Below are 57,671 nucleotides of genomic sequence, written 5' to 3' on the forward strand. Positions count from 1 at the left end.
TGGAAATTATCCACATGAAATAAATACATTAAACAAAAAACTAAACTTAAACCTATTTGAAAAATATATTGTAGATAAAATAGACTACAAAAAAACAGATAAAGAATATATACTAGAGCTTATGTTCTTAAATCAGAACTTGAAAGAATTTGACAAAGAACACAAAGAATGGGATTAATTCTGCTAACAACACTTAACCTATCATTACACCTAAAAGCCAACCAATAAAAATAAACAACCATGTGTTAAACCAATTCCATTCACGCCCCTTATGGAGTTATCGAAAAGTTTTTGTTAGCATTTCAAGAGGATCTAGTGCCTCTTTTTTATGAAAATTTGTAAATAAATGCTATTTTATTTCAGTGTTTTTTATTATTTTTGAAAAATATTTAACGGCAGTTTTTTTATAGGCTTTCGTTGGCTGTAATTCCCCCTAGACTCACGTCCTGACCTCGTAATCTAACGGTACTAAAGAGTAAAATAAGAGGATTAAACAAGAAAAGTATATTTTTTAAATATCTGATTTACAAAATATTAATATAACATTAGTTAGAACTTTAAAGACCGACACAACAAAACAAAATCGACTGAAATAAAAAATAGACAATGCTAAAGATAAAAAACATAAAAATCACTGGAATAGGACCAATTAAAAATTTGGAACTAACTTTCGATAATCATTTCAACATTATTTGTGGACAAAATGGTATCGGAAAAACAACTATTTTAGACTGTTTAGCTCAATCATTTGGGTTAAATGATACTTCTGTTAAAAGGACAGCTGGATTAGAAAAAGGGAATTGGAATATTAATGTCTCAATTAACAATGTTAGTCAATCCAAATCTTTTGATATAGTTGCATTCCATCCACAGGAAAGGACTAATCAAACACAAGGTTTTTATCTAAACTCAAATGACATTATTGTTTTTAAAACCCACAGAGACATTCCCTATCAACATTTATCTTCGCTAAGTATTGACCCACAAAAAAATATTCATCAATTTGCAATTGAAACAATGCACGGTTCTTTACCTCACGATTTAAAGAATTGGTTTGTATTAGGCCATTTATGGTCAGCTCACGAAAATCATTTAGATGAACAACAAATCAAAAATATTACTCTTGCAAAAGAATGTTTTAATATTCTAAACTCTCAAATTTCGTTTAGCAAAGTTAATCCAAACTCTAATGACATTCTACTAAACACTCCAAATGGAGAAATTTATTTTGAGTACTTATCATCTGGTTATAAGTCTTGTATGGCTGTATTAATTGGTTTAATAAAAGAAATAGAGCTTAGATATAAAAATCCAAGTAAGTTTATTAAGGATTTTGATGGAATAGTATTTATAGATGAAATTGATTTGCATTTACACCCTGAGTGGCAGGCCAAAATATATGAAGCATTAAAAATAATTTTACCTAATGCTCAAGTCTTTACATCAACTCATAGCCCACATATTATACAAGTTGCAAAAGCGAAAGAAATTATTCCACTAACACTTGACGAAACAAATGAGGTTAAATTAAATCAAATCATAAATCAGGAATATGGTTTCCAAGGTTGGACAGTAGAGGAAATTTTATCCGATGTTATGGGAATGACTGAAACAAGAACTTCCACATATTTAGATGCAATTTCAAATTTCAATGTTGCTATTGACAGTGAAAATTTTGAAGCTGCAAATGCACAATTTATAATTCTTGATGCTATGTTACATCCAGAAAACTCATTAAAGAAAATATTAAAAATTCAATTAACTGGAATTTCAACAAATGATTAAGTTAGACAGAACCCCAAAACCTGTCGAGCTTACAGCAGAATTACAAGTTGCTTTGACAGATGAATTTAAATTAACAGGCAAATCAGTTTGGAACATTGATTTTATAAAAAAAGGATTATCAGGTTTTTCTAATGACAAATGTTGTTATTGTGAAGCAAACATAAATGAAGAAAGTAAATATTTGGAAGTTGAACATTTTCATCATAAAGACAAATATAAAGATGAAGTTTTAGAATGGGATAATTTACTGCCTTCGTGTAAAAAATGTAATGGCACAAAAAATAACCACGACACCAAATTAGAACCAATAATTGACCCAAGCCAAATTGACCCCAAAGTCCATCTAAAATATTGGCGTTATAGAATAAAAGGCTCTGACGACTTTGGTAAATTAACAGTTTCAGTTCTCAACTTAAATGACCAAGACAGGCTGGTTAAAAAGAGATTTGAAATCGGTAATGCTATCCAAGTTAAATTGGAACAATTAAACGAATTGACAGACGATTACATTAATGGCGTTCAGACAAGTACACTGAGAAAAAATAGAATTATAAATGGAATAAAAGACCTTATGAAAGAAGGGCTTCCAAATTCGATTTATTCGGCGACATCTGCAACAGTAATTTTAACAGACACTGAATATGATGCTTTAAAGATTAAATTGACTTCGTTGAGTTTTTGGGACGCTGAATTATCGCAACTTGAAATTGACTTAACTAAAACAGCATTAAAACTTGAAAAGTAGAATAGCTACAACTAACAGCTAGAGTTTCGTTGCGGCTGTATGCCGAGCAATGAAACTCGTGTTGAACGGAACCGATTACATTCACGCCCCTTATGGAGTTATCGAAAAGTTTTTGTTAGCATTTCAAGAGGATTTAGTGCCTCTTTTTTATGAAAATTTGTAAATAAATGCTATTTTATTTCAGTGTTTTTTATTATTTTTGGAAAATATTTAACGGCAGTTTTTTTATAGGCTGACTTTAGTGGCATTGCAAAAACAGACAACATCTACATCATAATGGCAACCTATCATATTTTAAACGGGGATTGCTTGGCTGAACAATTAAGTCAAACAAGAATAAACCAAAACTTTATTGTTTTTAGAGAATGTTTAATTGACGGTACTGTATATGCCGACAATATGGCTGACTTTTGGAAGGTTCGAGCTGAATTTTTTGCTGATGTTTATAAAATTTCTACTGAAGAATATGAAATAAAAACTGTAAATGAATTTGAAAAAATAAAAAATATACCAGACAATTCAGAAGTTTGTCTTTGGTTCGAGAATGATTTGTTTTGTCAGACAAATATGTGGTTTCTAATTTCGATTCTTGCAACGAACGTAACTTTAAATATCTATCGCGTTTTTCCAATAATTGATCATAATTCAGATATTTGGAAAGGTTTTGGCATTTCCAACGCTCAAAAACTCAAACAGGCATTTGAATCAAAAATTCGGTTTACACCAATAGACATTGAATTAGGCAAAGATTTGTGGGCTTCATACCAGATTGCTGACATAACCAAGTTGAATGAGTTATCTAAAAAACAATCTAACTGTTTTGAATATTTAGAAGCGGTATGTCAAGCAGCGATTGATAGATTTCCTTTAAACAACACATTGAGCAGACCAGACCAAGTTGTAAAAGCAATAATTGACACGATTTCTACAGAATTTCAGGTTGTGTTTTCAGAGTTTTCAGAGAGAGAAGGAATTTATGGATTTGGCGATTTGCAACTAAAAACCATTTACGATAGACAGATGCACAACCAGTAGCCCCCAACCTTTCGTTGCGGCCGAAAGTAGATGAACTTCAATAAAAATAAGCACTTAGGGCAGTAAATGAAATTGAATTTTTACCTTTAAAAAAATGTAATTCAAAAAGGAAATGTTTTTATAGCAGTAATTTTGACTGATAAAAAATGGGATCTTACACCATTACAAAGTTATTTTTGCATTGTATAGCTATATATTGTATGAAACTATTTATTTTTTTATTTAATATAAATTAATTCAAAAAATAATTATATAAAATTTTTTTGAAATAAGTTAATTTTTTGTAGGATTTACGGAGTGTTTTGAAAGGGTAGTGTAGTTGTATAGCCCCGACAGTAGTGGCATCCTTTTTGTTTTTAAGCCCCTTTTTTTGGGGCTTAAAAATAAAAAGATATAGCGAATGGCGGGTTGGAGTGCTTTTTGAAAGGGGAGGGTTGTGCTACTTATAAAAATTGAGTATCCTTAAAAAAAGTGCCACCATTAAATAGTTTCGCTATGAATTTATTGTAATAATTTGATAATTTGCTCTGCTAATTCTGTTCCTATTCTGTCTTGAGCTTCGCCTGTAGCAGCACCAATGTGTGGAGTTAATGAAATTTTTGGGTGCATAAGAATTTTTACCTCTGGTGTTGGTTCATTTTCAAATACGTCTAAACCTGCAAAGGCTACTTTTCCGCTGTCCAATGCTTTGATTAAAGCTACTTCGTCAATAACGCCACCTCTGGCACAATTTACAATTCCAACGCCCGTTTTCATGCTATCAAATTGGGCATCGCTGATGACGTAACCATTTTGAGCAGGAACGTGTAGGGTGATAAAATCGGATTCGGCCAACAAGGATTCTAATGATTGAGACACAATTGTAGTGGTGATGCTTTGACCATCAAAAAAGGAAACTGTAACATCTACTTTGTCGATATAACTGTCGGCAGCAATTACTTTCATACCAAGTCCTAATGCCATTTTTGCAGTGGCTTGTCCGATACGTCCAATTCCTACAATTCCTAATGTTTTACCTCTTAATTCGACCCCGTTAGCATAGGCTTTTTTAAGGGCTTCAAATTTAGAATCGCCTTCTAATGGCATGTTTCGGTTTGAATCGTGCAAGAAACGAACCCCGTTGAATAAATGTCCGAAAACCAATTCGGCCACAGATTCTGAAGAGCTTGCGGGAGTATTGATAACGTGAATTCCTTTTGATTTGGCATATTCCACGTCTATATTATCCATTCCAACGCCACCACGACCAATAATTTTTATACCAGGACAAGCGTCGATGATGTCTTGTCTTACTTTTGTGGCACTTCTAACCAAAATGACACTTACGTTGTTTTCGTTTATATAATTGGCTACTTGTTCTTGTGCTACTTTTGTAGTGATTACCTCAAATCCGCCTTTTTCTAATGCAACAATACCGCTTTTTGAGATACCATCATTTGCTAATACTTTCATTTTTTATATGATTTTATTAAATATTTTAGGTTAAAATTAATCAAGATTGATACTATTTTCAAATATTATCCGACAGTTTTGATTATTAAAAATTAGATTCCGACATTTTTTGTTCAAAATCTTGCATAACATTTACTAATACTTGAACGCTTTCTAGTGGCAGTGCATTGTACATAGAAGCTCTGTATCCGCCAACAGAGCGGTGTCCTGGCAATCCAGATATGCCAGCGGCTTTCCATAAGGCATCAAAAATGGGTGCTTGTTCTTGGTTTTTGAGCAAGAAAGTGGCATTCATGTGGCTACGGTCTGCAACGTTTGCAGTGCCTTCAAAATAAGGGTTTCTGTCTATTTCTGCATACAAAAGCGCTGCTTTTTCATTATTGATTCTTTCGATGGCTTCTATCCCACCTAAATTTTTCAACCATTGAAGGGTTAATAACGAAGCATATACTGGAAAAACGGGTGGTGTGTTGTACATACTATCGGCCTTGATGTGTTTTTCGTAGTCGAGCATACTTGGAATATTTCGACCTGTTTTTGCCAAAATACTTTCTTTAACTACTACCAAAGTAGCTCCTGCGGGTCCCATATTTTTTTGAGCTCCTGCATATATCAAATCAAATTTGGTAAAATCTAACACTCTCGAAAAAATATCAGAACTCATGTCGCAAACAACAGGAATGTCTAATTCTGGAAATGTTTTCATTTGTGTACCAAAAATGGTATTGTTGCTTGTACAGTGAAAATAATCTGCATCTGCCGGAACAGTGTAATCCTTTGGAATATAGTTGAAATTAGACTCTTTTGATGAGGCTACCACTAGGGTTTCGCCAAAAGATTTAGCTTCTTTGATGGCATTGCTTGCCCAAGTTCCTGTTTCTAAATAAGCGGCTTTACCATTTTCTTTCATCAAATTGAAAGGTACCATCAAAAACTCTAAGCTAGCACCACCAGCTAAAAAAAGTGCTTGATACCCTTTGTTTGTAAGTCCTAGTAATTCTAGAGCTAGGGCTCTAGCTTCGTCCATTACGGCTACAAAATCTTTGCTTCTGTGTGAAATTTCCAATAGAGAAAGGCCAGATTGGTTAAAATCTAAAATAGCTTGAGCTGATTTTTCAAAAACCTCTTGTGGCAAGATACATGGTCCTGCACTATAATTATGTTTTTTCATGTTGTGTGTAGTAATTTTCCAAAATTTAAGTTGCAAATTTCGTAAATTCGTTTTAAAAATGGGTTAATTTTTTGCTAATAGTTTCATAATCTTATTAACAAAATCGTTTTAGCGTTGGGCTTATTAATGTGTTTTTTGGGGTGTATGGTATTAGTTTTGCAACATTATTTTTTATATTTCTAAAAAAAAAATATTTTTAAAAAAAGCAGCTGTTTTTTTGTGAAATTAATAATTTTTTGAATCAAAAAAATGGAGTTTAAAAATGGATTTTGCATTTAAAAATGCTTTGTTTTTCAATCAAATAGTCAATAAAAACGCCATTGTATCCCTATTATCGGCATAATCCCAAAGATTGGGGCATTGGGTTTGTCCAAAAGCCACACTATTTGGCACCAATTGATTGGATACTATGCACTGAATTTTATCTTTATCTTGTTCTAATTTTGATTGTAATGTGTCAAGATCGTCGTAATATTCATAAAAAATACTCGAAATAGGGGAGGAGTAGCTTTCGTCTTCTTTGATGGTTAAAAATTCGTTGTCTAAAAGTTTGAAATTACTCATCAAAAATACGGCTTTATTGTAATCATAATTGTTAGCATATTTTTCATATTTTATCACGTCTTGATAAGGAAACATGCCATTAAAAAACAAATCAAAATTGTAATTTCTGGGGATAAAAATTTTGGAAACATTCCTACAACCAAGACCAAAATATCTAAAAATGTCTTGACCTAAAGCTTGCATTTGTTCTTTGGTTTCTTGGCCGTTGAGAACAGCAACCGAGTTGCGAGATTGGCGAATTATGGCGGGTTTGTTTCTAAAATAGTATTCAAAATACCGGGCCGTGTTGTTGCTGCCTGTTGCAATTACGGCATCAAAATGTTCTAATTTACCATTGGTAAAAGTGATAAAATCTTGTAATTTTGGTTCTATTTTTTGAATATATTTGGCTAAAAATGGCAATATATGTTGGTCGTCAGAAGAGGTTTTGATGAGCACTCGGTGTCCTGATAGCAACACGGTGATAAAATCATGAAAACCAACTAAAGGGATATTTCCTGCCAAAATTAATCCTACCGTTTTTGGTGTAGTAGTTGAAATTTGATAGGGTTGAAGCCATTGATCTAAATTTTCTTTTGTTAATGCTTTGGCCCAAGCGTCCACGGCAAATATCACATTGTCTGTTGTAAACCAACCATTGTGAGACGAAGAAAGGGCAATTAGATTTTGAAAATCTTCAAAAAACAATTCATTTTCTAATACATCTAAATTTTTTTGGATTTCTTTTTGCGAAAATTGATTTAAAAAGCGACCTAATTCAATAAAAATATATTTTTTTTGTGCTAATGTCATATTGATTTGTTTATGAATGTAATTGATTGTAATTTTGCACAAAAATAAGTAAAAAAAATAACGCATATCAAGTGTTATGAGTTAAAGATTAGTTTTAATCATTTTTATAAAAAAATTAAAAAAAATGGCAATAATTATTACAGACGAATGTATCAATTGTGGTGCTTGTGAACCAGAATGTCCTAATACAGCTATATATGAAGGAGCTGATGACTGGCGGTATAAAGATGGAACAAAATTAAGTGGCAAAGTGGTTTTGCCAAATGGTGAAACGGTTGATGCAGATGCTGCTCAAACACCAATTTCTGACGATATTTATTATATAGTTCCTGGCAAATGTACAGAATGTAAGGGGTTTCATGATGAACCTCAATGTGCAGCTGTTTGCCCTGTAGATTGCTGTATTCCAGACGATCATCATGTGGAATCTGAAGAAACACTTTTGAACAGGCAAGCATTTTTACATAATGAATAAATGATGTTTTGTATTTCAATTTCAAATGCTTTGATGTATAAGTAAATTACTAAAATAGAACATTGCTAATTATAAAAGCAAATTTTCTATTTATTACAAATGAAAACAATAATCATAAAAAAACCATTAAGAATTTCTTAATGGTTTTTTTGTATAGTAGCAATTGGTATTAATGACCACCACCTGCGGTTACTTCGTGTGCAATACCTTGTTTTTTAAGTAATTCAAAAACATACCATCCATAAAATGCAATAAAAGCAAAACACAATACAGGAATAAAATAGGAATTGTGGATGCCAATTATGTCAGAAATTTTACCTTGTAATGGTGGTATAATACCTCCTCCAAGAATCATCATTACTAAAAAAGCAGAACCTTGAGACGTATATTTTCCTAAACCAGTAATAGCCAATGCAAAAATAGATGGCCACATGATACTTAAAAATAAACCACCACTCATAAAGGCAAATGTAGCTACGATACCAGTTGTAAATAACCCAATTAACATGCCAACCATTCCCATTAATCCAAAAATCATCAATGTTTTAGAAGGATGGTTTTTTCCTAAAAAGAAACCAGCAATTTGAAATAGGATTACAAAGGCATAAGCATATAAAGGTTTGATGTCTTGTCCTGATACCGCATTGGCAGTTAAAACCACTGCAAAAGCAATATAAGGTACGGCAATTAATAAAATTTTTCTTAAATTATCACTTGGATTAAAAACAGAAATAGCTCCAGCCCAACGACCTATCATCAAACTTCCCCAATACATAGACATATAAGGAGCTAAACCAGCACCTTCGATATTTCCAAAATCGGCGGTTTTTAGTAATTCTCCTAAATTGCTGCCAATGGTTACTTCTACACCAACATAAGTAAATAATGCCAACATCCCTAATACTAATTGTGGATATTTCATGGCACCCCATCCTTCTGGATTTTTTTGAGCTTTAACATTTGCAAATAATAAGCCAAATACTACAACCAAAAGGGTACAAACCGTTAATGTAAGTCCTAAATAATCTTTTTCTTTGTTTTTAATAAAATGTTCTATAAAATCTGCATTTTCATATCTCGAAAAAATGTAACCAAAAATAACAACCAAAACGGCTGTTATGGCTATCAAAGTTGTTTGGGCTTTTGAGGCCGATTCAAATGTAGCGTCCATTTTGCCAGCAGGCAATTTTTTGGAAAAAAAGAATAATGCTGCGGCCAACAAGAATAAACCACCCACAGCCATATAAAGCGTTATCATAGCGTCTAATGAATCTGCTTTTTGTGCAAACTCATCGATATTTACGCCAGAAACCACCCCAAAAAGGGCCAACGAAACAACAATTGGTCCAATAGTGGTGCCTAAAGAATTGATACCTCCGGCTAAATTCAAACGACTCGAAGCAGTTTGAGGCTCGCCCAACGAGGCTGCAAAAGGTTGAGCAGAAGTTTGTTGTAATGAAAATCCTAAAGCAACTACAAATAATGCTCCTAAAATTAATGCGTAATTACCTACTGTTACAGCATATATCATAAAAATTGCTCCTACTGTACTGATAAGTAATCCATTGATAATTCCTTTTTTGAAACCCCATGAGTTCAATATGTCTCGTTTGATACCACTACTAATAATAAATAGCAATAAGGCACCTATATAATAGGCTCCATAAAATGCAAAATCGATAAGTTGGCTTTGAAATTGATCTAATCCAAATTTGGCTTTGCAAAATGGAATAAACACACCGTTTGAGGCTCCAATAAATCCCCAAAAGAAAAACACCGATATCAAGGTGTATAAGGCAGATTGATTGGATTTGTTTTGTTCTGAATTCATAGTTTTTTTAGTTAATTAATTATAAAATAGTTACTTATGTTGCCAATAGCAAATTTAATTTTGATTAAAATTGCAAGAACAATATTTTTTTTAATAAATATTTGATAAAAATACATTTTTTTATGTTTACAAAACAAACTTTTACGCATTTAGTTATCAACGAAAACGATTTAGGTTTGTTTTGATGCTTTTTTGATTAACTTTTTTTAAACAAAAAAAAGTTGTCAAACACTTTGATAAGTATTAAACAACTTTTATATTTTTTAATTAAAAGGGTATAATTACAAATTGTAGTTAAAAAATTATAATTTTAACAAAGATTTTTAATATTCCTTTTATTTTTCAAATTGTTGCAACGTATTAATGATAATGGATACACAATCCAACAATTCGGTTTCATTCATTACTAATGGAGGGGCAAACCTAATGATGTTGCCATGTGTGGGTTTTGCAAGTAAACCATTATCTCTTAATGCCATACAAATATTCCATGCCGTATCACTCGATTCATCATCATTAATTACAATGGCATTTAACAATCCTTTTCCTCTAACTAATGTAGCAATATTGGAATTTTTAATGTAGTCATTTAATTTATTTCTGAATATTTTTCCTAAATAATTTGCATTTTCTGCTAAATTTTCGTCTTTTACAACTTTCAATGCGGCTATGGCTACAGCTGCGGCAATAGGGTTTCCGCCAAAAGTAGATCCGTGTTGTCCAGGTTTTATCACATTCATAATAGCATGATTAGCCAAAACTGCCGAAACTGGATATACACCACCAGAAATGGCTTTACCTAAAATTAATATATCTGGTTGGACATTTTCATGATGAACAGCCAATAATTTTCCAGTTCGAGCTATGCCCGTTTGAACTTCGTCTGCAATAAAAAGCACATTATATTGCTCACAAAGGGCTTTTGCACCACTTAAAAATCCTTCATCTGGCACAAAAACACCCGCTTCTCCTTGAATAGGTTCTACTAAAAACCCTGCAATATTTTGATTTTCTTTTAATACTTTTTCTAAACTTTCTAAATTATTATACGAAATACTAATAAATCCAGAAGTGTAAGGGCCAAAATTTTTGCGTGCATTTTCATCATTAGAAAATGATATGATCGTAGTGGTTCTACCATGAAAATTACCATCGCATACAATAATTTGAGCTTGATTTTCGGCTATTCCTTTTACTTCATAAGCCCATTTTCTAGCTATTTTTAATGCTGTTTCTACGGCTTCTGCTCCAGTATTCATTGGTAAAACCTTATCAAAACCAAAATATTTGGTTATAAAAGCTTCATAAGGCCCCAATTGATCATTAAAAAATGCCCGAGATGTAAGTGTCAGTTTTTGAGCTTGTTGTATCAATGCTTGGATAATTTTTGGATGGCAATGCCCTTGATTTACAGCAGAATATGCTGATAAAAAATCGTAATATTTTTTGCCTTCTACATCCCAAACATATACTCCTTCGCCTTTACTTAAAACGACTGGAAGTGGGTGGTAATTGTGTGCCCCAAATTGCTCTTCGAGGTCAATAAATGTCTTTGCAGTTAATTCTTTCAATTCAGACATAATAACTATTTTTGTGAAATAATATTTAAAATTCCTTCTTTTGGAGAGAAATCACCCAATGAGGTACAAAATTAAGCTTTTTTTATTAATTAGATTAAATTTTAGTTCAAAAAATAACAATTTGATAATAAAATAAATTTAAAAAAATATTTTTTACTTTTTTAGTCCATTTTTGATAGAATTTGTTGTATTTTTATTTTTTTTATAATTTTTACAACTAGATATGTTTAAACAGATAATTAATTTTTTTTTATATTCTATATTTTTATTGATAAATTACAATGTTTTTTCTCAAAATATCATCCATATTGAAGTAAAAATGGATGATATTGATAAAAAAATGGATATTGTACAACAAGTTACATACCATAATATTTCTTCAGATACTTTGACCCAAATAGTATTGAATGATTGGAATCATGCGTATTCTAGCAAAAACACTTTTTTGGCAGCAAGATTTTCTGATGAATTTGTCCGAACTTTTCATTTATCGTCCGAAAAAGATAAAGGTTATACGCAAGTTAATACTGTTTTTTCTGATAAAAATAAAATACTTTCCTGGGAAAGACCTGCTCAGTTTACAGATTTTATCATTATTAATTTACCAGAAAAGTTAGCACCAAATCAAAAAATTAATTTTACCATACATTACCAAATCAAACTTCCTCATGCAAAATTTACAGATTATGGTTTTGATGAAAAAGGCAATTACCATTTAAAGGATTGTTTTTTATTGCCGTGTCGTTTTGAAAATCATCAATTTGTTATGCAACAAAATGCCGATTTAGAAGATGCTTATTTAGAAAAATTCCATTTATATTTGAATTTAAAAACACCAAAAAAACTAAATATTTTTTCAGATTTGATAATTAAATCTCAACAAAATACAGAAAATCTAAATGAAATTATATTAGAAGGAGATAATAAAATGCACTTTACATTAATTTGTAATACAAAAGCAGATTTTTTAAGTTATAAAAATAACGATTTGGAAATTCAAACCAATTTAACAGATAAAAAATTAGCTCCAATTGAAAAAATATTGATTATCAATAAAGTATGTGATTTTGTTAATAAAAATTTGGGTACATTTCCACACTCAAAACTCTTAGTTTCTCAAGCAGATTACGATAGAAATCCATTATATGGGTTAAGCCAATTGCCCTCTTTTTTAAGTCCTTTTTCAAATGAATTTATATTTGAACAAAAATTTTTAAAAACTTATTTGAATAATTATTTAAGAAATAGTTTACAAATAAATATTAGAAAAGATAATTTTTTGATAGATGGTATTCAAATATTTTTGATGATGCAATACATGGAAGAAAATTATCCCGATATGAAAATGACGGGGTCTCTTTCAAAATTAAAATTGTTACAAGGCTATCATGTATTTCAATTGGATTTTAACGAACAATATAGCTATTTTTATATGTTGATGGCCAGAAAAAATTTAGATCAACCAATTGGTGATTCAAAAGAAACCCTCATTCGATTTAATGATAAAATTGCTGGGAAATACCGTAGTGGTTTGTCATTCAAGTATTTAGATGCTTATTTAGGAAATGATATTGTTTTGAAATCCTTTCAAGAATATTTTAATTTGAATAAAACCCAAATTACATCAAGAGCAGATTTGAAACAGGTTTTACAAAAAAAAGCACCAAAAAAAATAGATTGGTTTTTTGATATTTTAGTTGATAAACGCGATATCATTGACTTTAAAATAAGCCATTTAGTAAAAAAACAAGATAGTTTGCAATTTACAATTCAAAATAGAACCCAAACCAATGTTCCTATCCCATTATATGGATTGAAAAACAATCAAATTATATTTAAAAAATGGATAGAAAATGTATCTCGGGATAGTATTTTTACTTTTCCAAAAACAAATATAGACCATTTGGTTTTGAATCTTACTAATGAAGTGCCCGAATATAACCGACGAAATAATTGGAAAAAAATAAAAGGCTTTTTTCCAAATAATAAGCCATTTTCCTTTGCATTTATGAAAGATATTGAAGATGCCGATTATAATCAAATTTTATATGTACCCGTTGTGGGTTACAATTTGTATGATGGTGTTACGGTAGGAATGCGTTTTCATAACAGTGCCATTTTGAACAAACCATTTAATTATGACATTCAACCATTGTATGCATCCAAAACTTCGTCTTTGACGGGTAGTTTTTCTGTATATTTTGCTCAATTTAATAGACAAAGCCGTTGGTACAGAAGTCAATTTGGACTATCTGGTTTAATGTCTCACTATGCACCAGATGCTTTATATACTAAAATTACACCATTTGTAGGAATTACAATTAGAGAAAGTGATTTAAGAGACAACAAAAGACAATTTTTAAATTTTAGATATGTAGCCGTCAATAGGGCTACAAGTAATTTTGTAACGTTCAAGGAAACAGATAATTATGGTGTTTTTGATGCCAAATATGGAAGTAATAATACTGAAATGGCCAAAAAATTTGGATTTGTAAACAACTTACAATTATCTAGCAAATTTGGTAAAATTTCTACTAATTTTGAGTTTAGAAAATTGTATGAAAATAACAGACAATTGAATATTCGATGGTTTGCGGGTGCTTTTTTATATAAAAATACTGCTACAGATTTTTTTAGTTTTGCATTAGACCGTCCAACTGATTATCTATTTGATTACAACTATCTTGGTCGATCAGAAAGTCAAGGCCTTTTTAGTCAGCAAATCATTATTGCCGAAGGGGGTTTCAAAACAAAATTAACAGATGCTTATGCCAATCAGTGGCTTACGGCTATAAATGCCAGTACTAATATTTGGAATTGGGTAGAAGTTTATGGCGATGTAAGTGCTTATAAAAATCAATACAAAAACAGTAAATTTGTATTTGATTCTGGAATAAGATTGAATTTTGTACCCGATTATTTTGAGTTGTATTTTCCTATGTATTCGTCAAATGGTTGGGATATAACCAATAAAAATTATAACCAAAAAATACGATTTATTGTAACATTAAGTACAACTACACTTTCAAATTTATTTACACGAAAATGGTTTTAAAAAGTTATAAAATCAACAAAATAAAAACATTATGTGTTTTTTTTATTTTATTAAAAAATCCATAATATACAAGCTAAATTAAGGTTTAATATTGTCAAATATTTATTTTAAAAAATTTAAAAAAAAAGGATTTTATAATTTTTTTTTATTTAATTTTGTATTATTATAAAATTCAGACCTCAAATACATGACACAACAAGAAACTACTATTGTTCTATCGTTTGAAGATTTTAAAAACGAAGTAATTCAAGATTATAAAACAGCCCTAATTAGCCGAGAATGTAGTCTTTTGGGAAGAAAAGAAGTGCTAACTGGAAAGGCCAAATTTGGCATTTTTGGAGATGGCAAGGAAGTTCCGCAACTGGCTATGGCAAAATTTTTTAAAAAAGGCGATTTTCGTTCTGGATATTACAGAGACCAAACTTTTATGATGGCAATTGGCGAATTAACTATCGAACAGTTTTTTGCTGGATTGTATGGACATGTTGATATACAGCATGATCCGATGAGTGCTGGCCGTCAAATGGGAGGCCATTTTGCTACCCATTCATTAGACGAGCAAGGGCATTGGAAGGATTTAATGCAAATGAAAAATATCAGTTCCGATATATCGCCAACCGCAGGGCAAATGCCAAGATTACTTGGATTGGCATTAGCGTCTAAAATTTATCGTCATGTTTCGGGTATAGATGCTGAAAAATTTTCAGACAATGGTAATGAAATTGCTTGGGGTACTATTGGCAACGCATCTACGTCTGAAGGCTTGTTTTTTGAAACAATCAATGCAGCAGGCGTATTACAAGTACCAATGTTGATGAGTGTTTGGGACGATGAATTTGGTATTTCTGTTCATGCCAAACACCAAACAACCAAAGAAAATATCTCTGAAATTTTGAAAGGTTTTCAGCGAGATGATCAACATCAAGGATACGAAATTTTTAGAGTAAAAGGTTGGGATTATGTAAACTTGATTGAAACCTATCAAAAAGCAGAAAAAATAGCTCGAGAAAATCACATTCCTGTTTTAGTACATGTTAATGAATTAACACAACCTCAAGGGCATTCTACTTCTGGATCACACGAACGCTATAAAAACGAAGAAAGGCTTCACTGGGAACGTGATTTTGATTGTATCAGACAAATGCGGTTATGGATGATTGCAACTAATATTGCCTCGTCTGAAGAGCTAGACCAACTTGAAAGGGATGCCAAAAAAAGAGTGATTGAAGGCAAAAAAGCGGCTTGGAATGCTTTTGTATCGTCTATTAAAACGGAACAAAATGATTTGGTAATGCTCCTTGAGTCTATAGCTGAATCGAGCAAAAATAAATTTTATATCAGACAATTTGCGTCTGATTTAAAAAGTATCAAAGAACCAATTCATAAAGAAGTCATTTCAATCGCAAGAAAAGTTTTGCGTTTAGTTATTGGCGAGTCTGGACATTACAGATTGTCAAAATGGATAGAAAATTATTTTGCCAGAGTACAGCCAAAATTTAGTTCCCATTTGCACTCTGAATCAAACAAATCCTATAAAAATATAGAAGAAGTTGTGCCTACTTATGATAAAAATGCAGAGGATATTGATGGTAGAATGTTGTTGAGAGAAAATTTTGACGCTATTTTTTCAAAATATCCTGAAGTTTTAATTTTTGGTGAAGATGTTGGCTATATAGGCGATGTCAATCAAGGATTAGAAGGGATGCAAGCCAAGTATGGCGACTTGCGAGTGGCCGATATGGGCATACGTGAAGCTACTATAGTTGGACAAGGTATTGGATTGGCTATGAGAGGCTTACGTCCAATAGCAGAAGTACAATATTTAGATTATTTGTTATATGCCATACAAATCATGAGTGACGACTTGGCAACATTACAGTACAGAACTTGTGGCAAACAAAAAGCCCCATTAATTGTAAGAACTAGAGGACATAGACTAGAAGGTGTATGGCATTCTGGATCGCCAATGGGCATGATAATTAATGCCGTTCGTGGCATGCACGTTTTAGTACCAAGAAACATGACAAAAGCGGCAGGATTTTACAATACTTTATTAGAAACAGACGAACCTGCTTTAGTAATAGAATGCTTAAATGGTTATCGATTGAAAGAAAAAATACCTTCAAATCTTGGATTATTCAAAACACCAATAGGACAAATTGAAATAATCAAAGAGGGAGTTGATATTACAGTAGTTTCTTATGGTTCAACTGTAAGAATGGTAGAGCAAGTGGCTAAAGAATTATTAGAAATTGGAATTGATTGCGAAGTTATAGATGCCCAATCTTTATTGCCTTTTGACGAGGCACATGAAGTTGTAAAAAGTTTGCAAAAAACCAACCACCTTTTAGTAATTGACGAAGATGTTCCTGGAGGAGCTTCGGCCTATTTGATGCAAAAAATATTAGAAGAGCAAAATGGATACCAATATTTAGATGGTAAACCCGAAACGCTTACAGCGAAGCCACACAGACCTGCTTATGGTACAGATGGCGATTATTTTTCAAAGCCTTCATTAGAAGATATTTACGAAAAAATATACGGTATGATGCACGACTTAAATCCAGCTCAATATCCTAGCTTATATTAATTGGGATTATGATTTTGAATAAAAAAATACTGATGCTTTTGTTTGTAATTGGATGTTTGATGTGTCCAATTACAGCATTGGCTTGTGAAACCAATTCAAAATCATGTTGTGAAAAAAATATCGAAAATACTTCAAAAAAACAATCATGTTGTAATAAATCGGTTGAAAAAAAAGCTAAATCAAAAGGTTGTGCCAAAAAATGCCAATCCGTTTGGTGTTGTTGTGTTTCTAACTGGATTACTATTTGTAGTGCAATTTCTACGTTTGAGTTTGTAAACAAAGCGGTTTATGAAACTAAAATTAAAATCTTTTTTTGGGATCAAGTAGCTTTGCATACAGGATATGCAAAAATGTGGTTGATGCCTAAAATAAATTATAATGTATAGTAAACAGCCATTATTGGCTATAATTTAAATAATTCATATAAGAATTATTAGTACTAATACATTTTAATTTAATATAATGATGATATTTTTTAAAATTTCAAAAATAAATATATTTTTATTTTTGATAATTAATTTTTGTGCAAATGCACAACATATCAAACAAGCAACGTTTAAAGTTTTTGGCAATTGTGAGTTATGTCAAAATCGTATTGTTAAAACTTTAAAAATTCCTTATATCAAAACTGTCCATTGGGATATCGACACGCAATTACTTACTATTCATTTTGATTCAATAAAAATGCCTCTTTCAAAAATTAAAGAAAATTTGGCAAATGTTGGTCATGATACAGAAGATTATAGATCCCATGATGCTGTATATGCAAAATTACCCCCTTGTTGTCAATATGAAAGACCCGTGCAAAAAGTATTGTCAACCAACTTAAATGAAGTTGTGCTTATAAACAGAAAACCAACAACTTATGTTTCAAAATTAAGCGTAAGGAATACAACAACCATGGGGGCAAAAGAGTTGTTAAAAGCGGCTTGTTGTAATTTGTCTGAAAGTTTTGAAACAAATCCAAGCATAGATGTTAGTTTTACGGATGCTGTTTTGGGTGTCAAACAGATTGCAATGTTGGGACTTTCAGGAAATTATGCACAAATCACAACCGAGAATATTTCTGAAATTAAAGGTTTGTCTGGAAATTTTGGTATGACTTTTATTCCTGGCCCTTGGATAGAAAGCATACAAATTACAAAGGGAACAGGGTCTGTAGCTAATGGATATGAAAGTATGACTGGACAAATCAATATTGAAACATTAAAGCCAGATAAAATGCCCCCTTTTTTTCTGAATTTATACTATAATGAATTAGGAAGAACAGAAATAAATTTTCATTTAGCTAAAAAAATTACTTCAAATTGGAGTACGGCATTATTTACTCATGCCAATGGTGTATTTAGAAAAAATGACCAAAATAGCGATGGTTTTTTGGATATTCCAACAGGTAATCAAATCAATATCATGAATCGATGGAGGTATGATAACAATCGAGGGTTTGTGGCACAATGGATGCTAAAAGCATTGAAAGATACTCGACGGGCAGGTCAATTGGCATTTCATGAAAATACGGATCAATTTACAACAAACCAGTATGGAGTTGGTATTAATGTACAAAATTATACTTTTTCTGGTAAATTGGGTTATGTTTTTGAGAATCAAAAATACCAATCTATTGGTTTGCTTTGGTCTGGAAATCAATTTAATAACGATGCTTATTATGGGTTCAATACCTATTATGGAAAACAACAATCTTTTCAAGCGAGTCTGATTTTTCAATCGATATGGAATACAACAGAACATCAATACCGTTTGGGTTTACAATATCAGAATGATCGTTTTTTTGAAACACTTTCAAGCCTAAATTTTGTAAGACATGAAAAAGATTTAGGTGCTTTTGTTGAATATACTTTTGTACCCCATGCCAATTTTTCAGCAGTTTTTGGATTGAGAATGGATTTACATAATGGCTATCAAACCCAATTGACACCCCGTTGGAACTTCAAATATCAAGTTACAGATAATACCATACTGAGAGTTTCTGCAGGATCTGGTTTTAGAACAGCTTCTATTTTGTCTGAAAATTCAAATTTTTTGATGAGTTCTAAAACATTTTTTTATAAGAATGCACATTTGCCATTTGCTTATGGATTTGAACCAGAAAAATCTTGGAATTTTGGAATTTCTATTCAACAACAATTTCGATTAAATAATCAGGATGGCACTGTTATATTAGATGCTTTTCAAACCCATTTTCAGAACCAAGTTGTTGTAGATACAGACTCTAATATCAATCAAATTCAATTTTATAATCTTGAAGGTCAGTCATTTAGTAAAACATATCAGTTAGAAATTAATTATGAAATGATTCCAAAATTAGATGTTCGATTGGCTTATAAATACATGGATGTAAAAACTACTTACAATCAACAACTTTTGGAAAAACCTTTAACTTCCAAAAATAGGGCATTTATAAATTTGGCTTATGAACTAGACAACCACCTTCACTTTGATTTTACAACTCAGTGGATTGGATCAAAACGATTAATGGCAACCGCTCAAAACCCATTGAACGAAACAGGAAATACGTTTTCACCTGCATATTGTCAAATTTCTGGGCAAGTATCAAAAACATTTTACAAAAAATGGGATGCTTATATTGGAGTTGAAAATGCAACAAATTTCAAACAACAAAATTTATTTATAGATGGAGATCAGCCTTTTAGTCCTTATTTTAATGCTACAAATATTTGGGGGCCCATAAATGGTAGGATGCTATATTTTGGGTTAAGATACCATGTGCTATAATGTGGTTGTGTGTAAAAAAAGAGACGAAATACGGTAAATTTCGTCTCGTTTTTTTCTTATAGATTACAAAATAATAGAGTATTAAACGTAGTATTTGTTTGTTTTATGCTAATTATTAGAAAGATCTATATTGGATATTATATCTGTAAATATAACAAAACCAAATACTCAAAATTTATTTTACGCAATATATCTAAATTTTTATAAGAAATAGAATCGTAAATTTAAAGGGCTGCAAAGTCAAGATAGTGTCAAGCTAAAAATAGTTGAAAACTAATTTATGCTATACAATAGCTAGTTGTGGATAGTCATTTAGAATATTATTCGGTGATTAATTTTTCTAAAATAGTGATAAATTCATTACCATTGGATAAAGTTAATTCGCCACGATCATTTTCAAAATAGGGTATTCCGCCTTCTATTTGCTTGATAATTCCATTTTTATCTAAAAAAATATTTACAGGATATGAATTGAATCCTAATTTTGTTGTTAGTTGTGTATTTTCTACAATGTGATTAAAACGATAATTTTTTTTTGAAATAATATTTTGAACTTTCTGTTTGTCATCATAAGTTATAGCTATAAAATTACATTTATCTATGTATTTATCTCTAATTTCATTTAAAATGGGAATTTCTTCTAGGCACGGACTACAATTGCAAAACCATAAATTAATTAATGTTGGCTTGCCCTTTAAGGAATCAAGATGGATTTTTTTGTTATTGATTGTTACTACATTTTTTAAAGGAAACGGTTTACCTATTAATTTTCTTTTGCTATTTATTTCTTTTTCCAATTTTTTTGGTGTTTCGGTAAAATGCCAAATGTAAGAATACAATATTGAATCATTAGTTTTTCTAATAAAGTTCAATTCTTCATAAACTTTTGTTTTGTTATTTATAACTTGAATTTGTTCAAGAGATTGAAGTAAATTCTTTCGATATTCAAATTCATTTTGAATTAATGAATTGCCATTGACGAAATATTTTTTTTGTTGTCCAAAAATAAATGATGATATGAAAAATATTATAATAGGTAATTTTAAATTCATTTATTAATTTTTTTTAAATTTGTTATTTATTTCAAATATTAGTTGTAAATTAATACCTTTAATTTGTAATTTGATGTAAATTTAATTAAATATTTTAAAATTAGTACAATAATAGTAATTTTTTTTATAAAAATTGTAAATAAAACGAGGTTTGATAGCAATTTAATTTCCATTACATCAGTTTGACAAGGGTTTTATACCATGTTTTATATATTTTATTTATGCTATTTGATTAAAATAGCAATTGATATAAAGAACTTTATTATAAATTTTAATTTATAATTTTTGCTGAATTTTAATTAATAATATACAAAATATGCTTTTTAGATATGCAAGGCACACTACTGATTTACAGAAAATAGAAAATTTTTATACCAACATTATTGGATTAGAAGTTTTAGGAAGATTTGAAGATCATAATGGTTATCATGGTATTTTTTTGGGTTTGAAAACTGTTGATTGGCATTTAGAATTTACCACATCGGCAACTAGGCCCAAAAGCACGTTTGATGATGATGATTTATTGGTTTTTTATGTATCTACTGCCATTGAAATAGAGATTATAAAACGTTATTTGGATAAGCATCAAATTGCTATTGAGAAACCTAAAAATCCTTATTGTATGCAACATGGTGTCATGTTTTCAGATCCAGATGGTTATAAAATTGTATTTGCAATCCGACATTTGTTGTTTACTTCAAACGATGAACTTACACGTTTGGTTGTTGCCAGAGGGATTTCTAATTGGAGTGAGCTGGTTGCTACTGTACAAAAAATGCCTTATGGTCGTAACACAAATAGATCAGATTTTTCGCTTGTATTGAAAGAAAATAAAGGAACATGCAGTTCTAAACATTCATTTTTGAAAAAAGTAGCCGATGTTAATGGATTTGGAAAAGTGCAACTTATGTTGGGAATGTATCAAATGCATGAAAAGAATACACCAAAAATTGGGCAAACGATTCAAAATGCGGGTTTGCAGTATATACCAGAAGCACATTGTTACTTGAAAATGAATCATTTGCGGATAGACATTACGCATGAAAAAGCTGATTTTTCACTATTGGCCCATGACATTATGGAAGAACAGGAAATTGAACCTGAGCAAGTTGGGATTTTTAAAATTAATTATCATACATCATTTATAAAGAGATGGATTCAAGAACAGTCTATTGGAATGGACTTTGATACTGTATGGAATATTAGAGAAAATTGTATTCAGATGCTTGAGTTGTAATATTTATTTTATAAATATATTTGGTATCATTTGTAAATTATATATTTTATATTAATATAAAAAAATCCTTAATTACTGATTGTAGTATTAAGGATTTTTGAATTTAATTTATATTAGAGGTAAGTTGTTATGATTTGAATCTACCTTTTTTTATGAAGCACCCCGACCTGAACGGAGCTCTTTTTTTCTTGCCGCTCAACGTATTATTGGTTTTTGCGGCAAGAAAAAAAAGCGGGAGTGGAGGGCGGATTAGGTGCCCTAAAAATTATAGTTTTGGACCTGCTTCTACTAATTTTTCGCCTGCCTCGTTGTGGGTATATTGAACGAAATTTTTCACAAACAAATCGGCTAGTTGAGTAGCTTTTGCAGCCCATTCGCTGGCATCAGCATAGGTATTTCTTGGATCGAGTATAGCAGTATTTACGTCGTGTAAATGGGTTGGAACGCTCAAATTGAATATTGGAATATTGGTAGTTTCGGCCTCCTCTATAGATCCATCTAAAATGGCATCGATGATGGCTCTGGTATCTTTGATAGAAATTCTTTTGCCTGTACCATTCCAACCCGTATTTACCATATAGGCTTTGGCTTGGTGTTGTTCCATTTTTTTTACAAGTTCTTCGCCATATTGAGTAGGATGAAGCGAAAGGAAGGCTTTGCCAAAACAAGCAGAAAAAGTAGGTTGAGGCTCGGTTACACCTCTTTCGGTACCTGCTAATTTTGCAGTAAAACCTGATAAGAAATAGTATTTTGTTTGTTCTGGAGTAAGTTTAGATACGGGAGGTAATACACCAAAAGCATCTGCTGTAAGGAAAATGACTTTTGTAGCGTGTCCTGCTTTAGAAACAGGTTTTACGATGTTGTTGATGTGGTAAATAGGATAAGAAACACGGGTATTTTGAGTAACCGAACCATCTGCAAAATTGATTTTGCCGTTTTCATCTACGGTAACATTTTCTAAAAGAGCGTCTTTTTTGATGGCTCCAAAAATATCTGGTTCGTTTTCTTGGCTCAAATCGATGGTTTTGGCATAGCATCCGCCTTCAAAATTGAAAACCCCTTCGTTGTCCCATCCGTGTTCGTCGTCGCCAATGAGTTCTCTTTTTGGATCAGTAGAAAGGGTGGTTTTGCCAGTTCCTGAAAGGCCAAAAAATACGGCTACATCGCCATTTTTACCTTTGTTTGCGGAGCAGTGCATCGAGGCTATACCTTGTAATGGAAGGTAGTAATTCATCATAGAAAACAAACCTTTTTTCATTTCGCCACCATACCAAGTGCCGCCAATTAACTGCATTTTTTCGGTTAAATTGAAGGCAACATATACTTCTGAGTTTAAACCATGTGCCGCAAAATCTTTAAATTCTGATTTTGAAGCATTGAGTACAATAAAATCTGGTTCGCCATAAGTTTCGAGTTCGGCCTCTGTGGGTCTGATGAACATATTTTTAACAAAATGAGCCTGCCAAGCCACTTCTACAATAAAACGTACTTTGAGGCGGGTGTTTTCGTTTGCACCACAAAAAGTATCTACAACATACAATTTTTTGTTAGACAGTTGTTGTAAGGTGTTTTGTTTTAGGGCATCCCAAGTGTTTGTTGAAATGGGTTTGTTATCATTTTTGGCTTTGTCTGAAGTCCACCACACGGTGTCTCTTGTAATATCGTCTTCTACAATGTATTTGTCTTTTGGCGAGCGTCCAGTAAACACACCCGTCATAACGTTTACAGCACCAAGTTCTGTTAGTTGTCCTTTTTCGTAGCCTTGCAAGTCTGCATTTAACTCCTCTTGAAACAATGCCTCGTACGATGGGTTGTAGATAATTTCTGAGGTATTAAGGATTCCATATTTTTCTAACGAAATCGATTTCGTGGTTTGAATGTTGTTTTCCATAAATGTTTTGTTTAATGTTTTGTGTGTGTGTTGTTATAAAATTTAATAAAAGATGTGCTAATTTTAATGTCTATATTGATTTCAAATGGGATTTACTTTTTTGTAATAAAAAAGTATATGGTTGAGTGTCAATTCATTTAACGCAATCGATTTCGTAAATTGAATATAATTTCCCATTGAATGTTGGTGCTTATGAATTTGTAATAAAGTGCAAAGGTAAAAATTATATTTTATATAAGATTTATTTTCTAACTTTTTTATTTTATTTTGTTAAAAGTTTGTTTTAAGGCTAGCGACCAGCCCATAATAAGAAGTATGCCTCCAATGGGCGTAAGGATGCCAAAGGGTTTAAAATGAATATGTGTAATAGCAGCAGTTGCCAAAATGTATATAGATCCTGAAAAAAGTAGCACACCAAAACTTATAAATAAAGTGATGTTTTTGATACCTTTGGGAGTAAATAATTGATTATTGGCAATAAAAATCAAAAAAAGGGCATGATACATTTGGTATTTTACACCAGTTTCAAATGTTTGTATGTCTGTGGGAGTAATATATTTTTTGAGCCCGTGAGCTGCAAAGGCACCTAAAATTATAGCAGAAATGCCCAAAAACAGCGCTATTTGTATGGTTTTTATGTTCATTTTGGGGGCTATTTTATATTGAAATAATGATTTATTTTGTTATTTTTTTAAGAATCCAATCGGTAACAATTTTATCTGTTGGCAGAATGCCAGGAGCTATTATTTTTTCTAATTCGCCATTTTCATTGATTAAAAATTTTTGAAAATTCCATTCAACAAAAGAATCTGCAAAACCATTTTTGCTTTTTTGGGTTAAAAATTGGTAAATAGGGTGTATGTCTCTGCCTTTAACAGAAATTTTACTCATCATCGGAAAAGTAACCCCGTAGTTTTGAGTACAAAAAGTAACAATTTCTTGATTTGTACCAGGTTCTTGCTCGCCAAAATTATTGGCAGGAAAACCTATAATAATAAAATTTTGATTTTTATAACGGTTGTAAATGGTTTCTAAATCTTTATATTGTGGAGTGTGTCCACATTTTGAAGCGGTGTTTACAATCATGATTTTTTTTCCTTTCAAAGAGGCAAAATCAAATTCTTTTCCTTCAATGTCTTTCACTTTATATGAATGTATGGTTTTATTGTTTTGAGCGTGCATACCAATTGATATTAAAAATAATAAAATGCTGATAATTTGAAGTGCTTTTTTCATTTTGTAAGATTAAATAAGAATTTATTTTTTATAGTATTTTTTAAATTTAAAATAGGAAATAGCTCCAATAAAACTAATGAAACCAAAACATTGAGCAATCCAACTTAACGATTTTGCCTCGCCGCTGGCATAAGAATGTAAACCAGATAGATGGAAATTTACGCCATAATAAGTAAACAAAATGGCAATAAAGGCATACATGCTCATTAAGCTAAACAACCATTTGCTTCTCAAAGCGGGTACAAATCGAGCATGAATTACAAAGGCATAAACCATGATGCTAATAAGTGCCCACGTTTCCTTAGGATCCCAGCCCCAATACCTTCCCCAACTTTCGTTGGCCCATTGTCCGCCAAGAAAGTTACCAATTGTAAGCATGATCAAACCAACGGTTAGTGCCATTTCATTGATAATTGACAGCTCTTGTATGTGTAAGGTCATGGTTTTTTGATTGTTTTTGGTTGTAAAAACCATTAAAAGTAAGGTAACAAAACCTAAAATCATGCCTAGAGCAAACGGGCCATAACTGGCCACTATTACCGCAACGTGTATCATTAACCAATAGGAATTGAGTACGGGTTGTAAATTGGCTATTTCTGGATCTATCCAATTGGCGCTTGCGGCGGCTAAAATCATGGCAGTAACAAATGCTGCAGAGGCAACTGTAAGTTTGGATTTGATGTCAAATGATAAGCCAAAAAACATGGCTGCCCAAGCAACATACACTATCGATTCATAGGCATTGCTCCAAGGAGCATGACCGGCAATATACCATCGAGCAATCAAATCGATAGTATGAACTACAAAGGTTAACCCTATTACTAGATGAATAAAATGGATTAATAGTTTTAAAAGTTGATGGTTTGTAAAAATTTGGATTAAAACCAACACAAACATTAATGAGGCAAGGGTCAAATAGATATATGGTAGTTTTTGTAATGTATTGTATTTATTATATAATATTTCTGTATCTATTTTTTGTTGTGTGGGTAATACTTTATTTCCGTATTTTTTTTGATATTTCATCATGCCATCCAAATAAAAATCAGATTCTTTATATTGTTTGGTTGTAGCAGCATTTTGTAATGACATTACATAAATAGGCAAAATTTGTTTGGTAAACACAGCATCCATGCCCGTTAATTTGACTTCTGATAATTCTGGATATGAAACCCATTTGTTGTTTACATCATTTGGAATTGGAAAAATTTTCAAAATGCTTCCAAATAAAGCCGAATTCATCAAATTGACTTTTTTATCACTTTCAACAATGTCTTTTTCAAATTGATTTGGATTGGCAGTTCGAGCAGCATCGTCTAAATATTTAGACAATTTGTAGTTGCCTTTATCATCAAAAAAGTTTACAAAACGAGCCATTTTTTGCTGGGCTGGAATACCAATTATTTTGCGTATGCTGTCGTTACCTGGTTTAATGTAGATAATTGGCATTTGTAACCACACATTTGAAAACTGTGTCATTGACAAAAATACCTGATCGGCATTCATGTCTTTGTACTTATCAGAATGACTTACTTTTCTTAATAATTCAGATGAAAATGTATTGATAGGTTTCATTCTACCCCCTAAATCCTGGATAATCAAACGGCCAAATTTTGCAGCATGTATTTCATCAACCTTATATTTGTTGATGATAGAATCCAATTGTTGGTCGGTGGGCACGTTAGTTTGATGGTTTTGAGCTACTAGATTAAAACTTGTACATAAAATAATTAATAACAGATTTTTCTTTGATTTTACAATTTCTAATTTTCTTTTCAAATCGGCAAATCGAGAATCTTTTACAAATAAAATAGCCATTAATGATAAAAATAAGATGAAATATCCGATATATGTAATCCAAGTACCCCAAAAATCATGACTTACAGATAAAACTGTTCCTTTTTCGTCGGGATCAAAAGACGATTGAAAAAATCGGTATCCTTTGTAGTCTAATACATGGTTCATAAATATTTTATAATCAAAATTGTTTTGGTCTAAAACGGAAATATGACTTTCGTAAGAAGAATAACTTTTTTCAGTACCAGGATATTTTTGTGCCACAAAATCGTTGAGTTTGATTTGAAACGGCAGCGTATAGGCTTTGCTTCCATAAGCAAGTGTAAATTCTAATTTTCCAATTTTAATGATTTGCGGTTCGCCTTGTTTGCCTTTTGATCCAACAACGGTAACATCCTTTGTTTGATTGTTGGTTTTGATAGTCAAAATGAGGGCATCATCTTGTTTTTTGGCCTTAAAATCGTGGCTTGACACCATTTCTATAAAACCAATTTTTGCAGGTTCAGGAAAAACAAATTGACTACCCCCTACATTGTATAAAGAACGCATCATTAGTGGAGCTTCGGTGTTTTTTGAAACATTTCCTTGCATTTTATCAGCCATTCGCATAAAATTACCATCAAAAGGTGTGTTTATGCTGTAAACGTTATTTTTAATAGAAATATTTATGGCTCCTTTTACAAATTTGTTTAATGAAAATAGTATGTTGTGAATGTCAATCACTTCCCCTTCTTTTAAATAATGTTCGTGTCTGTTGCCTCCTCCAGACTCCACCATTTTAAAAAATAATTTCCCTTTTTTGTCTTCTTTTATGGCTTCATGAGCCCCCATAATGTAAGATTTTAATGAAATTTCAAAAGGTGTACCACTGAAAGCTTCTTTTAAAATAAAATGATTATTTGTAGCTTCAGAAAACAATACTGGTTTTTCAAAAGTACGTCTTTTTAAAGCACCTTGATGCTCGCCATCTACAAAAATACTTATAAAATTTTTATCAGAATAAAATTTGTTCTCTGTAACACCTTCTCTAATAGGCATTACACCTTCAAAACTAATGTATCTTGTGATAAAAGCTCCCGTTATAATAAAAATAAAAGACAAATGTAAGAGCAGTGTTGCCCATTTTTCTTTTTTATACAGTTGGTATCGTTTGATATTTCCAGCAAAATTTAATACAAATACCAACATAATTCCTTCAAACCACCAAGCATTGTAAATCCAAATTCGGGCAGTATCTGTGTTGTATTTGCTTTCTATAAAAGTACCTACTCCCATGGCAATAGCAAATCCTAAAAATAAAATTGCCATTAATCGTGTAGAAAAAAGTATGTTTTTTAATTTATTTACCATTTTAATTGATAGTAATTTTCAAGATTAGTCATTTTTGCAAAAGTAACTATTTTTATTGTCAATTATTCAAACTTTATAGTGTTTTTAAGGAAATTTTAATAGTTTAAAAGTTGAAAGTTGTTGTATTGAAGTCTTGAAATAGATGAAGGTTTGGCTTGTAAGGTTTAATTGTTAAATCCTAAAAACACATAGCAAATTTGTAAATTTTTAAGATGGAATGTAGTTTTTTATTGAATTTTGCATTAGAGACAGGAGTGGAAATCCTTTTAGAAGCCCCCCAGCCCCCAAAAGGGGTGTTGTATTGTACGAATATAATTTGTTAATATGATAATCAAAAAAGATTTTACAAAATTATATTTCTTTTTTGAGTTCAATGAACATTGTTTGCAACGAATAGCTCCAACCTTGGGGAACGCCCAAAAAACATTAATTTATAACTTGTTTATTTTAGATTAATCTAATTTTTAATTAAAAATAAAATTTATAAGAATAATTTGTAATTTTAAATTCTTTGCGGTTTTGTCAATCTTTTGAATTCAGAAAATTTGAATCCAAAAAATTATTTAATCTTTTACATCAAAACTATATTCTGGAATTTTACCTTTAACGTTTTTAAAATTTTGTAATAAAATAGGTAAATCATTTTCGTAATTACCACTGGGTTGCAAAGGATTGCCAAAACTTACTTTTTTTTGGCCAAAGTTAAATGCTACAGGAATTATGGGTACATTTGCTTTTAATGCAATATAATAAAATCCCGATTTTAATTCTGTAACTTTTTTTCGGGTACCTTCAGGAGCTATGGCTAGTCTAAAAGTTTCTCGTGATTCAAATAAAGCAGCAATGCTATCTACTTTATTCAACCCTCCCGAACGGTCTAATGGAGCTCCGCCCATGTATTTGAAATAATAAGAAAGTGGAAACTTAAATAGTTCTCTTTTTCCCACCCAATTCATTTCTAATTCGGTTATTCCTCGTGTGAAAATTCCTAAATAAAAATCATGTGCACTCGTGTGTGGCACCACCATTAAAATACATTTTTTAATATTTGGATTTAATGAACCTTCTATTTTCCAACCCATTAATTTGAAAAAGATCCATTCATATATTTTTTTTTTCATTCTAAAAGCAAATTTTTTACAAATAAAACAATTATTTTGCAAAAAGTTAACTTTTTCTGTTTTTTTTTCTAATTTTAAGTTTATGGTGATTGCTATTAATTTTTATTAAAAAGTTTTATTATTTGTATCATTTATATTTATTCAAATAAAATTATATAAAATTAATTAAATTTTTATTAAATTATACTATTCATTACATTTTTCATTACATTTTTTAACAAACTTTATACAACGATTTTATTTACAAATTGTACTTCAAACTAAAAATGATATACCTTGGTTGCACCACATATTGCGAAGTTCTTGTAGAAAACTGCGTAAAACTATCATCGTTTAAGGAGGTGGTATTGAGCAAGTTGGTTGCTGCAATCTTGTACTCAAACTTGCTGTCTTTTTTTTGATAAATTAAACTTGCGGTCAAAAAGTCGTATTTGTTATTTATAGTTTTGGATGAATTGTAATAATTATAAAATTCATACTCGGCTACAAACGAAAAACGCTTTAAGAAATAATAATCTAATCTTGCAAAAGGCTTGTCTGTAAAGAATTTTGAATTGTTATAATCATTTATGGTCAATGCGTAACCAACTTCTAGATTTGGTAAATTTTTGTAATTGGTAGATGCAGATATGGTATAGTTTTGTGTGTAACTATCTGTTGTGATTAAACTTCCGTTTTGAATATTATTAAATTTTGACCAACTCAAATTGGTAGAAAAATTGGCTTTATACCTTTTTAAAAAAGACCTTCCATAAGCTCCTCTTGCACTCAAAGACTCATCTGCAAATTGAGAATTAAATGGCAACGATGTTTGGTTTACGCCATTGAAAACCGAACTTGTTTTTATTGCATCTACCGTTTTAGAATAGTTTAAAAATGCCGAAATATTCTCCATATTAAACATATTATACTTAAAATATCTCAAAGAATGTGTTTGTTGTGTTGCGTTTTCTAGCGTTCTAGAACCTGCTGTAAGATTGTTGTAGTTGCTAAATATAAAGCCTTCTGCAAGTTTATTGATATCCGTAAAACTGTTGGTTATTGCAAAATTATAGGTCAACGATTCTGCCTTTTTTATCTGATAAATAGCTAAAAAATCTGGCAATATTTTATTGAATTTTCTACTAAAATCTGTTCCTTTTTGAGTGTTTTTCATGTCAAAGGTGTGCAAACTCAAACCAGGTGTAAATGTAAATTTGCCCATCAATATTTTATAATGAAGACCCAAAAATATATCGCTAAAATTATAATTTACTTTATTGTTATTGGACTGATCTGTTAGCTCATTTACTGCATTATTATCCAATATTTGAAACATATTGGAATTGAAATTTTGATGCGAAAAAGTGGTTCCAACGGTAAAGTTTATATTGCTTTTATTGGTTAGCATATAATAGTAATCTACTTTTGCATCTATTTTGTTTGTTTTTACAAATCTATTTTGATTGATGTTGTTTCTGTTTTGTCCTGTTGCATACCCAGATAAATTGAAGGGTTGCGATTGAAGGTTGGCATTATAAAATGGGTTTTCATCTTGATACAGATGTTGCATTTCTATTGCATAAATATTCTTGTCGTTTTGTGTGAAATAAATACTCAAATTTTGATTTACAGATACAGGTGTCTGATTTTTGTTTGACAAAATAGATTCGGTAAGCGAGGTGTTGTTTACAACAGACTCTCGTAATAAGTCGCTAGCCTCATTTTGTTTAGAAAATTTGGTCAAAATATCATAATCCATTTGAAACTTTGCATTTGGCTTGTATGACGAACTGAGTTTGAACAAACCTAAATCATTTCGTTGATGTGCGATGTCTGTTTTATTTTCTGTTGATGCAATTGCAGACGAATTGGGCTTCAAATTGTTTACTTGAGACTTAGTTAACAAATCTGTCTTGCTTGATGACAAAATACCAAATCCGCTCAAACTCCAAGATTTTGTAACATTATATGAAAAATTGGTTGCCCCAAAATGAGTGTTTATTTCACTTGCTCTATTGTTTCTCAGTAGTGAAATTCCTAAGTCATTGGAAGCTATATTAAAACTACTTCCGCCTTTTGCCATCATGTTTCTAAAACCGCCTGTGAGTTTAAAATAATCCTGAATTGTAAGTGGCAACTCGCCAATATTATTAAAATTGGTTATCAGATTAACGCTATATTTGGGATTATAATAAAACAATTTTGGGTTTACAATATACCTTTTTGTGTCATTTATACCTGCTCCTGCGGTAACATCTCCAAACCAAAAATTCTTTTTGCCAGATTTCAGTTTGATGTTCATTGCCACATTATCTTGGTTGTTTTCTACCCCTTTCAATATCGAATTTTCATTATAATTTCGCAAAACTTGTACTTTGTCTATGGCGTCTGCCGGAATATTTTTTACGCCAAGTTTGGTGTCTCCGTCAAAAAAATCTTTGCCTTCCACCATTAGTTTAGAAACTTTTTTCCCTTCTACTTCTACTTCACCATCGGCATTTACTTCTACCCCAGGTAATTTTTTCAACACATCTTCTAGTTTTCTTTCTGTTCCAGATTTAAAAGAATCTGCATTATATACAATGGTGTCTCCCTTTATAGATACAGGCATTTCTCTCACAATTTCTACATCGTTCAAGGCAATTCCGCTGTATTCCATTGTTATGTTTTGCACTATATTTTCTCCTTTGGTTGCAACTGTCATTTCTTTGTTTTGCATGCCAATAAAACTCAATTTTATTATATAATTGCTATTTGCCTTTAGATTCAATACAAATTTTCCTTTGTCGTTGGTTATTGCATAAGCATCCATCGCCTTGGTAGCAGCGTTTAGCGCCATTACGTTTGCCATTTCAACAGGCACTTTATCTGTGTCAATAACAATTCCTTCAAACTTTATATTTTGAGAAAAAGATATAGAACAAACTAGCAACAATAGTATTAAAATTGATTTTTTCATTATGTTTTTTGTTTTTTTTTAACGCATCATTCTTATTTGCATGCCGCCTCTTCCTTGATTCATTTCTCTAAACTCTTCAAGCTTTTTTATTACGGTTTGGTCAAACTCTTCTTGTCCAATAACTTTACCTTTGGTAGATGGTTTAATTTCTGCTTTGTCTTTTGGGTTCAACACAATTTTAGAACACAATATGGTCGTTTTACCATCATTTACCTCTAGTATCAACCCTGGCAAGCCCCAGTAGGTTTCTGGTCCTTGATTTACAGGAATTTCTGGTGTGTACCATGCCGTTACGGTAATTTCTTTGGGCATTTCTAGGTTGTCTATAAAGTTGGTTTTGCCTTCGTTTTCTTTTTTGGCAACAGTATCTTTTTTTACTTCACCTTCTTTTTTTGGTCTAAAATTTCTAAAATCGGTTTTACTTGCAGCTTTTATTGCAGTTGCTTTGTAGCAGGTATAGCCTCCTATCACACGACTTTCAGACCCCAATGTCCAGTTGAGCTTTGGCAATGAATCTTTTACCAAAAACTCTTTTCCCATAAAATCTTTATCAACTGTATAGGTTTTTTCTTTTACGTTTTTATAAAAAGTGCCTCCGCCTCCAGACATAGAGTTCACCATTACTCGCATTCCGCCTCCTTGTGTAGCTGTTGGGTCTAGTTTCTCTTCTTCTTTATATATAGATGCCGACTTGTCAAAATTCAAAATAAACGTCTTCTCAAACATTTTTTTCATTCGATCTTCAATGCTTTTTTGCATCTCGGGTGTAATTTCTTTATTGCCCTCAAACCTTTGTTTAAAGTCGCTCATACTGGTTTTTGACTCATAAATAGCCACTCCTTGAAAATCTTTTTGCGGATAAACAAAACCAGAAACTATCAACATCAAACCTAAAAATATTTTTTTCATATTGAGTAAATTTTATATTATTTTATCAACCAACAAATTTGTCCATTTTTTCCAAATATGTTATTAATTTTATGTTAAAATATATTGATTAGGCCCATTATTCCAAAACAAAATATAAAATTATCGAATGTATTTGTTATTTTAATCTAATAAAAATAATAATATTAATTTTTAGCACAACTACTTGCTTTCAAAGCACACCACAACCCGCCATTCGTTGTATCTTTTTGATTATAAAGCCCAAAAAAAAGCTTTATAATCAAAAAGGATGCCACTACTGTCGGGGCTAATAATGGGCTATTTATCTTTCAAATTTTCAAATTAAATTGGTAGTTTTTACATTCAAATCAAGTCATTAAATCGTATAATGATGTTTTAACTAGAAATATATTTTATGATAATATATTAAAAATATTAAATTATTTATAAAATTAATAAAAATTGCGTTATGTTTTTGAATTCAATTAAAATAATAAAAAACATCATAAAGTTCTTGTTTTAAATTATTCAAATGCGGTTTTAGTCTTAGGTTTTAATCATTTGAAGGTTTTAGAATATTTTAATCAACATAAATTAGCATTTATTTTATATTTTTTTTCTTACAAAAAATCATAGATTGGCATTTTACGGCAACATATTACACAAGAATACCAAAAAAGGAACAAGATGGAATAAACGCAAGGCAGTGATAAATAAAATTTTATTTATACATTGGAGGTGGAGGCGGTAATAATACTTTTACACTTTCAAAATTCAATTTTTTAGTTATTTTGGTTAATTTTAACTTGCTTTTCGTAAAATAAATCCAATTTGAAAGAGAATCTAATTCTTTTGAAATTTTATAACTGTGAACTAATACCTTTTTCTCAAAATCACCTTGTTTAATAATAATATTGAAAGCACTTCCATCACTGTAATTTTCAAAATATTCTGCATTAATTTTACTAAAGTTTACTTTCTTAATTAATCTACACAATTCTTTTTTTTGTTTTTGGTTCGATTTTTAATAAATTCTTCCGTATTTTTATTTTGGCAAAAGAAATCTCTATTTGAGTAGTTGTATTATTTGTTTAGGTTTATAAAGTACAACAAAACTTTACACCCTTTTTTAGGTCAGTAACTATCCGAATAAAAATACATATCCTTTTAGGCAAACCATTGTTAAAGTTTATTCTTTGATCATGATTTGCCTTTTTATGGGGTAGTTTTTCTTTTTTTTTGCTTATGTAGTTCAATGACAAGGGTTTAAAGCAATCATTTAAACTAAAAATTTAGGCTTTTACTATTACTTTTAATACAAAATATTCAAGAAATTCAAATAACTATATTTTATGAAGTGTTTGTAATTAAAAACTTTTTCATTGTTATTTTTAGCATTTCCATCATACACAACAAAATATTGATTATTAAGATTAACAACATCTAAATGATGCATACCGTGAGTAAAAGCTTTAATATTTTTTTGAGGTTTTAAAAACCATTTTTTATATTCTTTCATGTCAATGTGATTATCAAAATCAATTTTTAATTCATAAAGAGACAATCCTGTTCCATATCCATTTGTATTATTTTGAATAGGAAAAATAATTTTGTTATCATATTGTATTATTCTCCCTCCGGGTCTTGATTCTGTTCCCATAATTATTGGTTTTTCTATTTTTTTAAAATTTCCATGTAAATCATTTGAAAACCAACAATATAACCGATCATTTTGACATCCAAATAAATATAATTTATTATTTTTTTGCAATAAAGTTGGGTCTTTAATATTATTAAATGGCAATATTACCCTTTCTTTTTTCCATTTTAAAGGAAAATTTTCAGATTTATATAAAATAACACTTCCTGATTTTTGTGTTTCAGGTAGCATATAAATTTGATTTTTATAAACAAAAACTTGAGGATAAGATAAATGAAAAGGTTCATCAAGTGCAACACCTAAATATTTGAATTTTACATTTACAGTATCTTTTGAATAAAATACACTAATATCGCCGTTTTCTTTATAAACATGTTCAACAAATACATATATGCCCGATTTATCTTTATAAATAAATGGGTCGGCAATAAAATCAAAAGACATATTGCTTTTAATTTCATTTTTCAATAATTTTTTTCCTATAATTGGATAAATATTATTCAATGAGTTTATTTTTCCAATCCCTACTTGCCATCCACTTACATTTTTATCTAAATAAATATTTGGTTTATCAATCAAACTAAATATTATAATGAAAAGCGTAACTAAAAATGCTATGATATATTTGATATTTTGGTATATTTTCATCTAACTACAATTTAAAAATATTAAAATTACTACATGATTTTTTATGCAAAAATATGTTTTTTTATTTTTATTTTTTAAATTTAAATTGATTTTTATTGCTTATTTTTCAAGAATTCAATTCAGCAGAGTTAATTTAAAATAAATCTAAATAATTAAACAGAAAGCAGTAAAAAAAATGAAGTCAAGTATTTTAATATTTAGTACCTTTGAACATTTAGTTCATTACAATTTAATTAATTTATATTAAATATTTTAATTTAACTACATTTTGTAAATAAATAAATTGTTTTTTTTAAAAATTAAAATAATATATTTGGTTTATAAAAAATATATGATTAACATATATAATGAAAATTAAAATCAACAGTAAATTTTGATGCTATATTAACATCTTCATACATTACTAATAAATTGTAATAATTTTAAAGTAAAAATATTTTATTCCAAATATACAGATAAAATATTTATATTTGTTTTGAAAATATAGAAGTAGATACGTAAAAAATAAAAAGATGAAATTAAAATTTTTGATATTATTTTTTGTAATATTACTACAATTTGCCTGTAAAACTACTACAAACCAAATGGTTCAAAAGCAAAAAGAGGGATTGTGGGTAGAATATGACACTTTGGATGTTGTATATAAAACTATTGGAAAATACCAACAGAATAATCAAATAGGTACATGGAAGTATTATAGAAATAATAAATTGATACGAAAAGAAAAGTATTATAAGGATACTTGCAAAACAAAATTTTATCATCCGAATGGTAAATTACAAAAAAAAGGTTACACCACTTTTGAAGTAAAAGACCATTTAAACCATTGGTATTATTTTGGAAAATGGCAGTATTATGACAAAAACAGACACTATTTACATTCAAAATATTATTACAAAGGTAAACCTTCGGATAGTGCATTTACTGATTATCAGGAAAATGAAATGCGATTCAGTACCCATTGAAGGTATCCGAATAAGATGTTATACCAAATATATTTATAAAATAGTCCAAAGATGAGTAGTTATTTTTTAGAAAAAATTTTCAAAAAAAATCGTAGCATAGCTAGGCTACGGAACTATTTTTTTGGATAATTTTAGCAAAAAAGAACAAGTAGATTGGACTATTTTATATGTATATTTGGTATTAAACCCTTTTTGGCAAATCATTGTTAAAGTTTATTCTTTGACCATGATTTGCCTCTTTATAGATTTTATTTTCATTTGTTATTTAACTTATGTAGTTCAATGACAAAGGTTTAAAGCAATCATTTTAAATGAAAAATTTAAACTGTTAATACTGCAACATGAACTCCATTTTTTGTCTTACTTTTTCGATGTTGGGTAGCATTGTTTGTTCTAAAATGCTGTTGAGTGGAATGGCAGGCATATTTTCGGCTCCTAAAACCATAACAGGTGCATCTAGCTGCTGGAAACATTGTTCTTGTATCAATCCTGCCAAGCTTCGGGCAAAGGAATTATTTACGGGTTCTTCTGTTAGTACTAAACATTTTTTTGTTTTTTGAACCGACTTAAAAATTGATAGTTCGTCTAACGGATACAGGGTTCTCAAATCGATAATTTCTACTTGATTTTTTAAATTTTCTGAGGCATTCAAAGCCCAGTGAACTCCCATTCCGTAGGTAATTACGGTTAAAGTTTCTTGGGTTTCTTGTGGCCAAATTTCCTGAACAAGATTAGCTTTGCCAAATGGCAAAATATAATCTTCGCTGGGTTCGTTTACTTTTGCAGCATCGGTACCTTTTACTTTACTCCAATACAGTCCTTTGTGCTCTAAAATTACCACTGGATTGGGGTCGTAGTAGGCGGCTTTTAGCAAGCCTTTCAAGTCGGCACCATTACTTGGATAAGCAATTTTGATGCCTCTTATATTGGTTAAAATACTTTCTATCGACGACGAATGGTATGGCCCGCCGCTGCCATAAGCCCCAATTGGCACCCTCAAAATCATGCTTACAGGCCATTTGCCATTTGATAAGTAGCACGAACGACTGACCTCTGTAAACAACTGATTGAGAGCCGGCCAAATATAATCGGCAAATTGTACTTCGACTATGGGTTTCAAGCCAACGGCAGACATTCCAACGGTGGATCCTACAATAAAGGCCTCTTGAATGGGGGTATTAAAAACCCTGTTGTTACCAAATTTTTGTGCCAATGTTGCGGCTTCTCTAAAAACACCACCCAGCCTTGCACCAACATCTTGCCCATATAGCAAACATTCAGGATGTTTTTTCATGAGTTCTTCTACTGCAAATAAAGCACAATCGACCATCATCACTTTATCTTCCCTCATTGGGTTGCGATTGCCTGTTTCTTCCATGATGGGAGTTGGTGCAAAATCGTGAGTAAATAAATCCTCTGGAACGGGATCGGCAGCTTGGAGTGCCTTTTCAAAGTCTGATTGAACTTGTGTAACTGCTTCTTTTTCAATAGTTTGAATGGTATTTACATCACAGCCCATGGCTATTAATTGTTTGATAATAATAGGGTAGGGGTCTCTGGTTTTTGCTTCTTCCAAATCGTCTCGATACCATTCCATCCTAACGCCAGAAGTATGATGATTGAGCAAAGGTACCTTTGCATGTACCAAAAAAGGCCGACGCTCAACTCTAATGGTATTAATTACTTTTTGAAGTGTAGTATAACATTCAGAAAAATCAGATCCATCAATAGTTAGGGCCTCTATGCCATGAAATCCTTTGGCATATTCAAAAGCATTTTGAGCCCTAGTTTCATGGGCATTTGCAGAAATATCCCAACCATTGTCTTGAATCAAATATAAAATGGGCAGTTGTTTTAAGGTTGCCATTTGTAAGGCTTCGGCTACTTCGCCTTCTGTTACTGCGGCATCGCCTAATGAACAAACTACAATACCCTTTGCCTCTAATGGGGAAATTTCATCTGCAAAACCTTCTCCTTCTGGGGTTGGGAAGGTTTTTTCTTTGTACCAAAAACCCATTGCCGCTCCTGTTGCAGGTATGGCTTGCATGCCAGTTGCCGATGATTGATGTGGGATTTTTGGTTTGTTGGACTCGTTCAAGCTTGGATGACAATAATACGTTCGACCTCCTGAAAAAGGGTCGTCTTTTTTGGCCATCAATTGCAGCATCAATTGGTAGGGGCTTAGATCCATTCCCAGCAACATGGCATCGTCTCGATAATAAGGATACACAAAATCTTGTGGCAATAGTTGCATTGCCAACGCAATTTGTATGGCTTCGTGCCCACGAGATGTAGCATGAACATATTTTGAAACCAATTTGAATTGTACTTCATACCATTGTGTCATGGCCTTTGCCGTTGCCATTACCGAAAAAGCTTTCTTTAGAATTTTTATATCTAACATATAAGATAATATTTATGAAATAATAATTTTATTGTAATTTTTAATTATCAATATAAATAACCATTATACTTCTAACGTCCAACCAAATTCATCTTGAATTTCTTGTGTTTTTATAGCATTTAAAGTATCGTTTACCCATACTGAAATGGGGTTTTCGTTGGGCAAAGTAATGGTAAAAGTACTATTGCCAATTTCTTTGATCATAGCAATACCAACGGCCGTTCCTGTTCCAAAGGCTTCTTCTAACGTACCTTTATCAAAGGCTTCTATAATTTCAGTAATTGTAATTGGTCTTTCTGTAACGGCAAATCCTTTACTTTTTAACAATGTTATAACACTCATTCGAGTTATACCAGACAAAATAGTTCCTGTTAAATTAGGAGTATAAAACTGACCATTAATTTTAAAAAAAATATTCATTGTGCCCACCTCTTGAATGTATTCAAAATGTTGAGCATCTAACCACAAAACCTGATCATATCCTTTGGCTTTTGCCAATTCTGTTGGTCTGATGGCTGCGGCATAATTGCCTGCTGTTTTGGCTTCGCCAGTGCCACCATTTGCAGCTCTAATGAATTTTTTTTCGACGAATAATTTTATTTTTTGAGCATACATGGGTTTTGTTGGCGATGCCATAATGATAAATTTATAACTGGTAGCGGCCCTCATTCCAATAAAAGCTTCGTCGGCATACATAAAAGGCCTGATATATAAGGCACTTCCTTTTGCTTGTGGGATCCAATTTTTTTCTAATGCTGTAAATTTTTTTAAGGCTTCAACAAATAAATCTTCGGGAAATAATGGCATTCCCATTCTATCGGCACTATTATTCAATCTTTTGGCATTGTCTTGAGGTCTAAATAAAATCGGAGTACCATTTGTTCCTAATGTAGCTTTCATTCCTTCAAAAATAGCCTGACCATAATGTAGTGCCATGGCAGCAGGGTGTGTTGGGATTAATGCTAAAGGCTCTATTCTTGGTTGTTGCCATTGGCCGTTTTGGTAGTCGCAAATAAAAACATGATCGGTAAAATGGGTGCCCATTAAAAGGGAATTTAAGTCTATTTCTGAAACTTTTGATGTATTTGCTTTATTTATTTGAATCGAATATCTCATTTTTTTATAACTTATTTTAACTACATTAATATAAAAAATCTACTTTTTCTTCTAATAATTGGCCTACTTTGGTCAAAAACGACCCTGCCAAAAAGCCATCAACTACCCGATGGTCAAAAGATAATGACAAATACATCATGCTTCTGATAGCAATTTCGTCGCCATTTGGGGTACTGATAACTTCAGGACGTTTTTTGATTAATCCAAAGGCGATAATGGCAACCTCAGGCTGGTTGATAATAGGAGTTCCCATGAGACTTCCAAAAGTACCCACGTTTGAAATGGTAATGGTACTGCCTTGAACTTGTTCGGGTTTGAGCTTGTTTGTTCGGGCGGCTTCGGCTAAATGATTGACCTCTTTTGCTAGAGAAACTATGTTTTTTTGATTGGCATTTTTTACAACGGGTACAATCAAATTCCCGCTAGGAAGTGCCGTTGCCATACCAATATGTATGTTTTGATGGACAATAATTTGGTCGTTATCTACAGAAACGTTCATTAAAGGAAACGAAGTTACTGCTTTTGCTACTGCTTGTACGAAAAAGGGTGTAAATGTTAATTTTTCGTTTGTTTTTTCAAAAAACAATGCTTTGTTGTCTTGCCTCCATTGTGCCAAATGGGTAACATCAACTTCGATAAAAGAGGTTACATGTGGCGATGTTTGCTTGGAATATACCATGTGTCCTGCAATCAGCTGTCGCATCCTATCCATGGTAACGATGTGGTCCTGAGCAGCATCAAAATGGATTTGAGGTTTAGCATAAACTGCTTTTTTTTGTCCTTCGTCGTTCCATTTTCTACTTTCTAAAGGGTATTTTCTGTTTTTTAAATATTTGAAAACATCGCTTTTTTGCAAGCGACCATTGGATCCAGACCCAGCAATGGATTGTAATTCTTCTATTGAAAGGTGCTCTTTTTGTGCAATTGCAATAATTAATGGAGATAAAAACGAGTTACTACCCAATCGACTGGACTTTATAGAAGCTTCATTGGGTATTTCAGTAACAAATTGGTTATCAACAATGTTACTTTTGAATGTGGCCATTGTATGGAAATCAGTCGTATTGTTATGTGATTTTTCGTTAATATCAGATGCATGATGAATAGAGGCTAAGGGGCTAATCGTAGCTAAAACATGGCCAACTGGAACCACGTCATTTTTTTGAAAATGAATTGCCGTTATGGTACCAGCTATTGGAGATGCAATGTCGCTATCTACTTTATCTGTTGCAACTTCGACAAGGGTTTCTTCTGCTTGCACAAAATCGCCCACATTTTTCAACCAACTAATTATAGTTGCCTCCGTCATGCTTTCGCCCATTTTAGGCATTTTGAATTCAAACATAGTCATTTTTATTTGGTTTTTTTGGTTTCAAGTTTCGAGTTTCAGGTTTCAGGTTTTTTTGTATCAGGTTTCAAGTTTCAGGTTTCAAGTTTCAGGTTTTTTTGGTTTCAAGTTTCAGGTTTCAAGTTTCAGGTTTCAGGTTTTTTTGTTTCAGGTTTCAAGTTTCATTCTTTTTGATTTTTTTGATTTTTTTGATTTTTTCAATCTTTTATTTTTTTTTAATCCTTTTTCTCAAATTTTTTCAATGTTTCTTTTGTAAATTCTGAAAGGACTAGGCTGCCACTTATGGCTGCTCTTTCGGCTAAAAGGGTGTTCCAATGTTGGGTACCGTTCCAAAAAATGTGCTTCATTTGTTGCATTGCTTCGGGGTTGTAGGAGCAAAGTTGTTGTGCCAAATTGAAAGTAGCTTGATCCAATTCGGGGATACTTTGATACACCTTTGCATACAATCCTTTGTCAAAGGCCCAAGTGGCATCATAAAAACTATTGGCATCAATAGCAATTTGAGATAATGCAGCAACTCCTATTTTTCTTTCAATTGCTGGTGCTACGACAAAGGGGCCAATGCCAACATTTAATTCGCTTAATTTGATACTGGCAAATTGGGTAGCCATACAATAATCGGTAGCGGCGACAATGCCTACACCACCACCAACGGCTTTGCCTTGCACACGTCCGATGATGAATTTTGGACATAATCGCATGGCGTTGATGACGTTGGCAAAACCCGAAAAAAATAATTTTCCTGCTTCGGCATTATTTATAGCCACTAACTCTTGAAAACTGGCTCCTGCACAAAAAGTTCTGTCGCCTCCACTTTGTAGGATAATGACTTTTACTTCGGGATTATTTCCTGTTATTGTTATTGTATGTGCCAATTGTTCCAGAATAGTACTTGGCAATGAATTTTGTTCTGGATGAAAAAACTCGATTGTTGCTATGTTGTGGTTGATGTTATATTTTACGTATGCACTCATTTTATTACTTGTTAGTTGATTTTTTAAGATAAATTTATTAGCCCCGATTGCAACGGAAATCCTTTTCTTTTTTTTCTTTAAAAAAAAAAAGATTGTAGTGAAAAGCGGGATTAGCTCCTGAAAATATTACAAAATGTCAAATTGTTCAAAATGATGGTTCAAATGTTTTCTGTCTAAAAGATACCATTCGTATCGGTTCATGTTGCCAAAAACTGCATTTTTGAGCAGGATGTTTGGATGGGTTTCAAAAAATTGCAAATAGGCTGCACGGGCTTCCCAAAAATGGTGTTTGGCTTCGTCTAAATTGGCATGTTTTACCGTTTCGATTTGAGATAATTGTGCTAATGGGAAATCGAAATTTTGTGGCATTTTATTGTAGTTATACAACGTATGATGTACTTTTTCGAGTATATGATTTGGGGTAATGAGTTCGAAATTTTGAATGATTCCAGCGGCAATTTTGTAGCCAAATTCCAAATGTTCTAACATGTGTTGGGCAGTCATAGAACCCCATTTTGGTTGAGTATTTTCTGTTAGTTTGTTTAAACATTCTTGGATTTTTTCATGGGTCATTTCTACAAAAACGGTTTGTTTTTTTTGTACCATTGTTAGTATAGTAGCTACGGCAACTAACTCGTTTTGCGTATCAAAAACTTCAACAAACCATTTTACGATACCGCTTGGATGTTCGGCAGCAACCACATCACGATCGATTTTTTGTTTGCAGGTAAGTCTTACATAAATAGTATCGTTGTGGTATATTGGTTTTAAAAAACGACACTCTTCTAGGCCGTAATTGGCTGCAACGGGGCCTTTGTTTGGATATACAAAAAGTCCTGCGGCAGCGGCCAAAATGAAATAACCATGTGCGGTTCTTTTCTTGAAAATGCTACCTTCGAGGGCTGTAATATCGGTGTGGGCATAAAAATGATCCCATGTAAGATTAGAAAAATTAATAATGTCGGTGTCTGTTACGGTTCTGTTGTGGGTTTGTAACGACATTCCGGGTTGAATGTCTTCCCAATGGTATTGAAAAGGGTGTTGGGAGATGGGTTTATAAGCCGATTTTGGTTGGTAAATTTCGGTTATTTCGGTCAGAGTGGTGGGCGAACCCTGAATGGCACACCGTTGCATATAATGTTTGATGCCTCTTACGCCACCCATTTCTTGTCCGCCGCCAGCCCTTCCAGGGCCACCGTGTACTAAAAGAGGTAAAGGCGATCCGTGTCCTGTGCTTTGTTTGGCATTTTCTCTATTTAAAACCAATATTCGGCCATGATGTGAAGCGGCATTTATGACATAATCTTTTGCTATTTTATCAGAATATGTTACAATAGACGAAACCAAAGAGCCTTTACCCATTTGAGCTAATGTTATGGCTTGCTCTAGGTTTTGATAGGGCATTAGTGTGGCAACAGGGCCAAAGGCCTCTATTTCGTGAGCGGCTGCATTATTAAAAGGCTGGTTTTCTCTAAGAAGTGTTGGACTTACAAAAGCTCCTTTTTCGTTGGCACCCATTAGATTGATTTGTTGTAAATTGCCATAAACGATGGCTGCCGATTGTGAAAGTTCTTGTATTCTTGAATGGAGTACCTCAACTTGCTTTTTGCTTACCAATGCACCCATTCGGACTTCTTTTAATCGAGGATTGCCTATGTTTACTTGGTCTAATGCTTTTGAAAGGGCATTTTGAACCTCGTCAATTACATTTTCGGGTATAATCAAGCGGCGGATGGCGGTACATTTTTGACCCGCTTTTACGGTTATTTCGCTGCGGGCTTGTTGAATAAAAAGTTGAAATTCGGGCGTACCAGGCAAGGCATCTTCGCCCAAAATAGAAGCGTTTAACGAGTCGGCTTCTAATGTAAAAGGGACGGCTTCTTGAATTATTCTGGGATGCGATTTTAATATCCGACCTGTAGCAGCCGATCCTGTAAAAGTTACCACATCTTGACTTTCGACAGTATCAAAAATGTTGGTAACCGTACCCGAAATAAGTTGCAAAGCCCCTTCGGGAATGATGTTTGAAGCAATAATTTCTTTGACAACGGCTTCTGTTAAATAAGCCGTAACGGGTGCTGGCAACACCACGGCTGGCATGCCTGCCATCCAATTGACGGCACATTTTTCGAGCATTCCCCATATTGGAAAATTGAAAGCATTGATGTGTATGGCAACTCCTTTTTTGGGCACTAAAAGGTGGTGAGCCATAAATCGGCCCCCTTTTGATAAATCAATAGGATCGCCCTCTACATGATAAGGCAAATTTGGAAATAATTTTCGCAAAGAAGCATTGGCATACAAATTGCCAAACCCCCCTTCGATATCTATCCAAGAATCCGTTCGTGTTGCACCCGTTTTATAACTTAATTCGTAAAATATTTCTTTCTTTTTTGTTAAATAAATGGCAAGACTTTTCAGCATGTTGCCTCGTTCTTGAAAAGTCATTTTACGCAATTTTTCGCCACCTTTTGTTCTTCCATATTGCAAAATGCTAGGAATGTCTAATCCTTCTACAGATGTTGTTGCTACATATTCGCCAGTTATGGCATCAAATGTGGGAATTCCTTCGCCAGAAGCGACAACCCATTTTCCTTGTACGTAATGTTGAGTATGGTTTATCATGTTTATATATTTTTGTACCACAAAGTAGTTGATTATTTATTAAATATGAAAGTTGTAGTTTGTGATTATGATTGTTATTCAAATTTATAAAAAAATAGATTAAAGACTACAATTTTCAATTATCACGGCATATCCTTGACCAACGCCAATACACATTGTAATTAGTGCAAACCTTTTTTGAGTGAGTTGCAGTTGTAATGCAGCCGAATATAAAATACGGGCACCAGTAGCACCAAGAGGGTGGCCTAATGCTATGGCACCGCCATTTGGATTGATTCTTGGATCGTTGTCCTGTAAACCCAACTCGCGGATGCAAGCCAAACTTTGAGCTGCAAATGCTTCGTTTAATTCGATAAGGTCTATTTGATCCAAAGTCAATCCTGCTTTTTGTAGTGCCTTGTTTGTTGCAGCAACAGGGCCAATACCCATAATGCGGGGTTCTACGCCCACTACAGCTGCACTAACCAAGCGGGCCAACGGTTTTAAATTGTATGTTTTTATGGCCTCTGCCGATGCGATAAGGGTAGCCACGGCACCATCATTTAGTCCAGAGGAATTGCCAGCCGTTACGCTGCCATCTTTTTGAAAAGCAGGTTTTAAGTTGGACAAACCTTGAAGGCTGGTTGCGGGTTTTATAAATTCGTCTTTACTAAAAATAATGGCATCGCCTTTGCGTTGCGGAATTTCAACTGACACAATTTCTTGTTCAAATCTGCCAGAAGCTTGTGCTATGGAGGCTTTTTGTTGGCTTTGGAATGCGAATAAATCCTGATCGTGTCGGGAAATATTGTATAGGGCAGCTAAATTTTCGGCTGTTGTACCCATGGCCTCTGTGCCATATAAATTTTGCATTTTTGGATTGATAAACCGCCATCCAAAACTAGAATCATACATGGCACTATCTGTTCCAAAAGCCGTAGAGGGTTTTGAAACTACCAGAGGCCCACGAGTCATGTTTTCGACACCACCGGCAATAAACACATGGCCGTCGCCAGCTTTTATGGCACGTTGTGCATGAATGATGGCAGACATTCCAGAGCTACACAATCTATTGACTGTTTCGCCAGGCACAGTATAGGGCAAGCCTGCTAATAGCAATGCCATTCGGGCTACATTTCGGTTGTCTTCGCCAGCTTGATTGGCACATCCAAAAATTACATCGTCATACGCTTGTTTTGGGATGTTGGCATTTTTTTGCACTAATGATTTGATGACTAAAGCAGCTAAATCATCGGCACGAACAGATGATAATGAGCCTTGGTATTGTCCTATTGGAGTTCGAACTCCGTCGATGATGAATGCTTCCATTTTTGGGTTGATGCTTGTTTAGTTGTATGTTGAAAAATGTTGGTTTTTAATATTTGGAAAAATGCTGTTGATTACGGAATGTTGCGTTAGGGATAGCAGATAAAATCCTTTTTTAAGGCTTTTTCTGACTCAAAAAAGAATATTTCACAATATAATATTTCTTTTGGAGTTCAATGAACGTTGTTTGGAACGAATATCCCGACTCTTTGGGGAACGCCCAACCATTTATTTGATTTCATTTGCTGATTTTTTTGAAAATGGAATTATTTGATTACAAATTAAATTTCCCAATCTTTTTGTGTCCTAAAAACGACGCCCTTAAACAAGGCCACCAATTCGTCTGGTTCCTGATTGTTGGCGGTATGACGTCGCACTTCAATGATGTGAAACCCCAGCTTATTTTTACTTTTTTCTATCACAGAAACGGCTGTTAAATAATCGCCTTCGCTTACGGCTTCGATATGATTGATGGACGTTTCTATGGAAACGGCATACTTGCCAAGAGCGTTTGCTGCAAATCCAAAGGCGGTATCGGCCAACGCAAAAGTGATACCCCCGTGTGCTTTGCCCATACTATTTAGCATGTCTTTCCGAACGGTCATTCCTACTTTGCATTTGCCAATTTCGCTTTCTAAAATGGTGATTCCTAACCATTGACTGAAAGCATCTTGACTGAGCATTTTGTGAGGTATTGTTGAGGAGTTCATGGTTTTATGAGATTGAAAAGATTGAAAAGATTGAAAGATTGAAAGATTGAAAGATTGAATGATTGAAAGATTAAAAATAATATTATGGTTTTGAATCAAAATCCAATTTATTTCTGTTTAATTTTCTTAGTATGGGGCTGCATCTGTAGCGGTCTTCGTGGTATTCGTTGTAGAGTTCGTCTAACTTGTTTACACACCAAGGGATACCTAATTCATTTGCCCAATCGAGTAAACCTTTTGGGTAATTGACTCCTTTTGTCATGGCCATATTAATGTCGTTTGCACTTGCAATATTTAGGAAATAAGCATCGGCTGCTTCGTTGATTAACATGACAATCACCCTATCAAAAATGCTTTGTGCCAATAACCTATCGGTTGTAGGTTTGGGTATGTCTTGATTGTAATTATAAAAGCCTCTACCCGATTTTTTGCCCAAAAAACCTGCTTCTACAAGCCTTTTTTGAGTTAAAGACGGTTTGTATTTTGGGTCAAAATAAAAAGCAGTAAACACCGTATCTGTAACGGTATAATTGACATCATTTCCTATAAAATCCATCAATTCAAAAGGGCCCATTTTGAATCCACCAATGGTTTTCAAACTCCAATCGATGGTTGCAAAATCGGCAATACCTTCTTCAAAAATGCGTAAACTTTCGCCATAAAATGGTCGTGCCACACGGTTTACAATAAAACCAGGCGTGTCCTTTGCAAGGGCTACGGTTTTGTTCCAGTTTGAAAGTAAATCAATTGTTTTTTGTAAGGTAATATCGCTAGTTTGAACAGCGGGAATGACTTCTACCAGCGGCATTACAGGTGCAGGATTGAAAAAATGGATGCCAATAACTCGTTCGGGAAATTGACATGCACCAGCAATGGACGCAATTGATAACGATGAGGTGTTTGTAGCTAAAATAGTATTTTGGCTTACCAATTGTTCTAGTTCTAAAAAGAGTTTTTGTTTGATGGCTAAATTTTCTACGATGGCTTCTATAACAACATCTGCCTCAGCAACTTCTTGTATATTATTTGTAAAAAAAATATTAGATTCGATATTTGATTTTTGTTCGGTATTTAATTTGCCTTTTTCAAATAATTTGATGACTATTTTGTTTAGGTCATTCTTGCTTTTTTCTAATGCCTCTTGATTCAAATCAAACAATACTACCTTACAATCCGATAGGGCTGCTACTTGAGCTATGCCGCTACCCATGGTTCCTGAACCAATAATGGCAATCGTATTTTTGCTTTTTGGGAGGTTGTTAGATGCTTTTGTATCTTTTATATTGTTCATAAATGCTACTTTTATTTAAAAATATTATTTGAAATACAACAAAAGTGTTGCAAAATAATAGAATCTATATTTTTACAGTTTTTAAAAATGATTATTCATTAATCACCAATAAATTCGGGGTTTCTTTTGTTGATAAATGCCTCTACGCCTTCTTTAAAATCGAAAGATTGGCTGGCTTCAATTTGGCATTTGCTTTCTAAATCTAATTGTTCTGTCAAATTATTTGTCATGGCTTGGTTTAACAAAGTTTTAGTTAGTCCAATGGCTTTCGTAGGCATTTTGGCAACAGTTGATGCTAAATTTTGAACTTCGTCTTCAAAAAACGAGGCAGGATAAATTTTGTATATCATGCCCATTTTTAGAGCCTCTTCGGCCGAAACTTTATCGCCCAAAATCATCAATGCAGAAGCCCTTTGAAAACCAATTAATCGAGGCAAAAAGAAAGTGCCAGCGCTATCTGGCACCAAACCAATTTTGCTAAAAGCTTGTATAAAACTAGCCTGTTCAGAAGCAACTACAATGTCGCAAGCCAAAGCAATATTGGCTCCAGCACCAGCCGCTACACCATTGACGGCTGCGATTATAGGTTTTTTTATTTGTCTAATCAGTTGGATGATTGGGTTGTAATGTTCTTCTAAAATAACTTCAAAACCAGGGTTCAAATTGGGGTTGATAACCTCGTTCAAGTCTTGACCGGCACAAAATGCTTTGCCATTTCCTGTCAAAATAATTGCTCTAACGTGTGGATTATGAGCACATTCGTTGAGTGTTTTTTGCAATAAAAGTGCCATTTCCCTGTTAAAACTATTAAAAACATCGGGTCTGTTTAGGGCAATCTTTGCAATGTTGTTTTCGATATGTAATTGAATCATAATTATTTACTTTAAACATTTAAAATAATCAAAAGGTTCCAAACAATCCAAACATTTGAATAAAGCCTTACAAGCTGTTGAACCAAATTGACTGATTAAAACCGTGTTTTGGGCTGCACATTGTGGGCACTGAACCAGTTTTTGTTGTTTCAAAAGTACTGCTTTGTCAGCCTCTTCGGTTAGCGGTGGTGCAATTCCGTATTTTTGTAAGTTGTTTTTACCTTTTTCGGTTATCCAATCTGTTGTCCAGGCAGGTGATAAAATCAATTTAATTTTTGTTTTGATTTGATGTTTTTCAAATGCTTTTTCAATGTCGGCACTAATAGTATCCATGGCAGGACAGCCACTGTATGTTGGTGTAATATCTATATGTAAAATGTCGTTTTCAAAAATTACTTTTCTTACAACTCCTAAATCTATTATTGACAAAACAGGAATTTCTGGATCGTATATTTGACTTAATATTTCAAAATATTGTGGTGCTATATTCATTTTATTTCATTGAAAAAATTCATTTTATAAGGACAAAGTTTACCAATTCATATTGGGATAACTGCGTTGCAAGTATTGCATTTCTGTAAGGATATAGCCAAAATGCTCACTATGAATCCCTTTTTTGCCGCCTTTCAGGAAATAGTCTATATTAGGAATTTCTAAAGTTGCCTCAATCAAAATGGCTTTGATTTGATCATAATAAGTGGATTTGAATACATTGCCATCAATGCCAATTCCTGCGGCAATCATTTGACTATCTGCCGCTGTGGTATCAAATAATTCGTCTGTATATACCCACAAATCGTTTATGGCTTTTTGCATTCTTATATGGCTTTCTTGTGTACCGTTTCCTAAACGTAACACCCATTCAGACGAAAAAAGGACGTGGTATTTTACCTCCTTGAGGCTTTTTTGAGCAATAGCAACCAGTTGTTGATCTTTGCTATATTGTAAATTTTCGAGCAGAAGTTGATGGAAAATATCAAATAAAAACTGACGAGTAATAGTATATGCAAAATCAATATTGGGCTGTTCTACCAAAAGTACGTTTTGATAGGCAGTCTCTTGTCTTAAAAAAGCCAATTGGTCTTCATTTGTGTTTTGATCGGACAAAGAGGCAGCATATTGATAATAACTTCGAGTTTGTCCAAACAAATCTAAAGCAATATTTGTAAGGGCAATATCTGTTTCTAAACTTGGACCATGACCACAAAGTTCGCCTAATCGCTGCCCTAAAATAAGCGAATTATCAGCAATTCCTAACAGATATGCAATTAAATCTTTTTTCATTAATAGAGTGTTTTATTATTTATTATTCTTTTTTTTAAAACAATACTTATAAATAATTACATGTGTTTTAATTCGTCTGGAAGTTCATAAAAAGTGGGGTGTCTATAAATTTTATCATGAGCAGGATCAAAATACATGTCATTTTGCTCAGGATTGGAAGCCGTAATTTGTGTAGATGGTACAACCCAAATACTAACACCTTCCATTCTGCGGGTATAAACATCTCTAGCATTTGCCAAAGCCATAGCAGCATCACTAGCATGAAGCGACCCACAATGACGGTGTTCTAAACCATTTTTACTTCTAATAAATACTTCCCAAAGTGGCCAATTATTCTTCATATTAATATTTTTTTAATGTTTTACAATTCAGGTTTTATACGACAAAAGACAAGAAATAAGATGTTGGTATTAAGCTTAATATGATTTTAAAACAATTGACATACTTAAAATAGTTAATCATTAAATTCTTATATTTTAATACTTCAAAATCAATACTACATAAATCATATTCCAAACCTCTAACCTCTAACTTCTAACCTCTAACCTCTAACTTCAAACTTCAAACCTCTAACTTCTAACCTCTAACTTCTAACCTCTAACTTCAAACCTCTAACTTCAAACCTCTAACTTCTAACCTCTAACCTCTAACTTCTAACCTCTAACTTCTAACTTCTAACCTCTAACTTCTAACCTCTAACCTCTAACCTCTAACCTCTAACCTCTAACTTCTAACTTCTAACTTCTAACCTCTAACTTCTAACCTCTAACTTTTTCTCACTATAAGCCATAGCAGCATCACGCACCCATTGTCCATCGGTGTGGGCTTTAATTCGGGCTTCGAGTCTGCTTTTGTTGCAAGGGCCATGGCCTTTTACAACTTGCCAAAATTCGTCCCAATTAATGTCGCCAAAGTCAAAATGTTGCCTTTCGTCGTTCCATTTTAAAAGTGGATCAGGAATGGTTAAACCAAGAATTTTGGCTTGAGGCACCGTTTGATCTACAAATTGTTGTCTCAATTGGTCATTAGTTTTGCGTTTCAATTTCCATTGAACCGAAAGTGCCGTATTGGGCGACTCATCGTCTTTGGGGCCAAACATCATCAGCGAAGGCCACCACCATCTGTCGAGCGACTCTTGGGCCATTTGTTTTTGAGCTTCAGTGCCATTGCAAAGCGCTAATAAAATTTCAAACCCTTGACGCTGATGAAAGCTTTCTTCTTTGCAAATGCGAACCATGGCTCTTGCATAAGGCCCATAGGAAGTACCCATTAGAGCCACTTGATTGATAATAGCTGCACCATCAACCAACCATCCAATAGAACCTATGTCTGCCCATGTTAAAGTTGGGTAATTAAAAATACTAGAATATTTTGCAACTCCTTGATGCAACTGGTCCAAAAGTTCGTCTCTAGAAATGCCTAACGTTTCGGTAGCACTATACAAATACAAACCATGTCCGCCTTCGTCTTGTACTTTTGCTAATAAGGCAATTTTGCGTCTTAGGGTAGGGGCTCTGGTTATCCAATTGCCTTCTGGCAACATACCTACAACTTCAGAATGTGCATGTTGAGACATTTGACGTATGTGTGTTTTTCGATATTTCTCGGGCATCCAATCTTTGGGTTCTATTTTTTCGTCTCTTGCTATTTTGGCCTCAAATTCGGCTTCCATTTTGGCTAAAGTAATTGCATTCATATCGGTTCATTTGTTTTAAATTCCAAAATCGACAACTATTTTTTTTGATGTAGGCACTGCCTGACAGCTTAATATTATTTGGTTGGCTATTTCGAATGGTTCTAAGGAATAGTTGAGTTTCATTTGAGCGGTGCCCGCCACAATTTTACATCTACAAGTACTACAAACACCACCTTTACAGGCAAAAGGCAAATCGGCTCCAGCAGCCAAAGCCCCATCTAGTATAGTATCATCTTCTCCATTCATGATAAAATGAAACTCTTTGCCTCCATCAATAATGGTTACTTCTGTATTTTCTGATTTTTGTTCCATTATTTGTTCAATCCTTTTTTGGTCTTGTGCTGTAATTTGGGTATTGAACAATTCAAAATGAATCGTATCCTTTGAAAGTCCAGCGGCAATTAATTGATGTTGAATTAAAAAAATCATATCTTGAGGGCCACAAATAAAACAGTCATCTGTAAATGAAACATCTATTACTTTTTCTGTTATAAATGCTATTTTTTCTTCAGAAAAGCGGCCGTTCAACCATTCAGTAGGGCGGTATTCATTTGTAAGAAAATAAAAAATTTCAAATCGTTCCAAATAGCAATTTTTAAGTTGCTCGATCGTTTCTTTGAAAATAATGGAATGTACATTTTTATTAAGATAAAATAATTTAAAAGTACAATTAGGGTCAGCTTTTAAATGCGTTTTGATAATAGAAATTATTGGCGTAATACCACTTCCGGCTGCAAAAGCAATGTAATTTTTAGTTTTTTGGGATTCTATTGGTACATTAAAATGGCCATTTGGAGGCATGACTTCTATTACATCGCCCACTTGCAGTAGGTCATTTATATAGCTCGAAAAAACACCATGCGGTACTTTTTTTACAGCAACTTGCCATAAATTCTCAAGTGGGCTCGAGGATAACGAATAAGAACGACGGATTTCGGTGTGGTTTATAGTAGCTTTTAGGGTAAGGTATTGCCCTTGCTTATAAGCAAATATGGATTGGAATTCGATTGGAATTTCAAAAGTGATCACTGTGCAATCTGCGGTTACTTTGAAAAGATGCGAAACTTTTAGCGGATAAAATTTTGACATATATACCAGTTTTATTTAAACTAACAAGTGTTAGTTTGTTTGGCAAATATAATTAATTTTTTGATATAAATTTTAATTTATGAAATTATTTTAATCTTTTTTTAGGAATAATATAAAAAGTACAAATAGTAATGATATACACACCTCAAGCAAACATCACTTTTGTTGCAGATGCAATTATAATTGTTTTTCAAAATATAAAATCATTAATCAAATTAATCCATTACAATTAAAAATATTTTTTATAAAAATAAGACAATGTTTTTTTACTTTTGCAACATCATGGAAAAAAAAGACATTAGAAGTTTGACAAAAGAACAAATTGTAGCTTATTTTATAGCACAAGGCGAACAAGCTTTTCGAGGCAAGCAAGTATATGATTGGATTTGGAACAAAGGCGTGCATCGGTTTGATGAGATGACAAATTTGTCAAAAGCCACTCGATTATGGCTCGAAACTCATTTTGAAATCAAGCATATCAACATCAATACCATGCAAAAAAGCCTGGACGGCACTATAAAAAATGCGGTAACGTTGCACGACGGATTGATAGTAGAAAGTGTTTTGATACCTACTGATACCCGCACAACAGCTTGTGTTTCTAGCCAAGTTGGTTGTAGTTTAGATTGTAATTTTTGTGCCACTGCTCGATTAAAGCGAATGAGAAATTTAGAACCAGCCGAAATTTATGATCAAGTAGTAGCCATAGACAAAGCAAGCAAAGAAACCTACAACAGACCATTGTCTAACATTGTGTTTATGGGCATGGGTGAACCCTTGATGAATTATAATAATGTAATGAAAGCTATCGAAATGATCACTTCCAACGAAGGATTGGGAATGTCTCCAAAACGCATTACGGTTTCTACATCTGGTATTCCAAAAATGATAAAAAAAATGGCCGATGAAGGTGTCAAGTTCAAATTGGCAGTTTCCTTACATACAGCTATTGAAACAGTAAGAAATCAGATTATGCCTTTTTCTGAACATTTTCCACTAAAAGAGTTAAGAGATAGCTTGGTATATTGGTACAGTAAAACGAAAAGTAAAATTACTTTTGAATATGTAGTTTGGAAAGGAATAAACGATACTCCCGAAGCTATTCAAGCTCTTGTGAAATTTTGTAAACATGTACCTTGCAAAGTCAACTTGATTGAATACAACCCAATTGACGATGGTATTTTTCAGCAAGCCAATCAAGAGGCATTAGAGGCTTATATCAATGCTTTGAGCAAACATAATATTGTTGCAAAAGTCAGATACAGCAGGGGCAAAGACATCGATGCAGCCTGTGGGCAGCTGGCCAACAAAGGCTAAAAAACGTATTCCTAAATATATTCAAAATAAGCTTTCAACTAACCTTCTTTTTTTTATTTAAAAAGATGGAAAAATATTAAAATGAAAAAAATATTACTCCTGTCTGATACTCACAGTCATATTGATGAATCTATTTTAAAATACGTAAGACAATCTGACGAAGTATGGCACGCAGGCGACATTGGAAGTTTAGCTGTTACAGATGCGATCAAAAAAATAAAGCCACTAATTGCCGTATATGGCAATATAGACGATGCCAAAGTCCGTATGGAGTTTCCGCTTCATCAACGATTTATGTGCGAAAAGGTATCGGTTTGGATAACACACATTGGTGGCTATCCTGGAAAATACAATCCCAATATTAGAGACATGCTAGTTCAAAACCCACCAAAATTATTTATTTGTGGACATTCTCATATATTGAAAGTAATTTTTGATAAAAAAAACCAACTGCTGCACCTCAATCCTGGTGCATGTGGCAAAAGTGGCTTTCATCAAATACGCACCATGCTAAGATTTGTAATAGATCAGGACAAAATAAAAGATTTGGAAGTAATTGAAATTGGAACAAAATAAATGAAGTCCCAATAACCTCATTAATCGCTGTTAATTAATTTGGGTAAAAATGCAAATAAAAAAAAAACCCAAATAAAATATTTGGGTTTTCCTTCGCACTAATAAACTAAGTTTATAGGTTTATCGCAACCGATCTACAGATTTTACAAGATCTTCGTCCTTTTTGATGGCTTTATTGGCAAAACCCAATAAAACGATAGCAACAATTGGAAGAAACATCCCAATACCTTTCTCAGAAACTTCAGAAGTTCCTCCAGATAAATTTAGCATTCGATATACCAATAATCCTAATAAAATTAAATTCAATATGATATTCAATCTGTTCAATACAAATTGAAGTTGTCTTTTTTGAAATGAAATAATACTAATAACAGACAATACAGTACTTAATCCAAATAGGCCAGTATAAAGTGAATTGGCCATAAAATATACAGGTTTGCCAGATGTAGCAATCCAAAGTGGCAGTACAAATGCCAATGCACTAGTACATAATAAGGCTAATAGTAAATATAATGTTTGAATTCTTTGAATCATTGAAAAATGGCATATAAATTATTATTGCACAAAAATAAATAATATTTTTTAAAAAAACTATTGTATTTTAAAAAATAATTGTATTATTGCACAACCAAAACGTAAGTACTTCATTCTTTGGCTTATTCACAAAATTTACCACCTACTTTTTATATAAAATTCTATAAATTTAAAAAACATTTATGTTTGATCATACCGCATTAAAACAAATGAAGCTAACCGAGCTTCAAGAAATTGCTAAATTAGCTAAAACCATTAAGATTGCGAATGTTAAAAAAGATACATTAATAACCATGATTTTAGACCATCAGGCCAAAACAAATCAGGATCAAAATGTTGTGTCTGAACCCGTTGCAGAAAAACCCAAGCGAAACAGAATTGTTGCACCAAAAGACGAAAAAATTCAAGCAACTCCTAAAAAAACTGCTGACAAACCCAATAAAAAACAGCATGTTGAAACAAAAGTACAGCAAGAAATAGTAGAAGACAAAGTCGATGCACCTGTAATGGATGCAACACCAATAATTGAAAATAAATCTGAAGAAATTAAAATTATTAATGCCGAAAAAACTTTATTTTCAAAAGATATTAATCCTAAACCTTACATAAAACCCGCAAAATTTAAAAAAGCGGAATATGAAAAAAAATTAGCATCAAAAGGAAATAAAAGAGCACTTTTTAATAAAAAAACTGAAAACTCAGAAATCGAAAACCCTAATGTTTCAGAAAATGATGCAATTGTTTCAGAATCGATAGTAGTAACTGTTGCAATCGAAGAGGATTCAAAACCGAGTTTGGAATTAGAAAACCCCAACATCGATAATTTAGAAAATATTACAGCGGTTACAGAAGATCCAAACAAGCCAGAAGAATCCAATTTTAAAAAGCAACATCCTCCACACCCCAAAAATCCTAAAAATCCTAAATTCAACAACAAAAAAAATAATTTTAGAGATGCGGATTATGAGTTTGATGGCATAATAGAAAGTGAAGGCGTTTTAGAAATGATGCCAGACGGTTACGGATTTTTGCGGTCTTCAGATTATAATTATTTAGCATCGCCCGATGATATTTATTTATCAACATCACAAATTAGATTGTTTGGTTTAAAAACAGGCGATACCGTAAAAGGTGTGGTACGACCACCTAAAGAAGGAGAAAAATTTTTTCCACTTATAAAAGTACTCAAAATTAATGGACATGAGCCACAAGTTGTTCGAGACAGGGTTTCGTTTGAGCATTTAACGCCTGTTTTTCCTACAGAAAAATTCAAACTTGCTGAAATGGGCAGTTCCGTTTCTACCCGAATTATCGATTTATTTTCGCCAATTGGCAAAGGACAAAGAGGCATGATTGTTGCACAGCCCAAAACAGGTAAAACCATGTTGCTCAAAGACATAGCCAATGCGATTGCGGCCAATCACCCCGAAGTATATTTACTAGTTTTGCTAATAGACGAACGTCCAGAGGAGGTTACGGATATGATTAGGAATGTAAAAGGAGAAGTCATTGCCTCAACTTTTGATAGAGAACCCCAGGAACATGTAAAAATTGCAAATATCGTTTTAGAAAAAGCCAAAAGACTTGTAGAATGCGGACATGATGTGGTGGTATTATTGGATTCAATTACCAGATTGGCAAGAGCTTACAATACCGTTCAGCCTGCATCGGGCAAGGTATTGAGTGGTGGTGTAGATGCTAATGCGTTGCAAAAACCCAAAAGGTTTTTTGGTGCCGCTCGAAACATAGAAAATGGGGGGTCTTTAAGCATTATTGCTACGGCTTTAACAGAAACGGGATCGAAAATGGATGAAGTTATTTTTGAAGAATTTAAAGGAACTGGTAATATGGAATTGCAATTAGATAGAAAAATTGCAAATAAACGAATTTTTCCTGCTATCGATTTGACTTCGTC

General features: G+C 32.7%; 44 protein-coding genes (2 of these 44 running past the window's edge). 14 read left to right on the forward strand and 30 right to left on the reverse strand.

The features are described from left to right. The 4 genes from FBFL15_RS07455 to FBFL15_RS07470 all read left to right on the forward strand — a co-directional run. Positions 1–178, forward strand: the 3' end of a protein-coding gene (locus FBFL15_RS07455; RefSeq protein WP_148267901.1) for a hypothetical protein. It extends 437 nt beyond the left edge of the window; 178 of the gene's 615 nt are visible here — the last part of the coding sequence; its start codon lies beyond the left edge, outside the window; it ends in the stop codon at positions 176–178. Positions 179–606: 428 nt separating this feature from the next. Beyond that, on the forward strand, positions 607–1,785 hold the full coding sequence (locus tag FBFL15_RS07460) for an AAA family ATPase (RefSeq protein WP_014084005.1): 1,179 nt from the start codon (positions 607–609) through the stop codon (positions 1,783–1,785). Then, positions 1,778–2,530, forward strand: a complete 753-nt coding sequence (locus FBFL15_RS07465) for an HNH endonuclease family protein (RefSeq protein ID WP_014084006.1) — start codon at positions 1,778–1,780, stop codon at positions 2,528–2,530. Before FBFL15_RS07460 ends, FBFL15_RS07465 begins: the two co-directional genes overlap by 8 nt. Positions 2,531–2,806: 276 nt before the next feature. Continuing rightward, positions 2,807–3,565 carry a DUF1835 domain-containing protein gene (locus tag FBFL15_RS07470; protein ID WP_014084008.1) on the forward strand — a complete coding sequence of 253 codons (759 nt, stop codon included), beginning with the start codon at positions 2,807–2,809 and terminating at the stop codon, positions 3,563–3,565. 501 nt (positions 3,566–4,066) lie between these two features. On the opposite strand, the gene FBFL15_RS07475 is transcribed toward FBFL15_RS07470, so the two are convergent. From FBFL15_RS07475 to FBFL15_RS07485, 3 genes are all read right to left on the reverse strand, one after another. Next, positions 4,067–5,017, reverse strand: coding sequence for a D-2-hydroxyacid dehydrogenase (locus FBFL15_RS07475; protein ID WP_014084009.1), 951 nt, complete (start codon positions 5,015–5,017; stop codon positions 4,067–4,069). Between the two features lie 85 nt (positions 5,018–5,102). Beyond that, on the reverse strand, positions 5,103–6,188 hold the full coding sequence (serC, locus tag FBFL15_RS07480) for a 3-phosphoserine/phosphohydroxythreonine transaminase (protein WP_014084010.1): 1,086 nt from the start codon (positions 6,186–6,188) through the stop codon (positions 5,103–5,105). Between the two features lie 297 nt (positions 6,189–6,485). Then, positions 6,486–7,544, reverse strand: coding sequence for an acyl-CoA reductase (locus FBFL15_RS07485; protein ID WP_014084011.1), 1,059 nt, complete (start codon positions 7,542–7,544; stop codon positions 6,486–6,488). A gap of 124 nt (positions 7,545–7,668) precedes the next feature. On the opposite strand from FBFL15_RS07485, the gene FBFL15_RS07490 reads away from it, so the two are divergent. Beyond that, positions 7,669–8,019, forward strand: coding sequence for a 4Fe-4S dicluster domain-containing protein (locus FBFL15_RS07490; protein ID WP_014084012.1), 351 nt, complete (start codon positions 7,669–7,671; stop codon positions 8,017–8,019). 169 nt (positions 8,020–8,188) lie between these two features. Here FBFL15_RS07490 and FBFL15_RS07495 read toward each other — a convergent pair whose 3' ends face one another. Together FBFL15_RS07495 and rocD are read right to left on the reverse strand one after the other, a co-directional pair. Continuing rightward, positions 8,189–9,850: an MFS transporter gene (locus FBFL15_RS07495; protein ID WP_014084013.1), complete on the reverse strand. Its 1,662-nt coding sequence runs from the start codon at positions 9,848–9,850 to the stop codon at positions 8,189–8,191. A 335-nt stretch (positions 9,851–10,185) separates the two neighbouring features. Then, positions 10,186–11,430: an ornithine--oxo-acid transaminase gene (gene rocD, locus FBFL15_RS07500; RefSeq protein WP_014084014.1), complete on the reverse strand. Its 1,245-nt coding sequence runs from the start codon at positions 11,428–11,430 to the stop codon at positions 10,186–10,188. 319 nt (positions 11,431–11,749) lie between these two features. Between rocD and FBFL15_RS07505 the strand changes: the two genes are divergently transcribed. The 4 genes from FBFL15_RS07505 to FBFL15_RS07520 all read left to right on the forward strand — a co-directional run bounded on the left by FBFL15_RS07505 (position 11,750) and on the right by FBFL15_RS07520 (position 19,829). Further along, on the forward strand, positions 11,750–14,485 hold the full coding sequence (locus tag FBFL15_RS07505) for a gluzincin family metallopeptidase (protein ID WP_231847495.1): 2,736 nt from the start codon (positions 11,750–11,752) through the stop codon (positions 14,483–14,485). A 187-nt stretch (positions 14,486–14,672) separates the two neighbouring features. After that, positions 14,673–17,075: an alpha-ketoacid dehydrogenase subunit alpha/beta gene (locus FBFL15_RS07510; protein ID WP_014084016.1), complete on the forward strand. Its 2,403-nt coding sequence runs from the start codon at positions 14,673–14,675 to the stop codon at positions 17,073–17,075. 8 nt (positions 17,076–17,083) lie between these two features. Beyond that, positions 17,084–17,461 (forward strand): hypothetical protein, encoded by a 378-nt coding sequence (locus FBFL15_RS16320; protein WP_148267902.1) that lies wholly within the window; start codon positions 17,084–17,086, stop codon positions 17,459–17,461. Positions 17,462–17,759: 298 nt separating this feature from the next. Further along, positions 17,760–19,829, forward strand: a complete 2,070-nt coding sequence (locus FBFL15_RS07520) for a TonB-dependent receptor plug domain-containing protein (RefSeq protein ID WP_158309091.1) — start codon at positions 17,760–17,762, stop codon at positions 19,827–19,829. A gap of 320 nt (positions 19,830–20,149) precedes the next feature. Here FBFL15_RS07520 and FBFL15_RS07525 read toward each other — a convergent pair whose 3' ends face one another. Then, positions 20,150–20,881 carry a TlpA family protein disulfide reductase gene (locus tag FBFL15_RS07525; RefSeq protein ID WP_014084018.1) on the reverse strand — a complete coding sequence of 244 codons (732 nt, stop codon included), beginning with the start codon at positions 20,879–20,881 and terminating at the stop codon, positions 20,150–20,152. A gap of 316 nt (positions 20,882–21,197) precedes the next feature. Between FBFL15_RS07525 and FBFL15_RS16150 the strand changes: the two genes are divergently transcribed. Continuing rightward, positions 21,198–22,118: a VOC family protein gene (locus FBFL15_RS16150; RefSeq protein ID WP_014084019.1), complete on the forward strand. Its 921-nt coding sequence runs from the start codon at positions 21,198–21,200 to the stop codon at positions 22,116–22,118. Between the two features lie 265 nt (positions 22,119–22,383). On the opposite strand, the gene pckA is transcribed toward FBFL15_RS16150, so the two are convergent. The 9 genes from pckA to FBFL15_RS07575 form a co-directional block, all read right to left on the reverse strand. Next, positions 22,384–24,009: a phosphoenolpyruvate carboxykinase (ATP) gene (gene pckA, locus FBFL15_RS07535; protein ID WP_014084020.1), complete on the reverse strand. Its 1,626-nt coding sequence runs from the start codon at positions 24,007–24,009 to the stop codon at positions 22,384–22,386. A gap of 257 nt (positions 24,010–24,266) precedes the next feature. Beyond that, a complete protein-coding gene (locus FBFL15_RS07540) occupies positions 24,267–24,653 on the reverse strand; it encodes a DUF423 domain-containing protein (RefSeq protein ID WP_014084021.1) in 387 nt (128 codons plus the stop codon). A gap of 31 nt (positions 24,654–24,684) precedes the next feature. Beyond that, complete coding sequence (locus FBFL15_RS07545; protein ID WP_014084022.1) at positions 24,685–25,245, reverse strand: glutathione peroxidase; 561 nt, start codon at positions 25,243–25,245, stop codon at positions 24,685–24,687. A gap of 21 nt (positions 25,246–25,266) precedes the next feature. Continuing rightward, entirely contained in the window at positions 25,267–28,392 is a 3,126-nt protein-coding gene (locus tag FBFL15_RS07550) for a cytochrome c biogenesis protein (RefSeq protein WP_014084023.1), read from the reverse strand. Positions 28,393–28,955: 563 nt separating this feature from the next. Beyond that, a complete protein-coding gene (locus FBFL15_RS07555; protein WP_014084024.1) occupies positions 28,956–29,513 on the reverse strand; it encodes a 1-acyl-sn-glycerol-3-phosphate acyltransferase in 558 nt (185 codons plus the stop codon). 241 nt (positions 29,514–29,754) lie between these two features. Further along, the gene (locus FBFL15_RS07560) at positions 29,755–32,454 is read right to left on the reverse strand and encodes a TonB-dependent receptor (RefSeq protein ID WP_014084025.1); all 2,700 of its coding nucleotides are present in this window, start codon (positions 32,452–32,454) and stop codon (positions 29,755–29,757) included. 18 nt (positions 32,455–32,472) lie between these two features. Next, on the reverse strand, positions 32,473–33,363 hold the full coding sequence (locus FBFL15_RS07565; RefSeq protein WP_014084026.1) for a GLPGLI family protein: 891 nt from the start codon (positions 33,361–33,363) through the stop codon (positions 32,473–32,475). A 700-nt stretch (positions 33,364–34,063) separates the two neighbouring features. Continuing rightward, a complete protein-coding gene (locus FBFL15_RS07570; RefSeq protein WP_014084027.1) occupies positions 34,064–34,339 on the reverse strand; it encodes a hypothetical protein in 276 nt (91 codons plus the stop codon). A 315-nt stretch (positions 34,340–34,654) separates the two neighbouring features. Next, complete coding sequence (locus FBFL15_RS07575) at positions 34,655–35,650, reverse strand: glucosamine inositolphosphorylceramide transferase family protein (RefSeq protein ID WP_014084028.1); 996 nt, start codon at positions 35,648–35,650, stop codon at positions 34,655–34,657. A gap of 512 nt (positions 35,651–36,162) precedes the next feature. On the opposite strand from FBFL15_RS07575, the gene FBFL15_RS07580 reads away from it, so the two are divergent. Continuing rightward, entirely contained in the window at positions 36,163–36,615 is a 453-nt protein-coding gene (locus FBFL15_RS07580; RefSeq protein WP_050881286.1) for a hypothetical protein, read from the forward strand. A gap of 328 nt (positions 36,616–36,943) precedes the next feature. Here FBFL15_RS07580 and FBFL15_RS07585 read toward each other — a convergent pair whose 3' ends face one another. The 14 genes from FBFL15_RS07585 to FBFL15_RS07655 form a co-directional block, all read right to left on the reverse strand. Further along, on the reverse strand, positions 36,944–39,019 hold the full coding sequence (locus tag FBFL15_RS07585; protein ID WP_014084030.1) for an alpha-ketoacid dehydrogenase subunit alpha/beta: 2,076 nt from the start codon (positions 39,017–39,019) through the stop codon (positions 36,944–36,946). Between the two features lie 63 nt (positions 39,020–39,082). Then, a complete protein-coding gene (locus tag FBFL15_RS07590) occupies positions 39,083–40,135 on the reverse strand; it encodes a branched-chain amino acid aminotransferase (RefSeq protein ID WP_014084031.1) in 1,053 nt (350 codons plus the stop codon). A 25-nt stretch (positions 40,136–40,160) separates the two neighbouring features. Then, positions 40,161–41,486, reverse strand: coding sequence for a dihydrolipoamide acetyltransferase family protein (locus tag FBFL15_RS07595; RefSeq protein ID WP_014084032.1), 1,326 nt, complete (start codon positions 41,484–41,486; stop codon positions 40,161–40,163). A 212-nt stretch (positions 41,487–41,698) separates the two neighbouring features. Then, positions 41,699–42,457: an enoyl-CoA hydratase/isomerase family protein gene (locus FBFL15_RS07605; protein WP_014084033.1), complete on the reverse strand. Its 759-nt coding sequence runs from the start codon at positions 42,455–42,457 to the stop codon at positions 41,699–41,701. A 126-nt stretch (positions 42,458–42,583) separates the two neighbouring features. Next, on the reverse strand, positions 42,584–45,082 hold the full coding sequence (paaZ, locus tag FBFL15_RS07610; protein WP_014084034.1) for a phenylacetic acid degradation bifunctional protein PaaZ: 2,499 nt from the start codon (positions 45,080–45,082) through the stop codon (positions 42,584–42,586). A 99-nt stretch (positions 45,083–45,181) separates the two neighbouring features. Beyond that, positions 45,182–46,390, reverse strand: a complete 1,209-nt coding sequence (gene pcaF / locus FBFL15_RS07615; RefSeq protein ID WP_014084035.1) for a 3-oxoadipyl-CoA thiolase — start codon at positions 46,388–46,390, stop codon at positions 45,182–45,184. 278 nt (positions 46,391–46,668) lie between these two features. Beyond that, positions 46,669–47,097 carry a PaaI family thioesterase gene (locus FBFL15_RS07620; RefSeq protein ID WP_014084036.1) on the reverse strand — a complete coding sequence of 143 codons (429 nt, stop codon included), beginning with the start codon at positions 47,095–47,097 and terminating at the stop codon, positions 46,669–46,671. 82 nt (positions 47,098–47,179) lie between these two features. Beyond that, the gene (locus tag FBFL15_RS07625; RefSeq protein WP_014084037.1) at positions 47,180–48,388 is read right to left on the reverse strand and encodes a 3-hydroxyacyl-CoA dehydrogenase NAD-binding domain-containing protein; all 1,209 of its coding nucleotides are present in this window, start codon (positions 48,386–48,388) and stop codon (positions 47,180–47,182) included. Positions 48,389–48,486: 98 nt separating this feature from the next. Beyond that, entirely contained in the window at positions 48,487–49,260 is a 774-nt protein-coding gene (locus FBFL15_RS07630; RefSeq protein ID WP_014084038.1) for an enoyl-CoA hydratase-related protein, read from the reverse strand. A 6-nt stretch (positions 49,261–49,266) separates the two neighbouring features. Next, positions 49,267–49,752 carry a 1,2-phenylacetyl-CoA epoxidase subunit PaaD gene (gene paaD, locus FBFL15_RS07635; protein WP_014084039.1) on the reverse strand — a complete coding sequence of 162 codons (486 nt, stop codon included), beginning with the start codon at positions 49,750–49,752 and terminating at the stop codon, positions 49,267–49,269. Positions 49,753–49,791: 39 nt separating this feature from the next. After that, the gene (gene paaC / locus FBFL15_RS07640; protein ID WP_014084040.1) at positions 49,792–50,544 is read right to left on the reverse strand and encodes a 1,2-phenylacetyl-CoA epoxidase subunit PaaC; all 753 of its coding nucleotides are present in this window, start codon (positions 50,542–50,544) and stop codon (positions 49,792–49,794) included. Between the two features lie 56 nt (positions 50,545–50,600). After that, on the reverse strand, positions 50,601–50,885 hold the full coding sequence (gene paaB, locus FBFL15_RS07645; RefSeq protein ID WP_014084041.1) for a 1,2-phenylacetyl-CoA epoxidase subunit PaaB: 285 nt from the start codon (positions 50,883–50,885) through the stop codon (positions 50,601–50,603). A 410-nt stretch (positions 50,886–51,295) separates the two neighbouring features. Continuing rightward, a complete protein-coding gene (paaA, locus tag FBFL15_RS07650; RefSeq protein WP_014084042.1) occupies positions 51,296–52,240 on the reverse strand; it encodes a 1,2-phenylacetyl-CoA epoxidase subunit PaaA in 945 nt (314 codons plus the stop codon). 15 nt (positions 52,241–52,255) lie between these two features. Beyond that, positions 52,256–53,329 carry a 2Fe-2S iron-sulfur cluster-binding protein gene (locus FBFL15_RS07655; protein ID WP_014084043.1) on the reverse strand — a complete coding sequence of 358 codons (1,074 nt, stop codon included), beginning with the start codon at positions 53,327–53,329 and terminating at the stop codon, positions 52,256–52,258. Positions 53,330–53,611: 282 nt separating this feature from the next. On the opposite strand from FBFL15_RS07655, the gene rlmN reads away from it, so the two are divergent. Together rlmN and FBFL15_RS07665 are read left to right on the forward strand one after the other, a co-directional pair. Beyond that, on the forward strand, positions 53,612–54,646 hold the full coding sequence (rlmN, locus tag FBFL15_RS07660) for a dual-specificity RNA methyltransferase RlmN (protein ID WP_014084044.1): 1,035 nt from the start codon (positions 53,612–53,614) through the stop codon (positions 54,644–54,646). Between the two features lie 81 nt (positions 54,647–54,727). Further along, positions 54,728–55,222, forward strand: coding sequence for a metallophosphoesterase family protein (locus FBFL15_RS07665; RefSeq protein ID WP_014084045.1), 495 nt, complete (start codon positions 54,728–54,730; stop codon positions 55,220–55,222). Between the two features lie 120 nt (positions 55,223–55,342). On the opposite strand, the gene FBFL15_RS07670 is transcribed toward FBFL15_RS07665, so the two are convergent. Beyond that, positions 55,343–55,756 (reverse strand): DUF4293 family protein, encoded by a 414-nt coding sequence (locus FBFL15_RS07670; protein ID WP_014084046.1) that lies wholly within the window; start codon positions 55,754–55,756, stop codon positions 55,343–55,345. 182 nt (positions 55,757–55,938) lie between these two features. Between FBFL15_RS07670 and rho the strand changes: the two genes are divergently transcribed. Next, positions 55,939–57,671: the 5' portion of a transcription termination factor Rho gene (gene rho / locus FBFL15_RS07675; protein WP_014084047.1), read on the forward strand. It continues 172 nt past the right edge of the window; 1,733 of the gene's 1,905 nt are visible here — the first part of the coding sequence; it begins with the start codon at positions 55,939–55,941; its stop codon lies beyond the right edge, outside the window.

It is taken from the genome of Flavobacterium branchiophilum FL-15 (assembly GCF_000253275.1).
Classification (GTDB): Bacteria; Bacteroidota; Bacteroidia; order Flavobacteriales; family Flavobacteriaceae; genus Flavobacterium; species Flavobacterium branchiophilum.

Bases quoted from the DNA above. Each gene is read 5' to 3' on its own strand.
- FBFL15_RS07590 (WP_014084031.1), bottom strand. From the start codon at position 40,135: ATGAGATATTCGATTCAAATAAATAAAGCAAATACATCAAAAGTTTCA.
- FBFL15_RS07520 (WP_158309091.1), top strand. From the start codon at position 17,760: ATGCCTCTTTCAAAAATTAAAGAAAATTTGGCAAATGTTGGTCATGAT.
- paaA (WP_014084042.1), bottom strand. From the start codon at position 52,240: ATGAATGCAATTACTTTAGCCAAAATGGAAGCCGAATTTGAGGCCAAA.
- rocD (WP_014084014.1), bottom strand. From the start codon at position 11,430: ATGTCTGAATTGAAAGAATTAACTGCAAAGACATTTATTGACCTCGAA.
- paaB (WP_014084041.1), bottom strand. From the start codon at position 50,885: ATGAAGAATAATTGGCCACTTTGGGAAGTATTTATTAGAAGTAAAAAT.
- FBFL15_RS07575 (WP_014084028.1), bottom strand. From the start codon at position 35,650: ATGAAAATATACCAAAATATCAAATATATCATAGCATTTTTAGTTACG.
- FBFL15_RS07555 (WP_014084024.1), bottom strand. From the start codon at position 29,513: ATGAAAAAAAAAATATATGAATGGATCTTTTTCAAATTAATGGGTTGG.
- FBFL15_RS07665 (WP_014084045.1), top strand. From the start codon at position 54,728: ATGAAAAAAATATTACTCCTGTCTGATACTCACAGTCATATTGATGAA.
- paaZ (WP_014084034.1), bottom strand. From the start codon at position 45,082: ATGATAAACCATACTCAACATTACGTACAAGGAAAATGGGTTGTCGCT.
- paaD (WP_014084039.1), bottom strand. From the start codon at position 49,752: ATGAATATAGCACCACAATATTTTGAAATATTAAGTCAAATATACGAT.
- FBFL15_RS07460 (WP_014084005.1), top strand. From the start codon at position 607: ATGCTAAAGATAAAAAACATAAAAATCACTGGAATAGGACCAATTAAA.
- FBFL15_RS07505 (WP_231847495.1), top strand. From the start codon at position 11,750: ATGGATGATATTGATAAAAAAATGGATATTGTACAACAAGTTACATAC.
- FBFL15_RS07670 (WP_014084046.1), bottom strand. From the start codon at position 55,756: ATGATTCAAAGAATTCAAACATTATATTTACTATTAGCCTTATTATGT.
- FBFL15_RS16150 (WP_014084019.1), top strand. From the start codon at position 21,198: ATGCTTTTTAGATATGCAAGGCACACTACTGATTTACAGAAAATAGAA.
- FBFL15_RS16320 (WP_148267902.1), top strand. From the start codon at position 17,084: ATGATTTTGAATAAAAAAATACTGATGCTTTTGTTTGTAATTGGATGT.
- FBFL15_RS07490 (WP_014084012.1), top strand. From the start codon at position 7,669: ATGGCAATAATTATTACAGACGAATGTATCAATTGTGGTGCTTGTGAA.
- FBFL15_RS07485 (WP_014084011.1), bottom strand. From the start codon at position 7,544: ATGACATTAGCACAAAAAAAATATATTTTTATTGAATTAGGTCGCTTT.
- FBFL15_RS07550 (WP_014084023.1), bottom strand. From the start codon at position 28,392: ATGGTAAATAAATTAAAAAACATACTTTTTTCTACACGATTAATGGCA.
- pckA (WP_014084020.1), bottom strand. From the start codon at position 24,009: ATGGAAAACAACATTCAAACCACGAAATCGATTTCGTTAGAAAAATAT.
- FBFL15_RS07620 (WP_014084036.1), bottom strand. From the start codon at position 47,097: ATGAACTCCTCAACAATACCTCACAAAATGCTCAGTCAAGATGCTTTC.
- FBFL15_RS07495 (WP_014084013.1), bottom strand. From the start codon at position 9,850: ATGAATTCAGAACAAAACAAATCCAATCAATCTGCCTTATACACCTTG.
- FBFL15_RS07475 (WP_014084009.1), bottom strand. From the start codon at position 5,017: ATGAAAGTATTAGCAAATGATGGTATCTCAAAAAGCGGTATTGTTGCA.
- FBFL15_RS07565 (WP_014084026.1), bottom strand. From the start codon at position 33,363: ATGAAAAAAATATTTTTAGGTTTGATGTTGATAGTTTCTGGTTTTGTT.
- FBFL15_RS07595 (WP_014084032.1), bottom strand. From the start codon at position 41,486: ATGACTATGTTTGAATTCAAAATGCCTAAAATGGGCGAAAGCATGACG.
- FBFL15_RS07540 (WP_014084021.1), bottom strand. From the start codon at position 24,653: ATGAACATAAAAACCATACAAATAGCGCTGTTTTTGGGCATTTCTGCT.
- FBFL15_RS07525 (WP_014084018.1), bottom strand. From the start codon at position 20,881: ATGAATTTAAAATTACCTATTATAATATTTTTCATATCATCATTTATT.
- FBFL15_RS07580 (WP_050881286.1), top strand. From the start codon at position 36,163: ATGAAATTAAAATTTTTGATATTATTTTTTGTAATATTACTACAATTT.
- FBFL15_RS07605 (WP_014084033.1), bottom strand. From the start codon at position 42,457: ATGAGTGCATACGTAAAATATAACATCAACCACAACATAGCAACAATC.
- FBFL15_RS07510 (WP_014084016.1), top strand. From the start codon at position 14,673: ATGACACAACAAGAAACTACTATTGTTCTATCGTTTGAAGATTTTAAA.
- FBFL15_RS07655 (WP_014084043.1), bottom strand. From the start codon at position 53,329: ATGTCAAAATTTTATCCGCTAAAAGTTTCGCATCTTTTCAAAGTAACC.
- rlmN (WP_014084044.1), top strand. From the start codon at position 53,612: ATGGAAAAAAAAGACATTAGAAGTTTGACAAAAGAACAAATTGTAGCT.
- paaC (WP_014084040.1), bottom strand. From the start codon at position 50,544: ATGAAAAAAGATTTAATTGCATATCTGTTAGGAATTGCTGATAATTCG.
- FBFL15_RS07560 (WP_014084025.1), bottom strand. From the start codon at position 32,454: ATGAAAAAATCAATTTTAATACTATTGTTGCTAGTTTGTTCTATATCT.
- FBFL15_RS07625 (WP_014084037.1), bottom strand. From the start codon at position 48,388: ATGAACAATATAAAAGATACAAAAGCATCTAACAACCTCCCAAAAAGC.
- FBFL15_RS07630 (WP_014084038.1), bottom strand. From the start codon at position 49,260: ATGATTCAATTACATATCGAAAACAACATTGCAAAGATTGCCCTAAAC.
- serC (WP_014084010.1), bottom strand. From the start codon at position 6,188: ATGAAAAAACATAATTATAGTGCAGGACCATGTATCTTGCCACAAGAG.
- FBFL15_RS07545 (WP_014084022.1), bottom strand. From the start codon at position 25,245: ATGAAAAAAGCACTTCAAATTATCAGCATTTTATTATTTTTAATATCA.
- FBFL15_RS07585 (WP_014084030.1), bottom strand. From the start codon at position 39,019: ATGTTAGATATAAAAATTCTAAAGAAAGCTTTTTCGGTAATGGCAACG.
- pcaF (WP_014084035.1), bottom strand. From the start codon at position 46,390: ATGGAAGCATTCATCATCGACGGAGTTCGAACTCCAATAGGACAATAC.
- FBFL15_RS07470 (WP_014084008.1), top strand. From the start codon at position 2,807: ATGGCAACCTATCATATTTTAAACGGGGATTGCTTGGCTGAACAATTA.
- FBFL15_RS07465 (WP_014084006.1), top strand. From the start codon at position 1,778: ATGATTAAGTTAGACAGAACCCCAAAACCTGTCGAGCTTACAGCAGAA.